The organism is Kitasatospora sp. NPDC001159, from assembly GCF_053598235.1.
This window is the reverse complement of record NZ_JBSFJV010000064.1, coordinates 1-48,586: the sequence shown is the minus strand read 5'-3', so window position 1 is coordinate 48,586 and position 48,586 is coordinate 1. Positions and strand designations below refer to the sequence as shown.

Sequence of the window (48,586 nt, the reverse complement as noted above, 5' to 3'; positions counted from 1 at the left end):
TCGCGCATCTGCTGGAACGGCCGGTCGACGACGCCGATCGGCACCGACAGCCCGCCGCGCTGCGGCCACCCCTCGGTGGTCAGGCCGTGCTCGGGGTGCGGGGCCAGCGGGGGCAGCAGCTCGTCCAGGGTGGGCGGCACGTCCAGTGGCGGCAGCCAGACCCGGTAGGCCGGCGGGCCGGCGTCGGTGAGGCGCTCGGCGGCGAGCTCCAGCAGGGAGTGGGTGGTCTCGTCCTCGGCCGGCTCGGGCTCGGCCGCCACCGGCTGCTGCCGGGGCGCGACGTACTCGGTGCCGTACGCCACGATCTGGCCGGCCACCGCGGCCTGCCGGGCCGGGCTCGGCCGCTGCTGGCGGTACGGGCCGGAGACGTACGCGGCCTTGAAGCGGGTCAGAGTGGAGATGTCGCTGCGCAGGATGCCGTTGCCGGGCTGGGAGGGCAGGTGGTACGCGTCGGGCACGCCGAGGACGCCGCGGCTCTCCATCGCCGAGAAGGTGCGCAGACCGATCCGGTACGACAGGTGGGACTCCAGGGCGTGCATCCGGCCCTCGTCCAGGCGCTGGGAGGCGAGCAACAGGTGGACGCCCAGCGAGCGGCCGAGTCGGCCGATCATGATGAACAGTTCCATGAAGTCGCGGTGGGCGGCGAGCAGTTCGGAGAACTCGTCGACCACCACGAACAGCGTCGGCAGCGGGTCCAGCTGGACGCCGGACGCGCGGGCGGCCTCGTAGTCCAGCAGCGAGGTGTAGTTGCCCGCCGAGCGCAGCAGCTCCTGGCGGCGCATCATCTCGCCGTGCAGGGCGTCGCGCATCCGGTCCACCAGCGCCGCCTCGTCGGCCAGGTTGGTGATCACGGCCGAGGTGTGGGGGAGGCGGTCCAGGCCGAGGAAGGTCGCGCCGCCCTTGAAGTCGACGAGCACGAAGTTGAGCGTCTCGGAGGAGTGGGTCAGGGCGAGGGCCAGCACCAGGGTCCGCAGCAGCTCCGACTTACCGGAGCCGGTCGCGCCGATCAGCAGGCCGTGCGGGCCCATGCCGCCCTGGGCGGACTCTTTGATGTCCAGGTCCACCGGGGTGCCGTCCGAGCCCAGGCCGAGCGGGACGCGCAGCCGCTGCTCGGCGGGCCGCTCGGACCAGGCCCGGCGGACGTCGTGCCGGTGCAGGTCCTTGACGCCCAGCAGTGAGGTCAGGTCGAAGTCGGTGGCGAGCGGTTCGGTGCCGTCCGCGGCGTTGCCGAGCCGGTAGGGAGCCATCAGCGCGGCGTAGCGCCGGGCTGCGGCCGGGCGGAGGGCATCGGGGCGGCCGAGCGCGGTGACGCTGTCCTTGCGGTTGCGGTCCGAGCCGACCAGCTCCAGCCCGCCGGCCGTGGTGATCCGCAGCCGCAGCCGGTGCTTGGCGTGCTTCCACTCCAGGGCGCCGTCCACGTCCAGCACCGTCGCGTTGCGGTAGCCGGCCAGTGCCGCCCGGCCGCCGGAGGGCAGCGGCACCCCGTCGACCACGATCAGGGTGTACGGCTCCTCACGGCCGGGCTGGACGTCCGGCTCCCACGGTCCGCGGCCGGCGAACTCGGTGCCGAGCAACTGCTCCAGCTCCACCATGGAGGCGGCGACCAGCCGGACCGGGCCGGCGCCGTCGGTCTCGTCCGGGTGCAGGGCGTGCGGCAGCCACTTCAGCCAGTCCCAGTCGGCCCGCCGTTCCGGGGCGGTGACCAGAGCGATCCGCAGTTCGTCCGGGGCGTGGAAGAACGCCAGCTGCGCCACCACCGCCCGGGCCAGGGAGCGCTGTGCCTCGCCGGTGTCCGGGGCGTCGGCGGCGGCGCCGTCCTCCTCGCCCCGCAGCAGGACGTGGGCGTAGCCGCGGACGTGCACCGCGATCGGCTGCTCCTTGAGAGTGCCGTAGGCGTGGATGAACCGCCGCAGCGCGTGGGCGCACAGCGGCTCCAGGTCCTCGACCGGCTTGGTGGCCAGCGGCGCCAGCCGTACCGCCAGGCGCTGGGCGCCCACCGCGATCCGCACGTCGCCGAAGTCGGGGTGGCCCGCCCGGCGTTCCCACAGCCGCGAGGTGCGGACCATGGTGGCCAGCGCGGCGGGCTCGGGGTGGCGCCAGGCCAGGGCCTGTTGCTGCTTGACGGTGTGGCGGCGGACCTGGCGGCGGATCTGGGACAGGTAGCGCAGGTAGTCCCGGCGTTCGCCGCGCAGCTGCCGCTTGCGGTCGCTCTCGCCCCGGATCAGCTGGGTGACCAGCATGCCGACGGCGGACAGACCCATCATGCCGATCGCGACGTAGGTCAGCGGCCCGTTTGCGGTGTTGGGGTTGAGGAAGATGAACACCACCGACAGCGAGCTCAGCGCCATCGGCGCCATGGTGAGCATCGTGGCCAGCCCGCTCTGCGGCTCGGGCAGACCGGGCGGCTCCTGCAGCTGGATGTCCCCGTCCGGCATCTCCGGCCCGGAGCGCCGGGGCGGACGGTCGACGACGACCTGGCTCAACGGGGCTCTCCTCACACACGCGTGGACCTGTCGACCCATCGCACGGACCGCGCCCCCGCCACGGTTCACCGACCCGGTGAACCGCTGCCGCAGGGACGCACGTAATGCCGGTCGAAAGCCCGCAGACCGGAGAGTGGGAGAGCATGAGTGGTGCAGCCGTGGCCGGCCTGTGCAGACTGAGGTTCCGCGCGCCCGAGACGGCCTTCGAGCTGGCCGTGCCGTCCGACGTGGTCCTGGCGGACCTCATGCCGGCCGTGCTCGGACACGCCGGCGCCGAGGCCGAGGAGGCCGGCGCCGAGCACTCCGGCTGGGTGCTGCAGCGGCTCGGCGGCGAACCCCTCGACGAGGAGCGCACCCTGGACGCGCTCGGGCTGTACGACGGCGAGGAGCTCTTCCTGCGCCCGCGCACCGCCGAGCTGCCGCCGGTCCACTTCGACGACCTGGTCGACGGCGTGCGCAGCGGCATGCTGGAGCGCCGCGACTCCTGGCGCCCCGAACTCACCCACCACCTCGGGGTGGCCGCCGCACTGATCGCCCTGGCCGGCGGCGTGGCACTGCTGCTCCTGCCAGGCCCCGACCGGATCCGCTGCGTCGCCGCCGCGACCGCCGCCGTACTGCTGCTGTTCGGCGCGGGCGGCGCCGCCCGGACGGTCGGCGACACCGGGGCGGGCACCGCCCTGGGCGCCGCCGGGATCGGGTACGCCGTCACCGCGGCCACCCTGGTGCCCGGTCTGGACGGCGCGGACCGGCTGCTCGCCGGGGGCTCCGCCGGGGCCGGCGCCGCCGTGCTGGCACTCGCCGTCGTCGGCGCCTCGGCGCCGTTCTTCCTCTCCGTCCTGCTGGTCGCGGTGGTCGGCCTCGGCGCCGGCGCGATGGCCGTCCGGGACGTGCCGCCGGAGCACTCCGCCGCCGTACTGGCCTGCGCCGCCGTGCTGTTCGGCGCGTTCGTCCCCGGGCTCGCCTTCAAGCTCGCCGGGCTCCGGTTGCCCGCGCTGCCCCGCAACGCGGAGGAACTGCAGGAGGACATCGAGCCGTTCCCGGCCGAGGACGTCCTCGCCCGCAGCAACGTCGCCGACGGCTACCTCACCGGCTTCCTCATCAGCATCGGTCTCGCCTGCGCCGTCTGCCTGACCCTGCTGGCCGGCGCCGATGGCTGGGGCCCGGCCGCGACCGCCGCCGACCTGTCGGTGCTGCTCCTGCTGCACGCCCGCGAGATCGGCAGCCTCCGGCAGCGCCTCGGGGTCGTGCTGCCCGGTCTGTACGGGCTGGTGCTGCTGGCCGGGCGGCTGGGCCTGCAGGGCAGCCCGCAGGGCCGACTGGCCCTGCTGGCCGGCCTGCTGGTCGTCGCCGCGGTGCTGCTGGTCGTCGCCTGGACCGTCCCCGGCCGCCGCCTGCTGCCCTACTGGGGCCGCGCCGCCGACCTGCTGCACTCCCTCGCGGCCTTCGCGCTGCTGCCGCTCGCCCTCCAGGCGCTCGGCTTCTACCACATGCTCCGGGCCGTCGCCGGCTGACCGGCCCTGTCCGACACGCCCAGGCCCCGACCGAACCACCGACCCCGGGAGACGTCCCATGCAGTCCAGACGCGACCAGGTGCAGGCTCACCTGTTCGTGATGAGCCGGGTCTCCTCCGGAATGCTGCGCGGAGAGCCGGACGCACCCGACACGCCCGTCGCCCGGACCACCCGCGGCGCCGTGGTCGGGCTCGCCATCGGGCTGCTGATCGGCGTCGGCGTGGGGATCTACGGGCTCGTCAGTCCCGGTGGCGCGACCGGCTGGCAGAAGCCCGGCACCCTCGTGGTGGTCAAGGAGAGCGGCGCCCGCTACCTGTACGCCGGCGGTCAGCTGCGCCCGGTGCTCAACCAAGCCAGCGCCCGGCTGCTCGCGGGCGAGCAGTTCCGGTTCGCGCAGGTCAGCGCCGCCTCGCTGGACAGCACCCCGCGCGGGCCGGTCGTCGGGATCGTCGGCGCCCCCGACGGACTCCCGGCCGACAAGGACCTCGGCCCGGCGGACTGGTCGGCCTGCGCCGTCCCGGCGGCCCAAGGCGGCCGGGACACTTCGCAGTTGACGCTGTCGATCGGCCTGCGCCACGGCGACCGGCCGCTCGGCGACGACCACGCGGTGCTGGCGGCCGGCCCCGACGGCGCCCCCCAACTGCTGTGGCGCGGCCACCGGTTGCGGATCGACGCGGCCGACGGGGGGTTGCGGGCGCTCGGCTACGCCACCGCCACCCCGTACCCCGTGACGGCCGGCTTCCTGGACGCCGTCCCGGTCGGGCCGGACGTCAAGGCCCCCGAACTGCCCGGCCGGGGCACCCCCGGCCCAGCGCTCGCGGGCCTGGCCACCAAGGTCGGCCAGCTGTTCGCCGGCCCCGGCGGGGAGCACTACCTGCTCGCCGAGGACGGCCTGGTGCCGCTCGGGGACACGCTGTTCCAGCTCGTCCAGGGGGACCCGCGGACGCAGCGGGAGGCGTACGGTGGCGCGGCGGTCACCCCGGGCCCGGTCGGCCCGGCCGACCTCGCGGCCCACCAGGCGCCCGCAGCCACCGTCTCCGCCTGGGCCGGAGCCGAACTGCCGGTCCGGGCACCGCAGTTGGCGACCGTCGGCGAGGGCCAGGCGCCGTGTGCCGAACTGCACGCGGCGGCCGGCCCGGCCGCGGTCACCCTCACCCTGGCGGACGCCGTCCTCGGCCAGCCCCCGGCCGCCCAGCCGGGCGTCGCCCCGGCCTGCGGCGGCGCCGACCGGATCGCGGTGCGCCCGGGCGGAGGCGCGCTGGCCCTGGCCGTCACCGCCTCCGGTGCCGGATCGACCCTCTACCTGGTCACCGACGTCGGGGTGAAGTACCCGTTGCCCTCGCCCGCCGCCGCCAAACAGCTCGGCTACGCCAAGGCCGCCCCGGCGGCCGTCCCGACCCGGCTGCTCGGCCTGCTGCCCACCGGGCCCAGCCTGGACCCGGCCGCGCTGGCGGGCGGCGGCGTGGTCGGTGCGGCCGCCCCCGCCAACCCCTGCGGGGGCTGAACCCGAAGGCCGTGCGCGCCCGTTCACCATGCCGGGCCGCACACGCTCGCCCCACCCCGAGACGCCGGCAACCGACCGGCGCCCCACCCGAGAAGGGAATCGCATGGCCGGCAACAGCATGCTCAATGACCCGGCAGTCGTCCAGCAGGTGGTGGCCACCGTGGAGTCGCAGGACCAGCACATGCAGCAGACGCAGCGTCAGATCAGCGCCATCGTCGAGGAGATCACCGCGCACTTCCAGGCCGCCGCCAGCACCGTCTTCGTGGAGAAGATGCAGGACTGGCAGTCCAAGTACGACCAGGTGCGCCAGCAGTACACCAAGTTCCACGAGCTGCTCACCAGCGGTTCGGGCCTCATCCAGGGCGCCGGCCAGGACTCGGTGCAGATCGTCTCCGGCCTCGGGGTCGGCGACGACATCGTCAAGGGCCTGAGCTGACACCGGCCGGCGGGCGAGACCGCCGGCACCCCCACCGGCCGGGCCACGGCCGGACCCACCCCCGATCGAAAGAGACCAGCGATGTCCGACGGCAGGATCGAACTCCACCACCAGCAGATCGACGAGGCCGCCGCGATGCTGCGCCAGCAGAGCCAGCAGATGCACGAGATGATGGAGCAGACCCGCACCTTCCTCACCAACGGCCTCGGCCACGAGCTGCACGGTGACTACGCCACCGCGGGCAACGCGTTCGCCGAGGTGCTGGCGAGCGCGGACGCCGCCATGACCGAGGACGTCCTCAAGGCGGCCGCGGCCCTGGACGAGGTCCACGGCCTCATCCGGGACTCCGACCGCACCGCCGGCTCCAACTTCCACCGCTAGGACCGGGTGAGTCAGGGTGAGCGACGACACCACGGCCGACGACGAGTGGAAGAAGAAGGAGGAGGAGAAGCGGAAGCAGAAGGAGAAGGACTACCGGGCGAAGCAGGAGCAGAAGGAGAAGGACGACGCCAACAGCTTCAAGGTCACCGACTCCTACCTGACCGACTTCGCCACCACCAAGCTGACCAAGATGCTGGAGGACCTTCGCACGCACCCGACCCGGGTCGCGCTCCAGCAGTTCGTCCTCGGGATCGGCGGCGGTAACGCGCCCGGCGACTACTCGCACCTCTACTCCGGCGGCGGCGCGGTGCTGCCGAGCGTCAAGAAGATCCAGGACACCTTCTCCAAGTACTGCCTGTCCCTGGAGAACCAGTTCAAGACGCTGGAGGAGCAGGTCCAGAAGATGATCGACGACCTGCAGAACGCCCAGCGGACCCTGAACAACGGATCGGACGAGGCCCTGACGGCCGCCCAGATGATGTACCTGGTCACGGACGTCCTCGGCGGCGGCGGGCTCAAGGCCTAGCCGCCCTGCTCCTCCCGCACCGACCACCCCTCGGCGGCACACGCCGTCACCCCTGCCCGCGGGGCGGGCCGCCCCCTCCCCGGCCCGCCCCGCGACCCGACGTCTCCTGGAGCTATGACACCGATGGCCACCAACAACTGGGAAGACGCGCTGACGGTGTTCGCGAGCACCGACCAGACCTCCCTCCCGCAGCGGAACAGCGTCACCGGTGACGACAAGGTCCAGTGGATCGCCAACCACAAGTGCGAGACCCTGCCGTACTTCAAGCAGACCGGCGGCAACGAGGGCTACGACTGCTGGTGGTCGTTCAACGCCGTCGACGCCGGCCGCCCGTACAGCTACGTGATCGGCTGCAACCTCAACTGGCCGCAGTTCCAGGGCGAGACGACCGATCTCGGCAAGTGGATCCGGGCGGGCTACAACGTGCTCATGCCGCTCGCGCACATGCCGAGCCAGAACGACACGGTGAGCGTCTGGAGCTTCGACGCCGCCGCCGACATGCTGAACGGCGCCGAGCAACTGCTGCGGACCTGGGCTCCGACGATCCGACAGTGGGCAGGTGACATCGCGGCGCCGGGCACCGACTGGCAGGGCACGGCCGCAGGCACGTTCAAGACGCTGCTGACGATGTTCGGCGGCGAGGTGGAGGACCTCGCCAAGACGCTGCACGACCGCCACGCCCCCGCGGACCTCAAGGCGAGCCGGGAGGCCCTCAACAAGTCCGTCGTGACCATGTGGAACGCCCAGGAGGCCTACCGCAACAGCCGCAACGCCTGGCCGGTCAACCCGCTCTTCGACGCGCTGATGGAGGGCATGTCGACCGCGAAGGTGACCGTCACCGCGGGGAAGGTGTCGGCCTACCGCGGCGGGACGACGCACGGAGCCCCGCAGTTCCAGGTCACGACGGCCTGGGGCGACCCGGCCGGCGACGACTTCTGGAAGCAGGCCGAGAAGCGGGCCAAGGAGGTCTGGCTCAAGAACGTCGCCGACATCCTCGACAAGGGCGCCAAGGACGCGCTGACGGCTCTCGACACGTCGTACGTCTCCACGATCAAGTCGCTCAACGACCCGGTGCGGCCGGTGTCGGTGAAGACGCCGTACTCGCCGCCGAAGGATGACCCCCTGGGGGGCAACGACCCGCTCTCCGACCTCAGCAAGAACCTCAGCGACATGAACAACAACATGAACAACTCGCTGAACGACCTGAGCAAGGGGATGAACGACAACTTCAAGGGGATGGGCGACAACTTCAACAACCTCGCTGGCGGCCTCGACAAGAACCTCAAGGACCTCGGCGGCGGTCCGTCCGGCTTGGACACCGGGCCCACCAGCCTCGGCCCCGGCGGCCACGGCCTGCCCGGGCTCGACGGAGGCGGGAGCGGCCTGCCCGGCCTGGACGGCGGCGGCTCGGGCGTCCCGCTGCTCGACCAGAACGGCAAGCAGCTCTACGACGCCAACGGCAACCCGATCACCGTGCCGCCGGGCAGCCACATCGACCCGACCACCCACCAGGTGATCGGCCCCGACGGACGGCCCGTCCTCGGCCCCGACGGCAAGCCGATCACCGCACCCGACGGGGCGAGCGTCGGCACCGGCCCGGGCGATCACATGAAGGTCCCGCCGGGCTCGACCATCGACGCCCAGGGACGGGTGTTCGGCCCCGACGGCAAGCCCGTCCTGGACGGCAACGGCAACCAGGTCGTCGTCGCCCCCGGCTCCCGGATCGACTCCGACGGCACCCTGCTCGGCCCGGACGGCAGGCCGGTCTCCGAGGTCTCCCAACTGCTGGCCGACCAGCGGCACGCCTTCGACTCCGGCTTCGGCGCGGGCGGTGGCGACGGGCTGCTCCCCGGTAGCGACTTCAGCCCCGGCACCTATCACCCCCTGGGCCTGTCGCTCGGCGACTCGGGCGGCGGCGTGGACGGCGTCGGCGGAGACTTCCGCGGCACCGGCCTGCTGGCCGGGGGTCGCAGCGGCATGAGCGCGAAGGCGCTGGCCGGCGGCGGCGACCCGAACACCCTCCAGGCCCGGACGGTGGCGGAGGCGGCCGCCGAGGCCGAGAAGGCGGCTGCCGCCAAGGCGGCGGCTGAGGCCGAACGGGCGGCCCTGACCGGCAAGGGCATGTCCACCACCGGCGGCATGCCGCCGATGATGCCGCCCGGCGCGGGCGCCGGTGCCGGAGCGCCCAACCAGAAGGACAAGGACCGCCAGCGCACGACGTGGCTGGCGGAGGACGAAGAGGTGTGGGGCACCGAGAGCACCGCCGTCAGCGGCGTCATCGGCCGCTGACCGCACACCGCCGACTGGCCGTCTACACATGCGAACGTGAAAGGACTCACCATGCCCGCCACCGCCGACCCCTTCGGCCCCGACGGCCTGTTCGGCTCGATGAGCGCGGAGCTCGAAGAGGCCATGGAGGCCCTCCGGGTCCAGACGGCGAAGGCCGAGGCCGTCCAGGCCGACCTCGCCAAGTCCTCCGCGACGGTCACCTCCAAGGACCGCATGGTGACCGCCAAGGTCGGCCCGCAGGGCCAGGTCCTCGCGCTGACCTTCCACAACACCGGTTACCAGGAGATGGCCCCCGCCCAGCTCGGCGGCCTGCTCACGGACCTGCTCAACGAGGCCCGCGCGAAGATGGGCGACCAGGTGATCCAGGCGATCAAGGGCTTCGACGGCGTCGGCGACATGCTGCGGATGTCGATGACCGGCGGCAGCGATCTGGACCAGCTGCTGGAACCGCTGCGGGCGATGCGGCCCGGGTACGGCGCGGACGCGGAGGCGGAGCTCCGCCGGGCCGGGCGGCAGGAGGAGTTCCGTGAGTAGCTCCAGTGACAACGTCTTCGCCAAGACCCAGGACCTGAAGCGGCGGTTCGCGGAGTTCGGTGAGCTGAAGACCCTGATCGACAAGATCGCGGACGAGGTCAAGCACATCAACGACGCCAACAAGAAGGTCGGCGGCGAGGACGAGATCGGCAAGCAGTACCACGAGCAGGTGGACAAGGCCACTAAGGACCTTGACGAGCTGATCCACAAGATCAGCGAGATCGTCGCGAAGGCCGGCGACAGCGGCATCAACCTGGTCGCGGAACTCGACTACGCGGAGGACACCGCGAACGACATCATCAAGAGCCTGTAGGAGAACCACCCTTGTCGTACTCGTCGATCGATCCCGGCCCGAGGCTCGCCAGTTTCTTCGGCGTGGTCGCGGGCTCGCCCTGGCCGCAGGCGAACGAGGGCGGCCTGCGGGAGATCCGTGACGCGTATGAGCAGTTGGCGAAGGACCTGCCCGATCTGCGCCGGCTGATCGCGACGGTGGCGATCAAGGCCCGGCAGGAGTTCGAGGGGGAGGCCGCCCAGCAGTTCAGCGTGGCGATGAACCAGTTCATCGGCGTCGGCGGCGGCGACGACTACGTCTCGACGGCGGCCGACACCGCCAAGGCGCTCGCGGACTGCGCGGGCGACGTCGCCAACTCGGTCGAGTACACCAAGTGGATGGCGATCGCCCAGCTGGTCGACCTGCTGTTCGAGATCGCACTGGCGACGTTCTGGGCGCCCTTCACCTTCGGCGCGGACTTCGCCGGGCTGTCGATCAAGTACTTCTTCACACGCGAAGCGCTGTGGCTGCTGCTCAAGTACCTGATCAAGACGATCCTGATGCACACCTTCACGGGCCTCGTGAAGGGCATCCTGATGGACTCGATCATCCAGGGCATCCAGATGTCCCACGGCGACCGGCACACCTACGACATGGAGGCGTTCAAGCAGAGCGTCCTGAACGGCGTCATCGGCGGTCTCATCTCCGGCCCGGTCAGCGTGTTCGGGATGGGCCTCGGCAAGCTGATCGGCAGCCTGGTCGGCAAGAGCGGGGGATCGGTCCTGGCCAAGGAGCTCGAATCCGTCCTCAAGAACGGCGACAAGGAGGCGCTCAAGCACCTCCTGGACACGGCGACCAAGCACGCGGGCAGCACGGCGCTCGCCGATCTGGAGAAGGCCGGCGCCAAGTCGATCGGCAAGGGCATCGGCGAGGGGCTGGGCGAGGGTGCGGGCAAGGGCGTCGGTAAGGGGATCGGTAAGGGCGTCGGCGAGAGCGCGGGCGAGGGGCTCGGCAAGGGCGTCGGCAAGAACGTCGGCAAGGGCGTCGGCGAGGGTGCGTCCGGGACGGCCGGCAAGGTGCTGAGCGACGCGGAGGCGAAGGCCTTCGCGAAGTCGATCGGCAAGGAGATGAAGCACCTCGAACCCTTCCTCAAGGAGGGGTTCGGCAAGGGGGGCGCCGGCTCGATCGCCGAGAAGTTCAGCGAGAACTTCGCGGGCAGTTTCGAGAAGCACCTCGGCGGCGTGCTGGGCAAGGACGCAGCCAATAACCTGGGCAAGGAGTACGCCGAGGCGTTCGTCGCCGGGTGGACCAAGCACGGCGCCGCGAACGATTCGCTGAGCGTCGTGCTGCGGAGCATCCTGGACCACGGCGGGTCGGACCTCGGGGAGCACGGGATCTCCGCGCTGGCCGATCACTTGCCCAACCTGGCCGCCCACATGGGCGAGGGGAACAGGCTCTACAGGCTGGGCGCCATGCTCGGAGAGCAGTTGGTGGAGGGGGCGCAGGGCAACCTCTCCGAGGGCCTCTACAACCTGATCTTCGACGACAAGCACCAGTTCACGACCAGCGCGAACACCTTCGGGGCGGGCGTGGCGATGGGCCTGCTCGGCAAGGGCGTACACCACGTCCTGCACCTGACCGGGGTCGGGCACAAGTGGGCGGCCTACATCGAGCACATCCAGGTCAAGGCGCTGGAGGAGGGCAAGGGCGCCTACTTCCCTGCCTACCACCCGCTGACCCTCCTCTCGCTGGCGAGCAATCTCGCCGGGCACGCCGCGCCCTTCCCGGTGCCCCGGCTCGGGCCGAGCAAGGAGGTCGTGAACGCGGGTCATGTCCTCGCCTACTCCCGGGGGTTGGGCGGGGCACCGGACGTCGAGTACGCGGCACTGTTCGCCAAGGCCTTCGGGCAGGCGGACCTGGAGACGCTGTTCGCCGACCCGGCGCCGAAGCTCGTGCCGACCACGTCGGGCGGCGGCTCCACCACGTCCAAGAGCAAGCAGGACCTGCCCGGCACCGGCGGCGGGAAGGTCGACCGTCCGGCCCCCGTCCGGACCGAGGGCGGTACGGCCAAGGACTTCTCCGAGCGGCCCAAGCCCGCTCGTACGGACAGCAGTTGGAGCGGCACGACCCTCGTCGACGACCCGGCGCGCCCGGGCAGGACGGTCGGCGGTGCCGAGGAGACGAAGCACGCCACCGCCACCAGTACGCCCGAGGCGACACCCGAGCGTCCGAGGCCGCCCCGCACGACCGGCGGCGGCCCGGAGCACAGCACCACCGACGTGCCGCAGCCGCCGTCGCGCCGTCGCGGTCGGGACGAGTACGAGGGCGACGGCGGGGACAACGGCAGGGGCGACCACGGGGGCGCCGATCTGCCGCCGCTGCCGGAGCCGCCGGCCAAGCGCCCCAGGCCGGAGGAGACCCCGGTCCCGCGCCCGCTGGACTCGTTCCTGCACGAGTTCTCCGACGGTGGCCACACCGCTCCCGGTCCGGCGGCGCGGCACGCCCTGGAGCAGGCGGTGGCCGGACCGGACGGCCCGAAGAAGTTCGCCCACCCGCAGGAGTTCGTCGAGCTGATCAACCCCCACGGCGGCGGCAGCCTGCTCAAGGACGTCAACTGCGTGGCGGCTGCGATGGCCTTCCACTCCACCTTCCGCGGCGACCCGCAGGTCGCGCCCGGACTGTCGGAGCCCCACCCCGGTGCGGCTGGCGACGCCCAGCACTGGACCGGGCACTCCGCGGAGTACGTGGGCCTCGGCGACGCCGGGCTCGACGAGGTGGCCCTGCGGGTCGCCGCGGGCGGGCCCGGTTCGGCGGCGATCGTCCTCGCGTGGACCGAGGACGGCCGGGGCCACGCCTGGAACCTGGTCAACGTCCCCGGCGACGGCCTGGTCTGGGTCGACGCCCAGCAGGGCTTGCACTCCCCGGGCGACCGGCCGCTGCCGAAGGGCGTCACCCGCGTCTGGGCGATCGCGCACGACGCCGACAACTGGCCGCTGCGCGGCGACGGACCGTTCAACGCGGCGGCCGACCACCCCGCCGAGCGGTCGGCCCGTCCGACTCCGGCGGACGCCTTCACCGGCACGGACGGTCCTGCGCACCCGGTCGCCGAGTCTTCGCATGCCGAGCCGCCGCCCGCCCAATCCGCCCGCCCGGAGCCGGCGTTCGCGCCGCCCGGCGAGCGCGTCCCGGTCGCCGGCGACGGCCTCTGCCTGCTCAACTCGGTCGCCGTCAGCAGCCCCGGGATCCGGATGACGCCCGACGCGATGAAGCGGGCAGTCTCCGACCACCTGACGAAGCAGGGCCCCGCGAACCTGCCGGCCGAGGTCATCCACAACTACCGCAAAGCCGCCACCCGCAGCCTCTCCGACACCCTCCTCGGCCGCAGCCGCGACCAACTCCTCAACGACCTACTGGACTTGGGCGTCGCCGGCGTCGACACCCACGAGGTCGTGCCCACCTCCCTCCTGCGTGACCGCTACGTCACGGCGCTCACCCGGGAACTGGCCGGGCCCGGCGGTGACACCGCCGCCGCGAGGGCGCAGGCCGAGCGCAGCGTCCAGTGGAAGTTCAAGGGCCCGGAGGACCAGGCGAAGGCCGAGTCCTACCTGCGCGGGCTGGGCAAGGAGCCCGCCGCCGACCCGCATGCCCTGCGCGAGCAGTACATCGACGAGCGCGTGGCGCACGGCGAGCAGCGCGCGGCGGTCCAGGACGAGATCGGCTGGAACCTCGCAGAGGGCGCCGTCAGCCCGCAGAAGCAGTTCGAGTACCTGGCCGACAAGCCCGAGGCGATCGGGCTGCACGACCTCTCCGCCGCCGGCCTCGCCGACCTCCAGGTCTGGCACCGCACCCGCTCCGACCTCCCGCTCTCGCCGCAGGAGTTCGCCGGCCTGCACCACGCGGTGGAGAACTGGGAGAGCTCGTGGTGGAAGGGGTTCGGCGACACCTTCCCGCCGCTGGCGGCCGACGCCCTCGGCCTGCGGCTGTGCATTCTCGGCCCGGACGGGCACGGCGGCTCGACCGAGTACGCGCGCTTCGGGCCGACCGACGGCCATCAGGTGACCGTCTACTACAACGGCACCAACCACTACGACGGCAGCCGTCCGCCCGCACCCACACCGGCGGTGAGCGGTCCCGCGTCGAAGCGCCCGGCCGAGCACGACGGCCCGGTGCTCCCGCCCGTCCCGCACAGCGTGCCCACCGTCAGCGGCGCCGACCGGCCGGGGTCGACGGGGGAGTCGTCGAAGCCGGCGCCCGAGGCCAAGCCCGCGCCGAAGCCGGACGCGGACGGGCCGTCCAAACTCACCGTGCCGTCGGCCTCCGCGACCGGGCCGAAGCACGAGCACGAGCCCGAAGGCAAGTCCGAGGCGGAGCACCACCCGAAGACCGAGGCACAGCCCAAGCCCGACCGCGCAGCGAAGGAAACCCCCGCCGGGAAGGAGACCCAGGCCCCCACGCCCCCCGAGGCCGGCCCGCACCGGCCGGAGGTCCCCAGTATCATCATCACCGAGGCGGAGCACGACCCCCTCCGCCACCCCGAGCCGCCCGCCTCCCCGCCGGCCTCGGTGCTCTCCATGTCCGTCTTCTCGACGGAGTCCGGCGGCAGCCACGACCACCCCTACGACGACCCCGCGTTCACGCCGAAGAAGCCGCTCGGCCCGGATGAGCTGCGCCTGCCCCCGGCCCGGGTCGCCAACCACCGCCGGCTCTCCGCCTCGGACCTCGTCGTCGGCCTGCACCACGGCGACACCGCCGTCCACGAGCAGATCGTCAAGCTCTTCGAGTCCACCTTCAAGAACGACCTGCCCGCCGCTCGCACGGTCGCGAAGGACTTCTTCGCCCCGGCCGCGCTGCGCCCCCAGCTGACCGCCCTCTCTCGCGGCGACGTGTGGGAGGTCCGGTTCGAAGCCAACGGCTGGTCCGGCAAGATCTCCGTCCGTGTCGACGTCGACGAGCTGGTCCACCAGGACACCGCCCCGAACGTCGAGTTCGAGAACGGCTCGGACCGCTACGCCTCCGTCGGCCTCCAGGAGGACGCCCTCAACCGGCTCAACGCCGCCCTCCAGGCCAAGGCCAAGGTTGGCAAGACGGACTTCACGGAGACCCTCGGCTACCAGCACGACTCGCTGACCGGCAGCACCTCCGTCGAGGTCGGCCGCTCCATCTCACGCGGCAAGACCGTCGAGCCTGGCGCGCTGTTCTCCGGGAAGCTGCACCTCGCCCTCGACTTCTCCGAACTGACCCACAACGGCGAACCGGTGGCGACCACGCCCGGAGAGCGGGTGCAGCGGCTCGACATCGGCGCCACCATCGGCATCCCCGTCCGCGACACCCTCGACGTGCACGGCAATCCCGTCCCGCCGGCCAAGGACAAGCTGTTCGCCCCGCCGCAGCGCATCGTTGACGGCCACCGGCTCGGCGGCTCCGACATCGTGCTCGACGTCTCCACCCACCGCCACGGCCGCCCGGACGCCGACCACCCGATGCAGGAGATCCTTGACGGCGTCGAGCACACCGCCGAGGAGGCGCTCGGCGACCTGTGGCCCGCGCTGCGCGAGAAGATGACCGCGGAGCTCGACACGACCCGGCTCCAGCAGGACCTCAAGAGCATGATGTCCGGCGAGCCCACCCGGATCGAGGTGACCGACAAGACCGGCTTCGTGACCGGATCCGTGGAGATCACCGCCTCCGTCAAGGCCATGTGGCAGCACGGGAACACCCCGCAGACCGAGTTCAACGTCGGCACCGGCGTCCAGCGCGTCCGCACCGAGCAGGAGAGCCGCAGCAACGGCCTCCAGCTGCCGCTGCCCGGCGTGGTCTCCGGGGCCGGGGTCGGGACGTCGATCGGCTCCGGTGGCGGTGGCCTCCAGCTCATCAAGGACAAGGTGCGGATCTCCGGCAGCAGCCAGGAGGTCCTGCTCACCACCAAGACCAAGGGCCCCGGCGTCGTCTACGACGGCCGCGTCGAGCTCACCCTGAAGTTCGAGAAGGACTCCCCGCTCGGGAAGTCCGGCGACACCGCGAGGACCACCGTCGACTTCCGGACCCTGGTCGAGCAGGCCGAGGCCCACGGCGTCAAGGACACCGGCGCCGGCGACCCGACCCTCTTCGTCGCCACCGAGGAGCCGCAGCCCCACCGGCCGAAGACGTTCTCCGCCGGCACCGCCGTGCCCAGCCCGCCCGACAGCGTCTGGCGGCGCCCCGACGGCACCGGCGGCGGTTTCGGCGACACCACCACCGTCCGCGACCTGCCCACCGTGGCCCCGCTCCACCACGAGGTCGAGCGGCTCGGCCAGGAGGTCCTCGGTGCCGCCTGGAAGGACGTGAAGCACGACGTACACCAGCTGTTCAGCCACCCGATGGTCGCCTCCCACCTGACCTCGATGACCCGCGGCACGCGGATGGAACTGCCCGAGCAGACCGCCGCCGCCCTGTTCAAGTACGGCGTCAAGGTGTCCGCCACCGCCCACGTCACCGAACTGGACTACAAGCGGCCCAACGCCAAGGCCGAGCTCAACCCGGTCGACGAGACCAGCGCCTTCAAGTCCGGCCGCAAGCTGCTCTCCGACACCAAGTCCGTCCAGGGCTCGGGCGGCGGCACCGCCGCGCTGACCGGCAAGAACACGATGGACGCCTCGGGGGGCTACTCCCGCCAGGTCCGCGACCGCGACGGCTGGCGCGACGGCAGCGCGCAGAAGGCCTACGCGAACGGCAAGTACGCGCGCCCGCAGGAGATCTACGACGCCGGGCTCGGCGTCGAGGTCAAGCTGACCGTCGACGGCAAGGACCACACGGTCACCGTCCCGATCCGGGCCGAGGTCAGCCTCGACGCCAAGGAGACCGGCCGTTACACCGTCGGCGAGGACGGGCACGCGCACTTCACCGGCCCCGGTGCCGGCACCCCCGTCACCCACCAGCCGCCCGCCGAGCAGCACGACCCGCCGCGCCGGATCACCGAGCGCGGCGCGCTGAGCGCCTCCGACGTCGTGCACAGCCTGGGCGACGGCGGTGGCGCCGTCCTGGGCGGCATCGAACACGCGCTGGGGCGGGAGTTCGGCTCCGTGCCGGACGACGTCATGACGAAGGTCAGGAACCGGTTCGACGAGTTCGCCCTCAAGCCGCAACTGTCCAAGCTCACCCGTGGCGGCAAGCTCACCGAGCACGTCTCGATCCACGGCTGGGACACCACCATCACCGTCACGGTCGGCCTCGGCCGGGACTTCCGGCACACCGACACCGTCGACAAGTTCGAGTTCGAGAAGGGCACCCGGACCCAGGTCACGACCGGTAGCAGCAAGGACCGGCGCATCCGCGACGCCCTCTCCGGGATCTTCCGCTTCAAGCTGCCCTACGCCGACCTCGGCCTCAACCTCGCCCGCCGCAACGACTTCGCGCACGGCTCGGCCGTCGACACCACCGGCGCCACCGTCAGCAAGGGCAAGACCGTCGAACCGGCCGGACTCTTCACCGGCACCGCCGAGTTCACCATCCACATCGAGTCGAGGAAGCTCGGCCAGGAGGTCACCGCACCCGACCACACCGTCCCGGTCCACACCACCGTCGCCGTGCCGCTGCGCGACGCGCCGCCGCACGGCGCCACCGAGGCCGCGCCGCTGAAGAAGCCGCTCGACCCGCCCGCCCGCATCGAGCGGACCCACCGGCTCGGCTCGTCGGACGTCGTCACCGACGTCTACCCGCTGCGCCCGCGCGGCGGCGGGCCGGGTGGTTCGGAGCACGGATCGGTCGGCGACTCCGCTGTGGCCGGCATCGGCAGGCGCGGGGCCAAGGCGCTCGGGTCGGACTGGCCCGGGATGAAGGCGAAGATCCTCGACGAACTCGACGTCACCAGGCTCCAGCCGCAGCTGAAGTCGATGATGGCCGGCCACGAGATCGTGGTGAAGCACGGCCGCAGCACGGTCCGGATCACCGCCGCCGTCTCCCGGCTGGAACACACCGGCGAGACCGCGCAGACCGAGTTCAACACCGGCACCCAGGTGCAGAAGACGGTGGCCAGTTCCGACGGCGTCACCAGCTACGGATCCGGGCACGGCAACACCGTCACCGTCTCCCTCCAGGGCACCAGCAACCCGCTGCCCGTCGGCCCGGCCGTCACGGCGGGCGGCTCGGTCACCCACTCCTGGGGGCGCGACCAGCTCGACGTGCAAGCGCAGCGCAGCACCGCCGGCGTCGCCACCAAGGCCAAGCTCCCCGGCAGCGAGTACACCGGCGAGGCGACCCTGTACTTCCGCATGGAACGCCGCCCGCTGCTACCCCTCGGCGACCCGAACCGGCTGGTGCCGCCAGGCGGCGACCACCTGCCCGGAACGGCCTTCGAGCACGTCAAGTCGGCTGCCGGGCAGGCCTGGCGGGACCTGCGCAAGCTCGGCACGACCGTCCACACCATCGACACCGCGAAGATCGGGTTCGAGACGTCGATCGAGGCTGGGGAGGGGCGCGCCTCGAAGGGCCCGAAGCCCACCCCGTTCGAGGAGCCCGAGCACCGCACGGCACCGGCACCGCAGCCCGCGCCGGTCGAACCGCCGGTCGAGAAGGTCGTCAAGGCGCCGCCCGCCCGGGTATGGGACGAGGGCCTGCGCGACATCGACGTCATGCGCTGGCTCGGCGACGCCGGCGGTGTGCAGGACATCCTGCGGCTGCGCGGCCGGGAATTCTTCGGCACCCGCACCTGGGACCGGATGGAGAGCCTCGCCCGCAACACTACCGACCATGCCCAGCTCTCCAGCCACTTCGGCTCGGCCACGCGCGGCGAGGAACTCGGCACGCCCTCTCCCGGGCGCCGGCCGCTGGTGTCGGACGGCGGCGTGAAGGTCAACCTGAAGGTCCTGCAGCTGGAGTACGACCGCACCGACGGCAAGGTCGAGCTCAGCCCGTCCAACGCGACCTCGACCAGCTCGACCAAGACCAAGCTCGACTGGTCGCTCTGGGGCGGTCAGGTGCAGGGCGGCGTCAAGACGGACCTCGGCGGGGCCGAGGGGACGTTCCAGGCCGTCGTCGGTGGCTCGCACCGGGACCGGGAGGGGTTGTCGCTCGGGAACTCGGGCCAGGTCGTCTCGCACGCGAAGTTCAACACACCGATGGCGCGGTACGACGGCTTCGCGGAGGTGGAGGTCGTCTTCTTCAAGGGCGACAAGGAGGTGGTCGAGAAGGGCGTCATCCCGATCACGGTTGACATCCCCGAGCGGGAGACCACCGACGCCAAGGTGATGAGCGACCACTACCTGGCGTTCAGCGCGGAGAACCCGGACGGCTGGGCCCTGCCGAAGCACCCGCCGGCGAAGCCGGAGGGGGAGGCGGCGCCCGGGGCGGGGCCGGCAGCGACGGCGGAGCCGAAGCAGGAGTCGAAGCCTGGGGCCGAGCCGAAGCCCCAGTCGGCGCCCAAGCCCGAACCGACGTCGGAGGCTACCCCGAAGCCCGAGTCCGAGCTGCGTCCCAAGGTCCCCTCCGTGGAGGAGGACGTCTTCCGGTCCCTCGTGAACGACCCCCCGCCGATCGGGCTCGACCCGGGGCACTCCCCGTTGCCGGAGGGCGCCCCGAAGGCGGGGACGGTGAAGACCGGCCGGCCCACCCTCGTCGAAGGCGGCCCGGTGCACGAGCCGCTTTCCGCGACGATCGAGACCACGGTGGAACCGGAGCACCACGAGCCGAAGCTCGACGAGTCGAAGCACCACGAGCCCGCACACGTCCCGCCGGTCGAAGGCCCGGCCCCCGAGCTCCCCGAGCCGCACCCCGCCCCGGAACGGACGGGCGGCGGCCCGAAACTGTCGGACGTGCTGCCCGAGTCCTCCTGGTGGCGGCTGTTCATCGACGCCAACGTGCACCAGGAAGCGCTCTCCCTCTCGCCGACCGACGCCGCGAACCACCTGGACCGCACCAAGTACCCCGGCTTCCGGCAGAGCATGACCGAGCTGTTCCACGAGGTGCTGGATGGCAAGCCCGGCGGCCGCGACTGGTCGGTGGTCGACGTCCACGCCTACGAGCAGATCCACGACCTCGCCACCCGCCACCTCGTCGAGGGCTCCGGCTCGAACGTCGCGACGGTCTGGTCGGGCAGCAAGGACGGCCTGCTCACCACGATGCGGGGCACCGGCCGGACCACCATGGCAGCCGACCTGCACGAAGACGTGATCAACGGCCGCCCGCTGGTCGTGGACTTCACCCTCAAGTCCGGCTCCCTGCGTGACGTTAAGCCGCCGCTGGTGGCGTTCCAGCGCGGGTCCAACGGCGAGGGCATGATCTCGATCAACTACGCGCACGAAGAGGCGCCCGGCCACGTCCAGGCGGTGCTGGACCGCTACTACCACGAGATCGCGGGCGCGCCCGACGACCGCGCGAAGCTGGTCGCGATCGCCAAGGTGACCCGGGCGCTGCAGATGATGCAGCCCTTCACCGACGCCAACAGCCGGGTGAACGTCAGCGTGCTGATGCAGAAGTTCCTGCTGGAGCAGGGGTTCAGGCCGGCCGTCCTGACCAACTCCTTCGAGCTGTTCCTCGGCGGCTACACGACGCACGAGATCGCCGACCACCTGGTCGAGGGCATGGCGAGGTTCGACAAGTACGCCGGCGGCTCGATCGGGGACCAGTTCAACACCGAAGCCGGGCCGAGCGATCACGCCCTGATCAGCTCCATCGGCGACGCCGTCGGCCTGCCCGCCGGCACCGCGCCCGGGGACGCGGCCGTCCAGCACCACCGGGTGCTCGACCTCGTCCGGCTCGGGCGTTCGCTGTACGGCGACGGGGTGCCCTCCCTCGACCCGTCCGGCGTGCAGCAGCTCCGGACGGTCCGCCAGCTGTCTGACCTCGCGCACGCGAAGTTCCCCAGCGTGCCCACCTCGACGGCGGTCGCGAGCTATGCGCACCACCTGCACGGGACCCCTGGTGAGGGGATGACGACCGAGCACCTGAAGTCCGTCTCCGATGCGGTGGGGGCCACGCTCGCCGAGGGGCACCCGCTCACCGAGGACAACATCCGCGCCCGGATGCGGCCGGTCACCACGGCCTCGCTCAGCGCGGACGACCTGCGGAAGATGCGGGGCTTCGTCGAGGAGGAGTCAGCCTGGGTGCCCGTGTCCAGCGGGGCCGGTGCGAAGGTGCCGTGGGACGCGGTGAAGTACCAGGCTCCGGAGGACGGCAAGACCCCGGCGCGCTTCGACGTCCATGAGCTGTCCGGTGGTGCGCCGCTGACGGCGGACGGTCTGGCGGAGAAGTTGATGCCGAAGCTGTCGTCGTTGGACATGGGTTCGTTCCGGCTGGTGCTGCGGGCGGAGGACGGCGCGCTGGGTGCCGATCCGATCGCGGTGGTCCGGCAGACGGCGGACATGTTCATGGCGCCGGTCGATCTGCTGGTGGCCGACCACGAGGGCGTGGTGCGGCTGGTGAGCTTCGACGACTTCGGGCGCCACGGCGCGCCGGAGGTCCTGGAGTTGGACCACTCGGCGGCCGTCGAGCACCCGGCCGAGCACCCGACGGTGGACACGCCGACGCATCTGCAGCCCGAGCACAAGCCTGATCCGGAGCACCAGCCCGATCCGGAGCACAAGCCGGAGCCGGAGCACAACTCGGAGCTGCAGCCCGAGCACCGCCCCGAGGACCGCGTGCACGAGATGACCGAGGCGCTCGTCAACGCCCACCAGGGATTCGACGTACGGTGGTTGGCGGATCCGGACAGCCCGGCCGCGCAGTTGCACGAGACCGGCAGCGCCGTCTCCCGGTTCCCCAAGGACCCGCGCTTCTTCGCAGTCGCGTTCCACTCGGAGCACGCCGACGGCGCCCCGACCTGGCACGGCGAGCGGGTCGGCCCGGAGGAGCTCGCGGACGTCCTGGTGGAGCTCCGCAAGCGCGGGATCTGGGAGGCGGGCAAGCCGCTCCAGTTCCCCGCCTGCGAGTTCGGCACCGGCAAGGCCTCGTCGTACGCGAGCGAGGTGCTGCGCGCGCTGCGCGGCAGGGTGGACGGCCCGCTGGAGGCGTACGTCCCCGAGGGCAAGCTGTGGTTCGTGCCGAAGCCCACCGGCCCGTTCACCGTGGAGTCGGAGGGCCCGGGCCACCTGGTGGTGGCCAAGGCGGTCGGCTTCGACGCCAACGGCCTGCCCGTCGTGGTGCCGGGCGGCAAGTGGCTCAAGGTCGAGGTGCCGGAGGCCTTCGCTGAGCACCCGCAGCTCGCAGATCACCCGGGCGAGGTGCACGTCACGGAGCTGGGTGCGCACCTCCCGGTGGGCGAGGACCTGCCGCCGCACCATCAGGGCGTTCTGGACGGCTTCGCCGAGGCGTCGGACCCGTCCGTCCTGCACGAGATCCCCGGCGCGACCGCGTTCGGTCCCAAGCCCCTGATCTACAGCACGTCGGAGTACGCCGCTGCGACGGTCTCGTTGGAGAAGAAACTCGGGGAGTACTGCTTCAACCTGCCCGAGGCGAAGACGGCCGCGGCCACCGCGTTGGGCACGCTGCGGGACATGATCAGGAAGGCCTACCCGGAAGCGTCGCCCGCCGAGCACCTCTCGGCCCTGCTCAAGGACGACCCGACCTCCGCGGGGCAGGTCGGGACCGCCCTCACCGAGGTGCAGTTCGACCAGCTCCTCGCGAGCGGCAACCTGCGCGAGGTGATGACGGCCTTCTTCAACGGGGTCTTCTTCAAGGACTCCCCGCTGAACCTCAAGACCCTGCTCAACACGATCGTCGAGCACAAGCAGTGGGACCGCGCGAAGGAGCTCGGCCTGAACGTCGAGGCGCTCAAGCAGCAGCGGGAGTTCCTGGACGGCGCGCTGCGCAAGTCGCTCCACGAGGGCCTCGGCCTGGCCAAGCCGAAGTTCGCCACGATGTTCGAGAAGGACGTCTTCGCCACGGGGAACGTCCTGGCCCAGTCGAAGTCCTGGTTCTCCGACGGCGTCGACTACGTGAGCAGCATCCGCTCCCGGATGCCGCGCCCCGAGAACGAGGTACCCACTCCGTCGGCCCGGGAGCTCGAAGGCCTCGGGCTCCAGCTGAGCCGACGGGAGATGGAGTTCCTCAAGGTCGACCCGATGGCCTGGGAGCTGGTCGGGATCCGGCCCGAGGAGGTCCCGACCGAGTCCTTGCACCGTCTGCCGAGCGGTGAGTACGACCTCGGTCCCATCCGTACGGAGGCAGGGGTGCTCGGCGTGTACGTCGAGTCCGACCCGGAGACCGGCGAGAGCCGGGTGATCAAGCTCGTCGAGTACGAGGGCAACCCGCTCCGGCCGGGGGAGATCGGGCCGGACGAGCCGCTCAGCTGGCGCACCGGGGAGGCGGTCCACCAGCTCGACCACGGCACCTCGTGGTACAAGTCGGTCAACGGCGACCAGGGCATGCGGGTGGTCGCCGGCATCTCGGCGACCGCGGCCAAGATGATGACGGCGTTCAAGCTGCTCAACATCGACGAGTCGCACGCCGACAACATGGTCAAGGCGCTCTTCGGCTGGATGCTGCCGGTCAGCGACCACTCGGTGTACGAGATTCTCAAGGGCGTCGAGGCCACCGGCGCGACCATGCCGCTGAACCCGAAGGCCCTGAAGTCCGCCGAGGGGATGTACCGCAACCTCCCGGGGATCGAGTTCAAGGAGGTGCGCCGTCTCCTCGGTGACCAGGAGGGCATGCTGCCGCACGAGCAGGTCTACGCGGCGAAGGCGAGGGCGACGCTGCCCGGCGGGGGCTTCGGGGAACCCGGTGAGTTCAACGTGAACACGCTGGACGGCCGACGGCGGATCTTCGAGCTGCTGGCCGACCGGCAGGATCCCTCGGGCTACGACACCGATGACGTCGAGCGCGTCAAGAGGTGGCTCGCGACCAACGGGAAGACGCCGCAGGAGGTGCTGGATGCGCTCACTCCGGCCCACTTCTACGCCCTGGCGGCCTACACGGGTCCGGCGTTCCCGCTGATCAACGTGATGATGAGGCCCGGCGGCTCGATCGACCGGGTCCTGCTGATCCAGATCGAGCACGTGCTGAGGGGGACCGAGTTCCCCCAGGTCCTCGCGAGCCACCCGGCGATCAGCGACCTCGTCGGGCGGCGGTCATTCGCCTCGAAGGCGGATGAGGCGGCGCACTACAAGCAGATGATGACGCTCGTCAAGAAGGAGGTCCTGCCGGGCCTCAAGGCGGAGATGCGCGAGCACACCCGGATGCTGAAGGAGGCCCTGGACCTGCTGCCCGGGGCCGACGGCCGCGTCTACCGGGGTACCGCGTCCATCTCGTTCAAGAAGTTCACTGGCTTTTCCCCGGTCTACGGCGGTTCGGAGATCGTGAATAAGGACTTCTCCAGCGCCAGCCGCAGGTACACCATCGCGGAGAAGTTCATGAACGGCCGGAAGACCTTCCCGGGCCTCCAGAAGACGATGGTCACCATGAACCTCAAGGGTGATGGCGCGGGCAAGGACATCTCGGCTTTCTCGGTCCAGATCCAGGAGGACGAGGTCCTGGGCGTCCCGGGCGCCAAGCACACGATCATCCAGCGTCGGCTCGGCAGTAAGGGCGAGCTGCACATCGATGCGCTGGAGGCCTCGTCGTCGAAGGTGTTCGCCTCACCGACCCAGCCCGGCACGCCGAGGTCGGCGGCCCTCCGCGCGACCGACGCCGAGCTGGAGGCGCACCTGGCGCACCTCAGCGGAGAGCGCGGGCTGGACAACCACAAGGACCTGTGGGCCCTAGGCGTGACGATCGGTGTTCCGAACGCGGACAAGCTGGGCTCCGCGGCCAAGGCCTTCCTGTTCATGAGCGAGAAGGAGCAGAAGGAGATCGGCCTGCGGACGTGGCACGTCGCGCGGTTGGCCGCCGACATCCACGGCGGCGCCGGCATGCTCACGGTCTCTGGACTCACGACCATGCGCCGGGTCACGGACGTGGTGCGCGAGGGGCTCGGCCTGAAGACCGGGACGGTCGTGGATAAGGAACACCTGGACGGCTACGTGCGGCAGTTGAGGGGCGCCGACCAGAACGCGAAGGTCGAACCTGCAGAGCGCCTCAGGCTGATCAAACTCGTTGAGTCGCTCAAGGAGCCGGATTCGCACTCCCGCGTCACGTCGGACGCGGTCACCAAGGCCTGGAACGCTCAGGCCCCCGGTACGCTCCGTACCCCGCGCTTCGGGAGCGGCTCGTACTTCTCCGGTACGCCGGGCACACCGGGCACGCCGCACACGCCCGGTAGGCCCGGCACGCCGATGACACCGGGCACACCCAGCGGGCACGAGCTCCGGCTGCCTGACGGGCCCGACTCATCCGCCGACCAGGGGCGGACCGTGCTCAGCCTCAGCGCGCCCCTCACCCGCCAGGCCCGGATCCAGACGCAGGCCGCCATCAGCCTGTTCCCGAAAGACACCCGCTTCCTCGCCGTGGCCATGCACACCACGGACGGCTACCCGACCTACCGGGGCGAGGCCGTGCTGCCCGGGACCGTGGCGGACCTCCTGCTCGCCCAGAAGAATGCGGGCGACTGGGACGGCGCGAAACCGGTCCAGTTCGTGGCCTGCCGCCTCGGGTACGGGGTCTCCACAAGCTACGCCGCGCAGGTGATGAGCGCCCTGTGGGAGAAGGACCCCACCATCACGGCGCCGGGCTACGCCGGCGACGGCATCGTCTGGTTCGTGCCGAAGGTGGACCAGAGCGGCACGGTCGACGAGACGGCCCACGGGTACCTGGTGGTGGCGGACAAGGTGGGCATGACGACCACCGGCCGGCCCGGCATCAGCACCGGAGCCAACTGGTACCGGTTCGAACGGCCCACCGACGGAACGTTCGTCCCGGTCGTCCACAAACTCGGCCCGTACCTTCCGCCCGGCGGCGACTCGGCGCCCCGCCCGGAAAACTACTTCGGGGTGAAGGACGCCAAGGACTTCGCCGAGAACGGCGACATCCGGGGTGCGGTACCGTTCCGCCAGGGCCCCCCGGACGCCGGGCTGGCCGACCAGATCTTCCAGGAGCTGATCAAGTGACGCAGGAGTTCGTCGTCGCGGCGGTCTTCGACATCGTCGACCCGTTGACCGGGCCGGAGTTCGCCGGTGACCACCCGGTGATCGAGGACTCCGCCGAGCGCGACGCGCTGGTTGGGTACTTGGACGCGGCGACCCCGGTGCTGATGACCCCCATGCTGATGGACGACGTCCTCGACCCGGACCGCCGGGGCAGTGTGCCGATGAACTACCGCTGCGACGGGCGGTGGATCTGGACCGACACCGTCACCTACTACCTGGACCGCTACGGGCTCGCCCCGGAGCCGGGCCTGCTCGCGCACGTCCGCGAGCGGATCGCGGAGGGCGGGGCGCCGGCAGCACTCGCGCCCGAGGTGCAGGAGCGGGCGACGGGGCTCCTGCTGGCGCCGCCGGCGGCGGGGCAGGAGACGGTCTGGGAGGTCTCCGAGGGCAGTTGAGCCCGTGCACGGCGAACGGCCCCCGGGCGGTGAGGAGTTCACCGGCCGGGGGCCGTTCGGCGTATCAGGGGGCGTCAGCCCGAGTGCCGGCCGCGGCGGCGCTCGCGGGCCAGGCCGAGGGCGACCCCGCCCACGATCATGGTGCCGCCGGCGACGGTCAGCATGGTGGAGAGGCCGTCGGAGCCGGTCGAGGCGAGGCTGCTGCCGGAGGAGCCGGCCGCGGCCGCCGCGGCGCTGCTCCCGGTCGCGGACGGTGTGCCGGAGCCGGTGCTGGTCGGCGTCGCCGTAGTGGCGGCCGGGGAGCTGGGCGCGGGCCCGGTCGCGGCGGGGGTGGTGGCCTTGGTGGTGCCGCTCGGCTTCGGGGCCGCGGTGCCGGTCGGGGTGGCCGTCGGGCCGCCGGTCGGGGTCGGGGCGGGGGCGCTGCCGCCGCGCTCGGCGAGCTGCTGGGCGTACAGGCTCTCGGGTTGCACGGGGGTGCCAGTGGAGACCAGGACCCCGGTCTGGCGGCCCTCGACCGGCGTGCCCCGGGTGCCGAACGCCCAGTTGTGCGCGGTGGGCGGGTTCTCCACGCCGTAGTAGCCGACATTGGCGTTCCACATCACCTGGTTGGCGCCCGCCCAGCCCTGGCCTGAGCCCGCGTTCGCGCGGTTGGTCAGCGCGAGGTCGTCGCTCGGGCCGCGCGAGTGGAGCATCGTGATGTCGTCGTACAGGGTGCCGGTGGCCCAGCGCTGGTGCGGGCCGGCGTCCAGGCGGAAGCCCCCGGTGTTGTCCGAGCTGCAGTGCGAGAACACATTGGGCCCGGCAACCCGGGCGCCGGTCAGCCAGGCGTGCACATTGCTGCCGCTCACCTTGCAGTTGACGACGAGGCTCTGCTGGCCGTCGATGCTGTACGCGCCGGGCTGGGCGAACGGCGCCCGCTGGGGGACGGCGTGCTCCATGCCGGTCGCGCTGGTGTCGGTGATGGTGACCCGGGAGGCGGTGGCGCCGATCGAGCCGATGCCCGCGCCGAATTTGTCGGCGGCGATGTCACGGGCCCAGGCGTCCTGCACGGCGGCGAAGTCCACGAAGCGGCTGGCGAAGTAGCCGTGCTCGTCGTAGCCGGGCGCCGAGACGAAGGCCGAGCCGTCGGCGCTGAAGCCCTCCACCCCGACCTGGGAGATCCGGCCCGGGAAGTCGTACGCCCACACCTTGGCGTGGGTGAACTCCTTCTCCAGGGCGTTGGTCAGCGGGATGTCCAGGGTGACCTTGTTCCCGTCGACCGCGGTGACGGTGCGCTGGAACTGCAGGCCGTCGTTGGGGGTCCACGGCTTGGAGGGCGTGCCGTCCGGCCGGGGCGGGATGTGGTCCATGCCGATCGCCTTGATCCAGGCGTCCTCCTGGGGGCGCTGGACGACGATCTGCTGGCCGACCTTGAGGTCCGCGGCCGAGTCCAGGGTCAGCGTGGTCGCGCCCACCGGGACGTAGTCGTCGATGACGGCGTGCTCGGCACCGCTCTTCTGCGGCGCGCCCTCGCCGGCGAGTTCGACCAGCGGCCGCGGCTCGCCGGAGGCAACCAGCCTGGTGCCGCCGCTCCCGCTGCCCGCGCCGCGCAGCACCACGCCCGAGGCCTTGATCCGCAGCGGCTTGCCGACCCGGTAAGCGCCGGCCGACAGCAGCACCGCGCCGCGCAGCCCGTCTGCCCCGAGCGGCAGCGCGGCGACCTTGTCCAGCGCCTGCTGGATCCGGTCCGCGTCGTCGCCGCCGGAGGCCGGGTCCAGGGTGACGGCGACCTTGGCGGTCGGCAGCGGCTGGGCGCCGTTGCGGTACCCGGCGTAGGAGAAGTCGGGGATCCGGTTGCCCTGTGCGTCGTGGCCGTACACCAGGCGGCCGTCGGCGACGTGCAGCCAGTCCGTCGCGCCGCCGGCGGGCGCGTCGGGCGCGGCGCTGCCGGGGGCCGGGCGCGGTCCGGCGGCCAGGGCGGCCAGGGCGGCCGGGGCGGCCCAGCTGACGGCCAGTCCGGCCAGGGCGGAGACGGCGACGGCGGCGCGCAGCGCGGCGTGCCGGCCGGCACGGGCGTGGGACATGGACTCTCCTCGGTCGGGGCCTGAAACAGGTTGACAGGGTGAACGCCCAGACCGGGCCGGGCGGTTCAGCGGCCCGCGCGGTGCCCGCGGAAACTTTCGGCGGCGGCGGTGAACCGCGCGGGGTGGTCCGTCCGTGCTCCGTGGCGGAGACTTCGGCGGCACGGCGCCGACGTCTCCCGGGATCGGGAACTCGATGGGAGTCAGGGAGCTGTGGTGGGCACGAGCCAGGACGGGAACGGCGGCGCGTCGACGGGGTACCAGCTGCCGGCGGTGGCCTGGGGGATGGACGAGGACGGGCCGGAGGGCCTGAGCGGCCCCGCCGGACCGGCGGCTCCCGCGTCCGTGCCCGAGGCCGAAGCCGCTCCTGCCGCTGTTGCTGCGCCCGCTGCTCCGGCCAAGCCCGTCGCCGAGCCGGATGCGGAGTCCGAGCCGAAGTTGGTTCCGGAGCCGAAGCCGAAGCCGACGCTGGAACCGGAGTCGAAGCCGGAGTCGGCCGCTCCCGCCAGGCCCGGCGCCCCCGGCGCCGCCCGGCTCGTCGCGCTCAAGCGCGCCATCACGCAGGCCCCCGCCCGGGCGGCGAGGACACTCGCCTCGGTCGCCCCCTCAGCCGCCGGCCCGGCCGCCACCGGGTCCGGCACCAGCAGTACCGACGAAGCCGGAGCGCCCGAGCCCGCCGAGGAGCGCTCCGGCCGCCGTCGGGTGCCGCGGCCGGCCGTCGCGGCCGCCGCCGTCGGCGTCGTGCTGATGGGCCTGCCGCTGGTGATGGGCCGGGGCGAGGTCGGCACCGACGCCGTCGAGCCACTCGGCGGCACCGGCACCAGCCGCCCCGACACGCCCGCGCCGGAGCCCGACGCGCCCGGCACCCCGACCGGGACCCCCGCCACCCCGGCCGCGACCACCGGGCTCGCGACCCCCAGCGGGACGCCGACCGACCCGGCGGCCACCCCCGCCCCCGGCACGCCCGCCCCCGGGGCACCGGACCAGCAGCCCGCCCCCGGCGCCGCCCCGGCCGCCGGAGCGCCGGCCGCCCTGGCCGTCGGCGCGGCCCCCGCGGTCCGCGCCGGGAACGGCGCGGCCGACCGCCCTGCCACCGGCTCCCAGTCCGGCCCCGCCCCGCAGGCCCCGGCGCAGCCCCCGGCCCAGCCGGCCGCCCCGCAGCCGCCGCAGCAGCCCCAACAGTCGTCCCAGCAGCCGCCCGCGGTGCCCGCCCCGCCGGCCGCGCCGTCCTACGCCGGCGAAGCTGGACCGGGCTGCGCCACCACCAGCACCGGCTACCGCGAGAACGGCCGCTCGGCTGGCTCGCGCGACTGGGTCACCAACTACGACGGCGGTACCGACTGCGGTGGCGACTACACCTCGGTGCCGATGTCCGGTGACCGGAACAAGGACGACGGCAACTCGGTGTTCTGGACCTTCTCCACCGGCCCCGTCTCCTCCGGCAGTTGCCGTGTCTCGGTGTACATCCCGAACAACCGCGACCTCAAGGCGGTCGGCGGCGCCCCCGCCTACTACACCGTGCAGAACGGCAGCAGCCCCGGCAGCGGCACGATCGGCTCGTTCACGATCAACCAGCCGCAGAACCTGGGGCAGTGGGTGAGCGCCGGCACCTACCAGCTCAGCGGCAACCGGGTCGGCGTCGTGTTGCACACCCGGGGCATCGACTGGGGCAGCACCGCGGGCGCCCGCCTGGCCGCCTCGACCGTGAAGGTCGACTGCACCGGTTGACTTCCTCCCCCTCCTGAAGGGAGGGGGATCCCCCTCAGCCTCGCGGCTGAGCCGCTGCGCGTGTGCGCTGCGGTGGGACGACTTCCTGCTTCATCGACGACCGCCCGCTCGGAGTGCTCCGTTGAGGTCTTACACCGTCTCCACAGGCCGACACCGCCAGTCCGGCGGCCAGGATGTTGCGTGCCGCGTTCACGTCCCGGTCGTGGACCGCTCCGCAGTCGCACGCCCATGCTCGGACGTTCAGGGGCATCTTGTCGCAGATGGTTCCGCAGGCCGAGCACAGCTTGGAGCTGGGAAACCACCGGTCGACGGTCACCAGGTCGCGGCCGTACCACTGGGCCTTGTATTCCAGCATGGTCCGCAGCTCGCTCCACGAAGCGTCCGAGATCGCTCGGGACAGCTTGCGGTTCTGGAGCATGTTGCGGACGGTCAGGTCCTCGATCACGACCGTTTGGTTTTCACGGACGAGTCGGGTGGTGAGCTTGTGCAGGAAGTCCCTGCGCCGGTCGGCGATCCGCGCGTGGATTCTCGCGACCTTGATACGGGCCTTCTCCCGGTTCGCCGAGCCCCTGGCCTTGCGGGACAGCTCCCGCTGGGCCCTGGCCAGGCGTTCCCGGTCGCGGCGCTCGTGCCGGGGGTTGGTGATCTTCTCCCCGGTGGAGAGCGTCGCCAGGCTGGTGATTCCGGCGTCGATCCCCAGCGCGCTGTTCACGGGCGGCAGGGGCTTGACGCCCGGGTCGTCGCACAGCATCGAGACGAACCAGCGCCCCGCCGCATCCCGGCTCACCGTCACCGTGGACGGCGACTGCCCCTCGGGCAGCGGCCTGGAGACGATGTCCAGCGGCTCAGGCATCTTCGCCAGGGTGAGCTTGCCGTCCCGGTACCGGAACGCACTGGTGGTGTACTCGGCGCAGTCGCGGGACTTCTTCTTCGACTTGAAGCGGGGATACCCGGCCCGCTTCTGCCAGAAGTTGGAGAACGCCCCTTGCAGATGTCGGAGTGCCTGCTGCAACGGAACGCAGGACACCTCGCAGAGGAAGACGGAAGGGAAGGCGAGCCATGTCGCGCCATGTGCTGACGGTGTGCCAGGAGCAGGGGGCCGGCGGCACCTATCGCACGATCGGCGAGGCCCTGGAGGCCGCCCGTGCCGGGGCGGTGATCTCGGTCCGCCCCGGGCGGTACGAGGAGAACCTGGTGATCACCAAGATGGTCACCATCGCCGCCGAGGACGTCCGGGGGACGGTCCGGATCACCCCGCGGCGCGGCTGCGTGGTCCAGGTGGTCGCCGAGGCCGTCCAGCTCACCGGCCTGGTGCTGCACGGCCAGGACGACGAATTGCCCGCCGTCGACGTGCCGCGCGGCCAGGCCGCCCTCCAGGACTGCGAGGTGGTCGGCAACTCCTGGACGGCCGTGCTCACCCGCCAGCAGGGCGCGCTGGCCATGCGCGGCTGCCGCATCGTCAACTCGGCCGGCGCCGGCATCGTGGAGACCTCGACCGGCGCCAGCGTCATCGAGGACACCGTGATCGAGCACCTCGGCACCTCCGCGCTGGTGATCGGTGAGAGCGCCAACCCCGTCGTCCGCAACTGCGTCATGCGCGACGCGCGCGGCAACGGCATCTGCGCCAACGGCGAGGCCCGGGGCAGCATCGAGGACTGCGAGATCTCCACCACGGACAAGCCGGCCATCGCGCTGGAGGAGCACAGCACCACCCGGGTGCTGCGCACCGCCGTCCGCGACACCACGCTCGGCGTCTACATCAGCTCCGCCGCCCGGGTGCAACTGGAGGACTGCACCGTCACCGCCACCACCGGCCACGGCATCGTGCTGGGCAACGGCACCGACCCGTTGCTGCGCCGCTGCCGCGCGGTGCGCACCCGGGGCCACGGCATCCACGTCACCGGGCGCTCGCGCGGCACCTTCGAGGACTGCGAGGTGACCGGAGCGGAGAGCGTCGGCGTGCACGTTGACGACTCCGCCGGACCGGTGCTGACCGGGCTCGCCGTGCGCGACTGCGGTGACACCGGGGTCGATCTCGGCGGTGAGAGCGCCGCCGAGCTGGTCAGGGTGGAGGTCAGCGACGTCGGCGGCGCCGGCGTGCGGATCGGCGACGGCGCCAACCCGCTGCTGCGCCGGATCACCGTCACCTCCGCGCGGGGCAACGGGGTCGAGGCCGTCCGGGACGGCCGCGGCCGGTTGGAGGACTCCACCGTGCTGGCGGCCGGCCGCACCGGCGTGCTGATCGAGGACGGCGCCAACACCTTCGTCGGCGGCACCACCGTGCGCGGCGCCGAGGGCGTCGGCGTGCACGTCGGCGCGGGCGGCGTCGCCACGCTGCGCGACTGCGACGTGGCCGAGTCCACCGAGGACGGCCTCGCGGTCGACGACGCGGGCGAGCTGACCTGCACCCGGGTGCGGGCCCGCGCCAACGGCCGCCACGGCATCCGGATCGGGGCCGGCGCCCGCGCCGTCCTCACCCAGCTGGAGGCGTTGGACAACACGGCCGACGGCATCCGGGTCGACTCCACCGACGCGGTACGGGCGACCGGATGCACCGCCACCGGCAACCGCGGCTCCGGCCTGCGGCAGACCACTCCCAGCACCCGTCTGTCGGTGGAGAACCTGCACAGCCGGGAGAACGGCTACCCCGATGCGCACGGCTCGGCGAGCGCCGCCGCCGGGGCGCCGCGCGCGGCGGTCGCGGTCACACCGGGCGAGCCGGTCCAGGCGGCGGAGGCCGTGCCGGCGCCCGCCGCCGCGGCCCGGGGCCCGCTGGAGGTGCTGGAGGCGTTGGTCGGCCTGGCCGCGGTGAAGGAGCAGGTCGCCACCCTGGTCAACCTCAACCGGCTGGCGCGGCGGCGTGAGCTCGCCGGGATGCCCGCCCTCCCGATGAGCCGGCACCTGATCTTCGCCGGGCCGCCCGGCACCGGCAAGACCACCGTGGCCCGGCTCTACGGCAGCATCCTGGCCGAACTCGGGGTCCTGCGCAGCGGGCACCTGACCGAGGTCGCCCGCGCCGACCTGGTCGCCGCGATCGTCGGCGGCACCGCGATCAAGACCACCGAGGTGTTCAACGAGGCGCTCGGCGGCGTGCTCTTCATCGACGAGGCGTACACCCTCGCCGCCGGAGCCGGCGGCACCGGCCCGGACTTCGGCCGGGAGGCCATCGACACCCTGGTCAAGCTGATGGAGGACCACCGCGACGACATCGTGGTGATCGTGGCCGGCTACTCGGCCGAGATGACCGACTTCCTGGCCAGCAACCCCGGCCTGGCCTCCCGGTTCAGCCGGACCGTGGAGTTCGCCAACTACGCGGTGGACGAGCTGGTCACGATCGTCGAGACGGCGGCCTCCGGGCACGGCTACGAACTCGCGGACGGCACCCGGGAGGCGCTCACCGCGTTGTTCGAGCGGATGCCGAAGGGCCCGGACTTCGGTAACGGCCGGGCAGCCCGCAAGATCTTCGAGGAGATGGTCGACCGGCAGGCCACCCGGCTCGCCCGGCAGCCCGAGATCGCCGACGAGGACCTGGCGGTGCTGGTCGCGGCGGACACCGGGGTGACGGACTCCGGGCCCGCCCGGGCCGTCGACAGCACCGAGATCCTGGCCGAACTGCGCGCGATGGTCGGCCTGCCGGCCGCCAAGGAGCAGGTCGAGGACCTGGTCAACCTGATCACCCAGGTCCGCCGCCGCGAGGAGGCCGGCCTGCCGACCGCAGCGATCAGCCACCACCTGGTCTTCGCCGGGCCGCCCGGTACCGGCAAGACCACCGTCGCCCGGCTCTACGGGCGGCTGCTCGCCGAACTCGGCGTGCTGCCCACCGGCCAGCTGGTCGAGACCGCCCGCGCCGACCTGGTCGGCCGCTACGTCGGGCACACCGCCCAGCTCGCCAAGGAGGCCTTCGACCGGGCCCGCGGTGGCGTCCTGTTCGTCGACGAGGCCTACACGCTCACCCCGCGCGGCGGCGCCGGCAACGACTTCGGCCAGGAGGCGGTCGACACCCTGATGAAGCTGATGGAGGACCACCGCGACGAGGTGGTGGTGATCGTGGCCGGCTACGAGGACGAGATGCGCGGCTTCCTCGCCTCCAACCCGGGCCTCGCCTCGCGGTTCTCCCGGCAGATCGAGTTCGAGCACTACACCGACGAGGAACTCGTCACGATCGTCGACCTGCACGCCCAGAAGGCCGGGTACGTCCTGGCGCCGGACACCGTCGACGCGCTCACCGGGGCGTTCGCCGCGATGCCGCGCGACCGGACCTTCGGCAACGGCCGCACCGCCCGCCAGACGCTGGAGGGCATGATCACCCGGCAGGCCGGCCGGCTCAGCCGGCTGGACGTCTCCGACCTGGCCGAGCTCAGCCTGCTGCTGCCGCAGGACGTGGCCCCGGTGCGGTCGGGCAGCGCGGTATGAGCGGCCGGCCGGGAGGATCCGCGCGGGCGTTCCGGGGCGGCGCCGGGTGAGCGGGCGGCGGGGAGCCGGGCTGGTGCTCGTCGGTGCGCTGCTGGTGGGCGCCGCCCCCGCGGCGGCCGCGCCCACCCCGACGGCCACGGGCGGCCCGGAGGCGACGCCGGTCGTCACCCAGACCCGGCAGGACGTCCAGAAGAACGGCTGCCTGAAACCCTCGGACCACCCGGCCGACACCGCCGGCTGGGCCCGCGCGGAGCTGCGCCCCGAGGACGCCTGGCCGCTGAGCCGGGGCGCCGGGGTGACGGTCGCGGTGGTCGGCTCGGGTGTGGACGCCGGGTCGCCGGCGCTGGCCGGGCGGCTGCAGCTCGGGCCCCGGCTGTACGGCTCGGGCGACGCCGGCCGGGACTGCGTCGGCCACGGCACCTTCACGGCCGGGCTGGTGGCCGGGCGCAGCACGGCCGACGGCGGTCCGTCCGGGCTCGCCCCCGACGCCCGGGTGCTGGCCGTGGCGGTCACCGACGACGCGGGCGCCACCACCCCCGACCTGCTGGCCGCCGGGATCCGCGCCGCCGTCGACAAGGGCGCGCGGGTGATCGCGGTCGTGGTGCCGGTGCCCGGGCCGGGCGACGCGCTCGGCGAGGCGGTCAAGTACGCGGCGGCGCACGGCGCGCTGCTGGTGGCGCCGGTGGGCCCGGACGGCCGGGGCACGGGCAGCGCCCCGGTGTTCCCCGCCTCCTACCCGGGGGTGCTCGCCGTCGCCTCGGTCAACTCGGGCGGAGCGGCCGGCACCCCGGACGGGCGGGTGGACCTCGCCGCACCCGGCGAGGGCGTGACCGGCCCTGGGCCCGGCGGCGGCGTGTTCACCGCCTCCGGACCCGGCTGCGCTACCGCCTACGTGGCCGGCACCGCCGCCCTGGTCCTGGCGCTGCGGCCGGAGCTGACGCCGGAGCAGCTCACCCGTCGGCTGGAGTCCACCGCCTACCACCCGGGCACCCGGCTGCCGGACGCCGCCGTCGGCTACGGCACGGTGGACCCGGTGGCGGCCGTGACCGCCTCCTGGCCCTCGGCGGCCCCCGCACCGGCCGCCGCCGCTCCGGTGGCGATCCCCCCGGGCCCGGACCGTTCGGGCGCCTGGCACGCCCTGGCGGTGGCGGGCGGCAGCGCGGGCGTGCTGCTGCTGGTGGCCTTCGGCGGGCTGACCGTACGCCTCGGCCGTCGACGGGCGGCGGAGGAGCCCCGCCGCCCCGGCGCCTGACGGAACTTTGCGTACTGTCCAACATCGCTGATCCGGACGGCTACGAAGTGCTGAACATCCGCTAGCAAGTTATCCGTTCAACTACATGACAGGAGAGGAACGGCCCGCGTCCAGGACCGGGCAGACGGGTGAGGCGGGATCCGATGGCGACGACGGCGGCGGTCACGGTGGCAGGACGGGACGACGAGGAGACGGCGCGGTGGCTGATCGCCTGCTGGCTGGCCGAGGACGCCGGGCGGGAGAGCGCACCGGAGCAGGCCGCCGAGGCGGGCCCGACCGGCTGGAACGTGCCGCCGGCCCCCGCCCGGGAAGTCGTGGCGGTGGCCCGAAGACTGGCCGTGCAGGGCCTGGCCGGGCGCGCCTGGTCGGTGCCGGCCGCCGCCCACCTGCTGCGCGCCCGGGTCCTGGTGGTCGACGAGCACCCGTCCGCGAACGACTGGACCGAGCGCGAGCGCGTCGAACTTGGCGGCTGGGTCGCGGTCCTGATGCAGCGCTCTGGGGAGGAGGGCGTCCAGCGGCTCACCGCCGCACTGGCGGCCCGGCGCTGACCGGCGCTGACCGGCCAACGGCGGCCAATGTGCGCCAACGGCCGCCAACGGGGCCGCGAGCGGGGGCCGTTGGTCGATCGTTGGGCGGAATTTGGCGTCGGCTGGGACGGTAATACCGTCAGGGCGAGGCCCCGGGGACCACACCGAACGGGACCCCCGCCGCTCCTCGCCGACGCCGTTGTACCGGAGCGAAGGACAGAGCCGTGGCCGTGGAAGCCGCCGCTTCCCCCGAAGGCGCCCCGCAGGGCACCGACCAGCCCTCCCGAGGCCGTGCGACCCTGGACCAGGACACCTTGGCGGAGCTGTACCGCCTGCACGGTCCGTACCTGATGCGGGCCCTGCTGCGGGTCACCAGCGGTGACCGCGGGAAGGCCGAGGACATCCTGCAGGAGACCCTGCTGCGGGCCTGGCAGAATCCGGCCGCCATCGAGCGGGGTCTCGAACAGAGCCGGCCCTGGCTGTTCACGGTGGCCCGCCGGATCGCGATCGACCACTTCCGGATGGCCACCGCGCGGGTCCAGGAGGTGGCCGACGACACGCCCGAGGACCACGCCGCCGCCCACGACGCGTACGACCAGGTGCTCGCCGCACGGGACTTGGAGACGGCGATGGCCGAGCTCCAGCCGCACCATCGTGAGGTGCTGGTGGAACTGCACCTGAACGGCCGCTCGATGGCCGAGACGGCCCAGGTGCTCGGCGTGGCGGTGGGGACGGTCAAGTCCCGCAGCTTCTACGCCGTGCGCGCGCTGCGTCCGATCCTGGAGGCGCGGGGCATCGGCGTCGCGGTCTGAACCCCGGCCTCCCGCTCGATCACGGCGATCCGCGCCCCGAGTTCGGCGGCGCCTCGGGTGTCGCCGGTCCGGGTGTGGAACTCTCCGGCCCTGCGCAGGTGTTCGGCTGCCTCCAGCGGGCGGTCGGTGGCCAGCAGGAAGTCCGCGTACCGCTGCTCCACCGAGGCCTCCAGGTGCAGCGCCCCGCTGGCCCGGCAGCGCTCCGCCGCCTCCGTCCAGGCCCGCTCCGACTCCGCCTGGCGGCCGAGGAGTTGAAGGGCGTGCGCCTCGTCCGCGAGGGCAAAGAGGTGGAAGGTGGCGTGCGGGTGCGCGGCCAGCAGCCGCCGGGCCTCGCGGGCGTGGTGCAGCGCGGTCGCCCCGTCCCCGGCCCGTGCGGCCAGCGTGGCGGCGTTGCTCAGCACGGCCGCGCCCGCGTCGTGCAGGCCCAGGCCGTCCAGCCGGCGCACCGTGGCGTCGGAGAGCCGGACGGCCTCGGCCAGGTCGCCGTGGTCGGCGAGGGCGACCGCCAGCACCGCCATGGTGTAGATCTGGGTCGGACCGTCGTGGTCCCGGGTCCGGTCGGCGGCGCGGCGGGCCAGGGCGAGGGCCTCGACCGGGCGCCGCTTGCCGCTGAGCGCCCGCGCGGTGGCAGCCTCCACCAGGGCGGTCGCGACCGGATCCCCGGTGCGAGTGGCGGCGGTGAGGCCGTGTCGCAGGCAGTCCAGCCGGTCGGTGAGCCGACCGGCCCCGAAGTAGAGGCAGTTGGCGAGGAAGGCGAGCCGCCAGGAGCGGTCGTGCTCGCCGGCCTCGGCACCGGCGGCCACCAACGCCCGGACGGTGGGCTCCTCGGTGCGGAACCAGTCCAGGGCGGTGCGCACGTCCGGAAGGTCGGGCAGGGCGGGCGGCGGCAACTCCACCGGCTGCTCGAACTCGGTCAGGTGCGGCTGCAGGCGGCCGGCGCCCGTCATCGCGGCGGCGAGGTAGTGGTCGAGCAGCCGGGTCAGCGCCGCGTGCCGTTCTGCGGGCGGCTCGGCGTCGAGCAACTCCCGGCTGTAGAGCCGGATCAGGTCGTGGCGGCCGTAGCGGCCCGGGGCGGTCTCGGTGAGCAGGTGGTGGGCGGCCAGGGCGCCGAGCGCGGTGCGCACCTCGACCGGCTGGGCCTCCAGCAGCGCGGCGGCCGCCGGTACGTCGATCTCCGGGCCGGGGTGGACCGCCAGCAGCGCGACCAGCCGGGCGGCGGTGGGCCGCAGGCGGCGCAGCGTCAGATTGAGGGCCGAGCGCACGCTCACGCCGCCCTGGGCGTCCAGGGCGGGCAGCCGGGTGCGGTCGTCCTCCGCCTCGGCCACCAGGTCGCCCACGGTCCACGAGGGCTGGGCGGCGAGCCGGGCGGCGGCGATCCGCAGGGCGAGCGGCAGGTGGTCGCAGAGTCCGGCCAATCGCAGGGCGGCGGCCGGTTCGGCGGCCAGCCGGTCCTCGCCGAGCACCTGGCCGAGCAGCGCCAGTGTGTCCGCCTCCGGTAGGGCCTCCAGGCGCAGCAGGGCGGCACCCTCGGTGACGATCAGGTCCTCCAGGGTGTGGCGGCTGGTCACCACCGTGGCGCAGCGCGGCCCGGCGGGCAGCAGTTCGGTGATGTCCTCGGCGCTGCGGACGTTGTCGAGTAGCACCAGCAGCTCGCGCTCGGCGGTGAGCGTGCGGTAGAGCGCCCCGCGCCGGGCATGGTCGTCGGGGATCTCGGCCTCGGCGAGCCCGAGCGCCCGCAGGAAGCGGCCCAGCACCTCGGCGGGGGCGCTGGGCCGGGCCGGGTCGAAGCCGCGCAGATCGCAGTGCAGGTGCCCGTCGCGGAAGCCGTCGGCGGCGGCGTGGGCCCAGCGCAGCACGGTCGCGGTCTTGCCGGCCCCGGCCGCGCCCACCACGACGGCCAGCGCGTGGTCGGGGCGGTCGGGACCGCAGGCCTGGTCGAGCCAGCGCAGTTCGGCCTCGCGGCCCACGAAGCCGGCCGTCCGGCGGGGGAGGGGGCCGATGGCGGGTCGGGGCGTGGGGGCGGCCGGGCGGGGGAGCGGTGTCGGCGGCTGCGGCGGCTGCGGCGGGTTCGCGTGGGTGTCGCGGCTCGGTTCGTCGAGGCTCACCGGTGCGCGGCCGTCCGCCACGGCCCGCTCGTCGGCCAGCACCGTCGCGAGGGCCGCCTGGAGCGCGGCGCCCGGGTGGAGGCCCAACTCGGCCGCGAGCCCGGCGCGGGTGCGGTGGTAGAGCCGCAGCGCCTCGGCCGGGCGCCCGGCCTGGTGCAGACAGCGCACCAGCAGCGCGACGGTCGGCTCCTGGAGCCAGTCGGTGTGCAGGTGCTGTTCGAGCGCCGGGAGGGCGGCGGCCCCGCGGCCGGTGCGCAGCAGGCGTTCCGCCCGGTCGTGCAGGGCCTGTTCGCGGACGCCGTCCAGCCGGTTGGCCAGGCTGCGCCGTTGCTCGGTGTCGGGCAGGTCGGCGAGCGCAGGCCCGTCCCAGAGGTCGAGGGCCTCGCCTAGCAGGGCGGCCGCGAGGGTGTCGTCCGGTTCGGCGGCGGCGCGGGTGGTGAGGGAGCTGAGGCGGTGGAGGTCGACCGACTCGCGGTCGCCGTCGAGGAGGTAGCCCGGCGCCTGGGTGTGCAGGGTGAGCGGGGTGCAGTGCAGGAGCTTGCGCAGCGCGGCGATGTGCCCCTGGAGCGCGGCCTTGGCCTGGACCGGGGGTTCCTCGGCCCACATCAGGTCGTAGAACCGCTCGATCCGCACGCACCGGCCGAACTCCAGGGCCAGCAGGGCCAGCACCGCGCGGCGCTTGGCCCCGGTGATCGGCACCGTGCGGCCGTCCGAGGCCTTCAGCTCGGTGGGTCCGAGCAGCCGAATGCGCATGCGCTCCCCATGTCTGCATGTCTGCGGCTCCCGGCGGAGTGGCCGGGACGGGTCATTCAATCATCCTGTCCGGCATGTGAGTCTACGCGCGTCAATCAGGCGGGGTGATCATCCTCGAACGCGGCGGAGATGCCGTGGGCATGATGAGCGCAGGGTGAACTCCGCGCGAACCTTGAGTGTTGCCCGACGGGCCCTTTTGAGTCTCGATCCCAAGCAGGGCGTGGTAGTTGTGTTTCCTTACCAATCGATCCGGGGGCTTGGACGAAGATCGCATCGCTTCGTATTCTCGGCGCGTTCCGTCACGTCCTCAGCACTCAGGGAGTGGGTGTGCGCGTCCGGCTGCTGGGCCGAGTCGAACTCCGATGTGAGCAGGGGCGCCCCGTCGCCCTGGCGGGCGCGCGCCGCAGAGCCGTGCTCGCCCTGCTCGCCAGCGAGCTCAACGGCCACGTCCCGGTCGAGCGACTGCTCGACACGGTGTGGGAGGGCGCGCCGCCGCCCACCGCGCGCGCCGCCCTCCAAGGGCACGTCTCCGCCGTCCGGCGCAGCCTCGGCGAAGGCCTGACCCTGCTCACCCGGGCCCAGGGCTACGCCCTGGTCGGCGAGCCGGACCTGGTCGATGCCAAGCGCTTCGAACGGCTCACGGCCGCCGCCGAGGAGACCGCCGACACCGGCCGGGCCGTCGCACTGCTGCGGGAGGCCCTCGACCTCTGGGACGGGCCGGCCCTGACCGACTGTGGCTCGCGGACCCTCACCGAGACCACCGGACGGCGGCTGGACACCACCCGCGCACTCGCCGTCGAGCGGCTCGCCGAACGACTGCTGACGGTCGGTCGCGGCGTCGAGGCCCTCGACGACCTCCAGGCGGCCATCACCGCCGACCCGCTGCGCGAGCCCGCCGCGGCCCTCCTGGTCCGCTGCCTCCACCAGGCCGGCCGGGCCGCCGACGCCCAGGCGGCCCAGGAACGGGTCCAGGCCCGGCTGGCCGCCTGCGGCCTGACGCCCGGCCACCTGCTGCACCGGGCCGCCGAGGCCGTCGACCCGCCCGCCCGCGCCGCGAACCGCCCCGCCGACCGCCCCGCAGGGCCCGGCGACACCCTGCCTCGGCCGGGCACCGGCCTGGTCGGCCGCGCCGCCGAACTACGGCGCCTGGACGAAGCCGCCGGCCGCGCCGAGGGGCGCCCGGTGCTGGTCACCGGGGTCGCCGGGGCCGGCAAGAGCAGCCTCGTCCTGCACTGGGCGCACGCCCGCGCGGACCGTTTCCCCGACGGCCGGATCCACCTCGACCTCCGCGGCTTCGGAGAGGAGGAACCCCTCGCCCCCGCCGCCGCCCTCGCCCTGCTGCTCGCCCGGCTCGGCGTCCCGGTCGCCGAGCTGCCCGAGGACCCCGCCCACGCGGCGGCCCTGTACCGCCGGCTGACCGAGGGTCGGCGGCTGCTGCTCGTCCTCGACGGCGCGCGCTCCGCCGAACAGGTCGAACCGCTGCTGCCCGGCGCCCCCGAACCGGTCGTCGTCGTCACCAGCCGGTCGCGGCTGACCGGCCTCGTGGTGCGCGAGGCCGCCATCCCGCTGCCCGTCGCCGGCCTGCCCGAGGAGGAGGCCGTCGAACTCCTGGGCCGGATCGCCGGCCCCGAGCGCATCACGGCCGACCCCGGCGCCGCCCGCCGGCTCGCCGCCCTCTGCGAACGGCTGCCGCTCGCCCTGCGGGTCGCCGGCGCCCGGCTGGCCTCCCGGCCGGCCTGGACCCTGGGCGACCTCGTGCGCGAGATGTCCGACCGGAGCACCGGACTGGCCGCGCTGGCCACCGGCGGCACCCTCGGCATGGCGGCGGCGCTCGGACGGACCGTCCGAGCGCTGCCCGCCGAGGCGCGCCGGCTGTTCACCCTCTCCGGGCTCCACCCCGGCGGGACGCTCGACAGCGCGGCCGCGGCCGCCCTCGCGGGCGTCCCCCGCGCCCGGGCCCGCGAGCTGCTGGCGGAACTGGACGCGGCCCACCTCGTCCAGGAATCCTCGCCCGGGCGCTTCCGGGGCGACCGCCTGGCCGGCCTCTACGCCGCCGAACTCGCCGCCGAACTGCCCGACCGGGACCGGGCCGAGGCCACCCGGCGGCTGCTCGACCACGCGGTCGACGCGGCCGGCTCGGCACTGGAACGCCTCACCCGCACCGTCCCGCCGCAGTGCGTCTCGGCGCGGGTCTTCGAAACCGCCGAGCAGGCTCTGGAGTTGGCCCGGGCACTGGTCACCGGCCTGGCCCGGCAGGTGACCGAGCGCGCCGAGGCCGAGCGGGCCGCCGCCGGGTGTACGGCGGGCGGGACGGCGGACGGCGGGCCGGAACGGCTGGTCGACCGGCTGAGCCGCACCCTTGCCGAGGTCCGTCGCGAACCGGCAGCCGAGGCGGTCAGTGGGGCTGATGCGGACGCCGCGCTCACCGAACGCGGGGAGTCCGACCTGATGGACCGGCTGCTCGCCGAACTGCTCCGCGGCGCACCCGCGGTGCCGCGAACTGAGCCCGCAGGCAATGACACGCGGACGACCGTCGCGGCGGGCGCCCGGGCGCCCGGCCCGCGACCCGACGGGCCCCGCAAGGGCGGTGAACCGGCCGGGGGCGCAGCGCCGTATCCCCCGTCGAGAAACCCCGCGGGCGACGGCGGACCCGGGACGGGCCGGGTCCCGACCGCCGACCGCGGTGGCACCTCGAACCGGACCCCGAGCAGCCGGTCCCGGTCCCGTCCCAGCTCAGGAGAGCCCCTGCCATGCCCAAACACCGGCTCAGCCGCCGCCGTCGGATCGCCGCCGCCGCCACCGCGCTCGCCGCCGGCGGTGTCCTGATCGTCGCGCAGAACGACGCCCCGGCCGCCGCCGCCGACCCGGTCGGCCTCAACGCCGCCTACGAATACCTGGGTTGGGGCGATGCCCAGGACCCGATCGAGGTGATGAAGGCGACCGGGCTCAGGCAGTTCACCCTGGCCTTCCTGCTCTCCGACGGCGGCTGCGAACCACTGTGGGACGGCAAGCGCCCGCTGACCGACAGCAACGAGGACACCAAGATCAAGGCGATCCGCGCCGCCGGGGGCGACGTGGTGGCCTCCTTCGGCGGCTGGGACGGCGCCAAGCTCGGCGAGAAGTGCGCCGACTCCACCCAACTCGCCGCCGTCTACCAGAAGGTGATCGACGCCTACCAGCTGAAGGCGATCGACATCGACATCGAGGACACCGAGCTGAACAGCGCCGACGCCCGGCAGCGGGTCGTCGAGGCACTCGGGGTGGTCAAGGCGAAGAACCCCGGCCTGCGGGTTTACATCACCCTCAGCGCCGAGCTGAACGGCCCCGACGCGGCCGGCGCCGACCTGATCGCCCGGGCCGCCAAGACCGGTGTGCAGGTGGACGGTTGGGTGGTCATGCCGTTCGACTTCGACAACCACCCCGGCACCATGGTCGACGCCACCGTCTCCGCCCTCACCGGCCTCCAGCAGGCCCTCGTCCGCGCCTACGGCTACGACGCCGACACCGCCTGGCGGCACACCGGCCTGTCCTCCATCAACGGGCACTCCGACAGCAAGGACGAGGTGGTGACCCCCGCGGACTTCCGCGCCATGCGGGACTTCGCGGCCGCCCACCACCTCGCCCGCTTCACCTACTGGGCCGTCAACCGGGACCGCTCCTGCAGCGGGGAGTTCACCAAGGAGTCCGCCTCCGCGTGCAGCGGGATCCAGCAGGACCCGTACGCCTTCACGAAGATCGTGGCCGGCTACCACACCGACTCCACCCCCTCCGGGCCCACCGGCGACAGCACCCACTGCCCGGCCCCGAAGCCCTCGACCGGCCTCACCGCCACCGCGAAGCCCGCCGACGACGGCGAGACCCCGGAGCCCGGCACCCGCCAGGCGGCCCGCCGGGCCGCCACGGCTGCGTCCAGCGAGCCGACGGACGGCGACACGTCAGGTGCACCCACCGGGAGCCCGACGGCCGACCGGCCACGGCACGGGACCGCCAAGCCCACCACGCCTGCGGCGTCCCCTACGGAGCAGCTCGCCTCGCCGACGGCCACCGCCCCCGCCGACTGCACCCCGATGTCGACCCCGGTGACCCCGCCGACCACCCAGCCGACGACCCCCGCGTCGGCCGACCCGGCCCCCGCCACCGGCACCACCCAACCGACCCCGGCCCCGACCCGCACCCGGACGGCACCCCCCACCGGCTCGGCACCGACGGCCGACGCCACCACCACGGCCCCGACGCCCCCGCGTCCGACGGCCGGCTCGGCCACCGCGACCGCAGGCGCGCTCCCGGCCGCCACCGCTGATGGGGACACCCGCAACGGCCAGCCGCTGGCGTCCACCGGTGGTGGGGACGCCACCGGCGTCCTCCTGGAGGGCGCGGGAGCCCTGCTGCTGATCGGCGGTGGCTTCGGCATGGTCGGCACCCGTCGCCGCCGCGAGGCGGAGCGGGCCCAGTAGCAACCTCGCAGGAACACGGGCGGTCGGCAGCCCGGTGAGCTCGGGCTGCCGACCGTCACGGTCAATCCGGATTGCGCCTCGACCTCGGTCCGGCGGACCTCAGCAGCCTTGACTTCAAGTGAACTTGAGCTTCTATGGTCGCCGCGTGATCTTCACCGAGACAGAGCGCGAGTACCTTGCCGCCCAGTCGCTGGCCCGCCTGGCCACCACCGGTCCCGACGGCGGTCCGCAGGTCCGGCCGGTGGGCTTCCGGCTCAATGGCGACGGCACTATCGACATTGGCGGGCCCGCCATGGCCCGCAGCCGGAAGTTCTGCAACGTGCAGGCGCGTCCCGAGGTCTCCGTGCTGGTGGATGACCTGGCTCCGGCTGATGACCCGGTTGCGGGCGGGTGGGGGCGCGGGGTCGAGATCAGGGGCTGGGCCGAGGTGTTGACCGTCGACGTGCCGCCCGTGGCGCCCGACCACTTCAGCAGGGACATCATCCGCGTCCACCCCCGGCGGGTGATCACCTGGAACCTGGAGGCGCGGGGGACCACCGCTCGCGCCGTCGAGTGACACGGAGGCGGCCGGGGCGGCGGTGGTTCACCCCTGGCAGGTGACTCGGACCGCCGCCGCTGCGAGGTGGGCGTGGGTGGGTTGGCCGGAGCCGGTCCAGTCCTGGCCGCGGTTGTGGAGGCGGACGGTCAGCGGGCCGCCCTGGGGGTGGAAGGTGCCGGTGTCCACCCAGGTGCCGCGGCGGCCGATCTGGTCGACGGTGAAGGAGCCGAGGTCGGCGCCGGACGCGCCGGCGACCGTGTAGTAGGCGGGGGCGCCGCCGACCTGCTGGACCGAGGAGGAGTCCGGTACGTAGACGGCGACCGCGCAACTGGCCGGGCCCGCGCCGACGTCGAAGGTCCAGAGTGCGTAGGTGCTGTTGTCGTCCTTGGCGCGGTCGCCGGACATCGGCACGGCGTCGTACTGGCTGCTGCACGAATCGCCACTGTAGCCACCGCTGTTGACGGTCACCCAGCCGTCCGTGCCCTGGCGGAACGCGCCGACCTCCTGGAAGTGCGCGCCCGGGCCGATGCAGCCGAGCCCGGCCACGGCCCGGTAGCCGACGGGGGGTTGCGGGGCCGGTGGGGCTGCCGTGGTGGGTGCGGCGGGAGCGGGTGGGGCCGGGGCGGTGGACTGGGGGGTCGGGGCGCTGGAGCGGGTGGGTGGGGGTGTGGGCGACGGTGCGTGGGTGTCGGTGGGCGACGGGGTGGCCGAGGGGCTCTCCATCGATGTGGCGGCGGGGCTCTCGGACGGGGTGGGGGTCGCCGAGGTGGGCTGGTCGGTGGGGGAGGAGGTCGGCGGGTGAGCCCGGCCGTGGGTGCCGAGGGGTGAGCGGCCAGTGGGCGCGGCTGCGGCGGCCGGGTCCCCGGTGGTGGCCTCCGGCTTCAGGAACGTGGCGATGAGCAGGAGGACCGCGCCGGTGGCCATCGACGCGGCCATCGCCACCCGGCGGGCGTCCCAGTGGGACCGGCTGCCCAGCCGGCCGAGGCCGGTCGTCAGTCGTGCGGCGACGACGTCGACGGCCGCCCGCAGGCGTTCGGCGGCGGTGGGCCGCGGCGGGGTGGGTTCCTCGGCGATCCAGGGGAGTTGCAGTCCGGGGCCCTGGGGCATCTCGTCCGGGCGTCCACTCAACGGAGGCCTCCGGCAAGGGCCGCACCGGCGAAACCGGTGTACACCGGGTCCGGCAGGAGCGCCCGCGCCCGTACCCCGGTGCGGGTCGGGCCGGAGGGCAGCCGGGCCGGGTCACCGGCCGTGACGGGCCCCGCAGCGCCGGCCGGGTGCGGCCGGGGGTGGGCGGGCGAGGGCCGCGGGACGTGTACGGCGAGGAGCCCCGCTGCGGCGAGGCCGAGGGCCGCCGCGCAGCAGGCCAGGTTGGCTCGCCTCGGTGATTCCGTACTGGTCACGTGCTCTCTCCCCGGGTAACGGTGTCCGCCCTGTTGCACGGCCCGCGCCCGCCCCCCGGTTCAGGCCGGCTCGAACCCCATCGGGGCCGGCGTCCGTGTTACCGGCCGAGGCCGGTCGACCGCCGGTGAGGACGGACGCGGGAGGACAGCAGCGATGGCCTGGTACCAGGGGCCGAGCCGGATCACGGTGACGGCGGTGGAGGGGGAGTGGCCGCAGCGGGCGGTGGTGACCGTCCGGGGCGCCGCGCCGGTGGAGATCCCGGCGACGGTCGGCGCGGTCCACCTGGTGGAGGCGGAGAGCTGGCAGCTGGAGCTGGAGCACCGCTACGGGGGCGAGTGGTGCCCCAACATCCGTGCGGTGCAGGGGCGTTGGCAGGAGTTCCGGGGTGTGCTGACGCAGTCGGTGCACAGTCGCAACCGCGATCGGGCGGGCGACCGCCGGGACCGCAACCTGGTGCTGCGGATCGAGCGGGTCGAGCCGGACGGCGGCGCGCCCGCGGCCGTGCCCGGACTCCCGGCCGCGCGCCGCACCTCGACGGCCGGAGCGATGCCCGGAACAGCGGCCAGCACGGCGACCTCAGGCCGCCTGCGGACGACCACCTCCACGGCCGAACCGGACTTCCTGCGCCCCGCTGCCCCGGCCCGCGAGGCCATGCCCGCCACCTCCGTCACCTCCGCCGCCACGGCCGGCCTGCCGGCCTCGCCGTACCGGCCCCGGGGCGGCTGACCGCGCGCCCGTGCCCGCTACGGCCCGCACTGTGCCAGCCGCGCCTTCACCCGCTCCACCTGCCGGGTCACCCGCCCCTGTTCGGCGGCGAGTTCGAGGGCCCGCTCCCAGTGGGTGCGGGCCTCGGCCTTCCGCCCCCGGTCGTACAGCACCTGCCCCATGACGTCGGCGAAGTCGAACTCGGCGTGGGCGTGGTTGCCCTGTGCCCGGCCGAGTTCCAGGGCGCGGTGGATCTGCTCCACCGCCTCGTCGGACCGGCCCAGTGCGCTGAGGACCTGGGCGTGGGTCTTGGTCGAGATCACCAGGTACGGGTCGGCCTCCCGGCCCGCCAGCAGGGCCAGCGACTCCTCGATCGGCGCGAGGCCGTCCGCCGGCCGTCCGGCGCGCAGCAGGGCGTCGGCGAGGTTGTTGAGCGCCTGGGAGAGCATCCGGTCGTCGCCGACGGCCCGGGCCTCGGCGACCGTCTCCACGATGCCGGGGAGGGCGGTCCCTGGGTTGCCGTGGTCGTCCATGAAGCTGTTCCGCATGCTCAGGTAACGGTGTCTGAGCACCGGACGGCTCTCCGGGTCGGCGACGGCGACGGCCCGAGCGGACTGCTCCAGCGCCTCCGACCGCCGGCCCAGCCAGCCGAGGGACAGGCTGTGGTTGGAGTACAGGTGCGGCCAGTCGCGGTCGGCGCCGGCGGCCTCCGCGGCGGAGAGCGCCGTCCGCGCCGCCTCCTCCCAGGCACGGAACAGGCCCGCGTCCAGGTACAGGTAGCCGGCGTTCTCGACCATCCGGCAGGCGTGTTGGTACCGGCCCCACTGGCAGGCCAGCGCGATCAGGCCGCGGACGGCGGGTTCCTCGGCCCGGAACCAGGCCAGCGCGTCCGCCGAGGCCCCGAACTCCGGTGCGCCGCCGGGGAGCCGGCCGGTCGGGCGGTGGTGGCGGGCGTCCGGCCGGGCCAGTACGAGGCCGGCGGCGGTCGTGGCGAGGTAGTGGTCGAACAGCCGGGCCAGGGCGGCGTCCCGGGTCTCGGCCGGCAGTTCCCCGGCGGCCTGCCGTGCGTACAGCCGGACCAGGTCGTGGCGCTCGAACCGGCCGGGGGTGGTCTCCGCGACCAGGTGGGCCAGGTGCAGGTGCTCCAGCACCCCGCCCGCCGCCCGGAGGCCGGTGCCCGCCAGCGCGGCCGCGGCCCGGGTGTCGACCTGCTGGCCCGGGTGGATGCCGAGCAGCCGGAACAGCTCGGCGGCCGGCCCGGGCAGGCTGCGGACCGTCAGCTCCAGCGCCGCCGCGACGCTCAGCGCGCCCTGGGTGGCCAGCGCGGCCAGCCGGGAGCGCTCGTCCGACAGTTCGCCGGCCAGGGTCGCGACCTGCCAGTGCGGCCGGGTCGCCAGCCGCGAGCCGGCGATCCGCAGGGCCAGCGGGAGCCCCTCGCACAGCTCGACCACCCGCTGCGCGGCTTCCGGTTCCGCCTGCAGCCTGGGCAGGCCCGCGACCCCGGCGAGCACGCCGA

25 protein-coding genes and 1 pseudogene are annotated in these 48,586 nt (G+C 73.5%); 19 read left to right on the top strand and 7 right to left on the bottom strand.

From position 1 onward, the window contains the following. Nucleotides 1-2,483: type VII secretion protein EccCa (gene eccCa, locus ACWC9T_RS27870; RefSeq protein WP_449823808.1), on the bottom strand; the 2,483-nt coding region annotated here is incomplete at its 3' end. Nucleotides 2,484-2,626: 143 nt separating this feature from the next. Between eccCa and eccD the strand changes: the two genes are divergently transcribed. The 10 genes from eccD to ACWC9T_RS27820 all read left to right on the top strand — a co-directional run bounded on the left by eccD (nt 2,627) and on the right by ACWC9T_RS27820 (nt 26,322). Then, nucleotides 2,627-3,994, top strand: a complete 1,368-nt coding sequence (gene eccD, locus ACWC9T_RS27865) for a type VII secretion integral membrane protein EccD (RefSeq protein WP_449823807.1) — start codon at nt 2,627-2,629, stop codon at nt 3,992-3,994. Between the two features lie 58 nt (nt 3,995-4,052). Next, complete coding sequence (eccB, locus tag ACWC9T_RS27860; RefSeq protein ID WP_449823806.1) at nt 4,053-5,498, top strand: type VII secretion protein EccB; 1,446 nt, start codon at nt 4,053-4,055, stop codon at nt 5,496-5,498. Between the two features lie 103 nt (nt 5,499-5,601). Beyond that, nucleotides 5,602-5,934, top strand: a complete 333-nt coding sequence (locus tag ACWC9T_RS27855) for a WXG100 family type VII secretion target (RefSeq protein WP_449823805.1) — start codon at nt 5,602-5,604, stop codon at nt 5,932-5,934. A gap of 81 nt (nt 5,935-6,015) precedes the next feature. Further along, nucleotides 6,016-6,315, top strand: a complete 300-nt coding sequence (locus tag ACWC9T_RS27850; protein ID WP_449823804.1) for a hypothetical protein — start codon at nt 6,016-6,018, stop codon at nt 6,313-6,315. 16 nt (nt 6,316-6,331) lie between these two features. Beyond that, nucleotides 6,332-6,841, top strand: coding sequence for a hypothetical protein (locus tag ACWC9T_RS27845; RefSeq protein WP_449823803.1), 510 nt, complete (start codon nt 6,332-6,334; stop codon nt 6,839-6,841). Nucleotides 6,842-6,964: 123 nt separating this feature from the next. Continuing rightward, entirely contained in the window at nt 6,965-9,130 is a 2,166-nt protein-coding gene (locus ACWC9T_RS27840) for a hypothetical protein (protein ID WP_449823802.1), read from the top strand. A 51-nt stretch (nt 9,131-9,181) separates the two neighbouring features. Further along, nucleotides 9,182-9,664, top strand: a complete 483-nt coding sequence (locus ACWC9T_RS27835; RefSeq protein ID WP_449823801.1) for a YbaB/EbfC family nucleoid-associated protein — start codon at nt 9,182-9,184, stop codon at nt 9,662-9,664. Then, entirely contained in the window at nt 9,657-9,977 is a 321-nt protein-coding gene (locus ACWC9T_RS27830; RefSeq protein ID WP_449823800.1) for a hypothetical protein, read from the top strand. The genes ACWC9T_RS27835 and ACWC9T_RS27830 overlap by 8 nt, the downstream gene beginning before the upstream one ends. A gap of 11 nt (nt 9,978-9,988) precedes the next feature. Then, a complete protein-coding gene (locus ACWC9T_RS27825) occupies nt 9,989-25,888 on the top strand; it encodes a toxin glutamine deamidase domain-containing protein (RefSeq protein ID WP_449823799.1) in 15,900 nt (5,299 codons plus the stop codon). After that, nucleotides 25,885-26,322 (top strand): hypothetical protein, encoded by a 438-nt coding sequence (locus ACWC9T_RS27820; protein WP_449823798.1) that lies wholly within the window; start codon nt 25,885-25,887, stop codon nt 26,320-26,322. The genes ACWC9T_RS27825 and ACWC9T_RS27820 overlap by 4 nt, the downstream gene beginning before the upstream one ends. A gap of 74 nt (nt 26,323-26,396) precedes the next feature. Here the strand turns inward: ACWC9T_RS27820 and ACWC9T_RS27815 are convergent, their stop codons facing one another. Continuing rightward, complete coding sequence (locus ACWC9T_RS27815) at nt 26,397-28,385, bottom strand: hypothetical protein (RefSeq protein WP_449823797.1); 1,989 nt, start codon at nt 28,383-28,385, stop codon at nt 26,397-26,399. 213 nt (nt 28,386-28,598) lie between these two features. On the opposite strand from ACWC9T_RS27815, the gene ACWC9T_RS27810 reads away from it, so the two are divergent. Then, nucleotides 28,599-30,110, top strand: coding sequence for a hypothetical protein (locus tag ACWC9T_RS27810; protein ID WP_449823796.1), 1,512 nt, complete (start codon nt 28,599-28,601; stop codon nt 30,108-30,110). A gap of 34 nt (nt 30,111-30,144) precedes the next feature. Here ACWC9T_RS27810 and ACWC9T_RS27805 read toward each other — a convergent pair. Beyond that, nucleotides 30,145-31,149, bottom strand: a pseudogene (locus ACWC9T_RS27805) (RNA-guided endonuclease InsQ/TnpB family protein); the annotation flags it as partial. 20 nt (nt 31,150-31,169) lie between these two features. Here ACWC9T_RS27805 and ACWC9T_RS27800 point away from each other — a divergent pair. The 4 genes from ACWC9T_RS27800 (at nt 31,170) to ACWC9T_RS27785 (ending at nt 37,114) form a co-directional block, all read left to right on the top strand. Then, nucleotides 31,170-34,523 carry a right-handed parallel beta-helix repeat-containing protein gene (locus ACWC9T_RS27800; RefSeq protein WP_449823795.1) on the top strand — a complete coding sequence of 1,118 codons (3,354 nt, stop codon included), beginning with the start codon at nt 31,170-31,172 and terminating at the stop codon, nt 34,521-34,523. Between the two features lie 73 nt (nt 34,524-34,596). Beyond that, nucleotides 34,597-35,775 carry a S8 family serine peptidase gene (locus ACWC9T_RS27795; protein ID WP_449823794.1) on the top strand — a complete coding sequence of 393 codons (1,179 nt, stop codon included), beginning with the start codon at nt 34,597-34,599 and terminating at the stop codon, nt 35,773-35,775. A 143-nt stretch (nt 35,776-35,918) separates the two neighbouring features. After that, complete coding sequence (locus tag ACWC9T_RS27790) at nt 35,919-36,323, top strand: hypothetical protein (RefSeq protein WP_449823793.1); 405 nt, start codon at nt 35,919-35,921, stop codon at nt 36,321-36,323. Nucleotides 36,324-36,526: 203 nt separating this feature from the next. Continuing rightward, nucleotides 36,527-37,114, top strand: a complete 588-nt coding sequence (locus ACWC9T_RS27785; protein WP_355675823.1) for a sigma-70 family RNA polymerase sigma factor — start codon at nt 36,527-36,529, stop codon at nt 37,112-37,114. Here ACWC9T_RS27785 and ACWC9T_RS27780 read toward each other — a convergent pair. Then, nucleotides 37,054-39,972: a BTAD domain-containing putative transcriptional regulator gene (locus ACWC9T_RS27780; RefSeq protein ID WP_449823792.1), complete on the bottom strand. Its 2,919-nt coding sequence runs from the start codon at nt 39,970-39,972 to the stop codon at nt 37,054-37,056. The genes ACWC9T_RS27785 and ACWC9T_RS27780 overlap by 61 nt on opposite strands. 327 nt (nt 39,973-40,299) lie before the next feature. On the opposite strand from ACWC9T_RS27780, the gene ACWC9T_RS27775 reads away from it, so the two are divergent. From ACWC9T_RS27775 to ACWC9T_RS27765, 3 genes are all read left to right on the top strand, one after another. After that, nucleotides 40,300-42,798, top strand: a complete 2,499-nt coding sequence (locus tag ACWC9T_RS27775; protein ID WP_449823791.1) for a BTAD domain-containing putative transcriptional regulator — start codon at nt 40,300-40,302, stop codon at nt 42,796-42,798. Continuing rightward, a complete protein-coding gene (locus tag ACWC9T_RS27770; protein ID WP_449823790.1) occupies nt 42,723-44,426 on the top strand; it encodes a hypothetical protein in 1,704 nt (567 codons plus the stop codon). The genes ACWC9T_RS27775 and ACWC9T_RS27770 overlap by 76 nt, the downstream gene beginning before the upstream one ends. Nucleotides 44,427-44,571: 145 nt before the next feature. Continuing rightward, nucleotides 44,572-44,982, top strand: a complete 411-nt coding sequence (locus ACWC9T_RS27765) for a PPOX class F420-dependent oxidoreductase (protein WP_449823789.1) — start codon at nt 44,572-44,574, stop codon at nt 44,980-44,982. 27 nt (nt 44,983-45,009) lie between these two features. Here the strand turns inward: ACWC9T_RS27765 and ACWC9T_RS27760 are convergent, their stop codons facing one another. Further along, a complete protein-coding gene (locus ACWC9T_RS27760) occupies nt 45,010-46,092 on the bottom strand; it encodes a hypothetical protein (RefSeq protein WP_449823788.1) in 1,083 nt (360 codons plus the stop codon). Next, nucleotides 46,089-46,364 (bottom strand): hypothetical protein, encoded by a 276-nt coding sequence (locus ACWC9T_RS27755; protein WP_449823787.1) that lies wholly within the window; start codon nt 46,362-46,364, stop codon nt 46,089-46,091. The genes ACWC9T_RS27760 and ACWC9T_RS27755 overlap by 4 nt, the downstream gene beginning before the upstream one ends. A 154-nt stretch (nt 46,365-46,518) precedes the next feature. On the opposite strand from ACWC9T_RS27755, the gene ACWC9T_RS27750 reads away from it, so the two are divergent. Further along, the gene (locus ACWC9T_RS27750; RefSeq protein ID WP_449823786.1) at nt 46,519-47,091 is read left to right on the top strand and encodes a hypothetical protein; all 573 of its coding nucleotides are present in this window, start codon (nt 46,519-46,521) and stop codon (nt 47,089-47,091) included. 17 nt (nt 47,092-47,108) lie between these two features. On the opposite strand, the gene ACWC9T_RS27745 is transcribed toward ACWC9T_RS27750, so the two are convergent. Then, nucleotides 47,109-48,586 (bottom strand): tetratricopeptide repeat protein (locus tag ACWC9T_RS27745; protein WP_449823785.1); only part of this gene is annotated, 1,478 nt, incomplete at its 5' end.

Excerpts from the sequence above, each read along its gene's own strand:
- eccD (WP_449823807.1), top strand. The coding sequence starts at position 2,627 with ATGAGTGGTGCAGCCGTGGCCGGCCTGTGCAGACTGAGGTTCCGCGCG.
- eccB (WP_449823806.1), top strand. The coding sequence starts at position 4,053 with ATGCAGTCCAGACGCGACCAGGTGCAGGCTCACCTGTTCGTGATGAGC.
- ACWC9T_RS27855 (WP_449823805.1), top strand. The coding sequence starts at position 5,602 with ATGGCCGGCAACAGCATGCTCAATGACCCGGCAGTCGTCCAGCAGGTG.
- ACWC9T_RS27850 (WP_449823804.1), top strand. The coding sequence starts at position 6,016 with ATGTCCGACGGCAGGATCGAACTCCACCACCAGCAGATCGACGAGGCC.
- ACWC9T_RS27840 (WP_449823802.1), top strand. The coding sequence starts at position 6,965 with ATGGCCACCAACAACTGGGAAGACGCGCTGACGGTGTTCGCGAGCACC.
- ACWC9T_RS27835 (WP_449823801.1), top strand. The coding sequence starts at position 9,182 with ATGCCCGCCACCGCCGACCCCTTCGGCCCCGACGGCCTGTTCGGCTCG.
- ACWC9T_RS27815 (WP_449823797.1), bottom strand. The coding sequence starts at position 28,385 with ATGTCCCACGCCCGTGCCGGCCGGCACGCCGCGCTGCGCGCCGCCGTC.
- ACWC9T_RS27800 (WP_449823795.1), top strand. The coding sequence starts at position 31,170 with ATGTCGCGCCATGTGCTGACGGTGTGCCAGGAGCAGGGGGCCGGCGGC.
- ACWC9T_RS27790 (WP_449823793.1), top strand. The coding sequence starts at position 35,919 with ATGGCGACGACGGCGGCGGTCACGGTGGCAGGACGGGACGACGAGGAG.
- ACWC9T_RS27780 (WP_449823792.1), bottom strand. The coding sequence starts at position 39,972 with ATGCGCATTCGGCTGCTCGGACCCACCGAGCTGAAGGCCTCGGACGGC.
- ACWC9T_RS27770 (WP_449823790.1), top strand. The coding sequence starts at position 42,723 with ATGCCCAAACACCGGCTCAGCCGCCGCCGTCGGATCGCCGCCGCCGCC.
- ACWC9T_RS27750 (WP_449823786.1), top strand. The coding sequence starts at position 46,519 with ATGGCCTGGTACCAGGGGCCGAGCCGGATCACGGTGACGGCGGTGGAG.